General features: G+C 59.5%; 53 protein-coding genes and 1 pseudogene (2 of these 54 cut by a window edge). 15 read left to right on the top strand and 39 right to left on the bottom strand.

The window, feature by feature from the left end:
- A protein-coding gene (locus AC1MEA_RS04680; RefSeq protein ID WP_219062471.1) for a TetR family transcriptional regulator crosses the window boundary here: on the bottom strand, window positions 1-386 show its 5' portion. 247 nt of this gene lie to the left of the window's left edge; only the first 386 of its 633 coding nucleotides appear in the window; the start codon lies at window positions 384-386; its stop codon lies off the left edge, out of view.
- 311 nt (window positions 387-697) lie between these two features.
- Here AC1MEA_RS04680 and AC1MEA_RS04675 point away from each other — a divergent pair, with 311 nt between their 5' ends.
- Both AC1MEA_RS04675 and AC1MEA_RS04670 read left to right on the top strand, forming a co-directional pair.
- A complete protein-coding gene (locus AC1MEA_RS04675; protein WP_480916964.1) occupies window positions 698-2,764 on the top strand; it encodes an AsmA family protein in 2,067 nt (688 codons plus the stop codon).
- A gap of 545 nt (window positions 2,765-3,309) precedes the next feature.
- Entirely contained in the window at window positions 3,310-4,962 is a 1,653-nt protein-coding gene (locus AC1MEA_RS04670; RefSeq protein WP_480916963.1) for a methyl-accepting chemotaxis protein, read from the top strand.
- A gap of 127 nt (window positions 4,963-5,089) precedes the next feature.
- Here AC1MEA_RS04670 and AC1MEA_RS04665 read toward each other — a convergent pair whose 3' ends face one another.
- Window positions 5,090-5,623, bottom strand: a complete 534-nt coding sequence (locus tag AC1MEA_RS04665) for a ferritin-like domain-containing protein (protein WP_374028650.1) — start codon at window positions 5,621-5,623, stop codon at window positions 5,090-5,092.
- A 236-nt stretch (window positions 5,624-5,859) separates the two neighbouring features.
- Here AC1MEA_RS04665 and AC1MEA_RS04660 point away from each other — a divergent pair, with 236 nt between their 5' ends.
- Complete coding sequence (locus AC1MEA_RS04660; protein WP_480916962.1) at window positions 5,860-6,750, top strand: esterase/lipase family protein; 891 nt, start codon at window positions 5,860-5,862, stop codon at window positions 6,748-6,750.
- Here AC1MEA_RS04660 and AC1MEA_RS04655 read toward each other — a convergent pair.
- Window positions 6,745-7,632: a DMT family transporter gene (locus AC1MEA_RS04655; RefSeq protein ID WP_219062476.1), complete on the bottom strand. Its 888-nt coding sequence runs from the start codon at window positions 7,630-7,632 to the stop codon at window positions 6,745-6,747. The two genes, AC1MEA_RS04660 and AC1MEA_RS04655, sit on opposite strands and share 6 nt — an antisense overlap.
- 95 nt (window positions 7,633-7,727) lie before the next feature.
- Between AC1MEA_RS04655 and AC1MEA_RS04650 the strand changes: the two genes are divergently transcribed.
- From AC1MEA_RS04650 to AC1MEA_RS04640, 3 genes are all read left to right on the top strand, one after another.
- On the top strand, window positions 7,728-8,513 hold the full coding sequence (locus AC1MEA_RS04650; protein WP_449633993.1) for an AraC family transcriptional regulator: 786 nt from the start codon (window positions 7,728-7,730) through the stop codon (window positions 8,511-8,513).
- An 87-nt stretch (window positions 8,514-8,600) separates the two neighbouring features.
- Window positions 8,601-8,900 (top strand): PsiF family protein, encoded by a 300-nt coding sequence (locus AC1MEA_RS04645; protein ID WP_449633992.1) that lies wholly within the window; start codon window positions 8,601-8,603, stop codon window positions 8,898-8,900.
- A gap of 191 nt (window positions 8,901-9,091) precedes the next feature.
- Window positions 9,092-10,102, top strand: a complete 1,011-nt coding sequence (locus tag AC1MEA_RS04640) for an AI-2E family transporter (RefSeq protein ID WP_219062479.1) — start codon at window positions 9,092-9,094, stop codon at window positions 10,100-10,102.
- Window positions 10,103-10,196: 94 nt separating this feature from the next.
- On the opposite strand, the gene AC1MEA_RS04635 is transcribed toward AC1MEA_RS04640, so the two are convergent.
- The gene (locus AC1MEA_RS04635; RefSeq protein WP_480916961.1) at window positions 10,197-11,462 is read right to left on the bottom strand and encodes an Hsp70 family protein; all 1,266 of its coding nucleotides are present in this window, start codon (window positions 11,460-11,462) and stop codon (window positions 10,197-10,199) included.
- Window positions 11,463-11,791: 329 nt separating this feature from the next.
- Between AC1MEA_RS04635 and cbpA the strand changes: the two genes are divergently transcribed.
- Window positions 11,792-12,736, top strand: coding sequence for a curved DNA-binding protein (cbpA, locus tag AC1MEA_RS04630; RefSeq protein ID WP_219062481.1), 945 nt, complete (start codon window positions 11,792-11,794; stop codon window positions 12,734-12,736).
- Window positions 12,737-12,738: 2 nt separating this feature from the next.
- The gene (locus AC1MEA_RS04625; RefSeq protein ID WP_219062482.1) at window positions 12,739-13,044 is read left to right on the top strand and encodes a chaperone modulator CbpM; all 306 of its coding nucleotides are present in this window, start codon (window positions 12,739-12,741) and stop codon (window positions 13,042-13,044) included.
- Between the two features lie 104 nt (window positions 13,045-13,148).
- On the opposite strand, the gene AC1MEA_RS04620 is transcribed toward AC1MEA_RS04625, so the two are convergent.
- The 22 genes and pseudogenes from AC1MEA_RS04620 to cbiE form a co-directional block, all read right to left on the bottom strand.
- Entirely contained in the window at window positions 13,149-14,279 is a 1,131-nt protein-coding gene (locus AC1MEA_RS04620; protein ID WP_480916960.1) for a sensor histidine kinase, read from the bottom strand.
- Between the two features lie 130 nt (window positions 14,280-14,409).
- Window positions 14,410-16,110: an urease subunit alpha gene (gene ureC, locus AC1MEA_RS04615; RefSeq protein WP_219062484.1), complete on the bottom strand. Its 1,701-nt coding sequence runs from the start codon at window positions 16,108-16,110 to the stop codon at window positions 14,410-14,412.
- A 149-nt stretch (window positions 16,111-16,259) separates the two neighbouring features.
- The gene (locus AC1MEA_RS04610) at window positions 16,260-16,568 is read right to left on the bottom strand and encodes an urease subunit beta (protein ID WP_219062485.1); all 309 of its coding nucleotides are present in this window, start codon (window positions 16,566-16,568) and stop codon (window positions 16,260-16,262) included.
- Complete coding sequence (locus tag AC1MEA_RS04605) at window positions 16,565-17,101, bottom strand: GNAT family N-acetyltransferase (protein WP_480916957.1); 537 nt, start codon at window positions 17,099-17,101, stop codon at window positions 16,565-16,567. The genes AC1MEA_RS04610 and AC1MEA_RS04605 overlap by 4 nt, the downstream gene beginning before the upstream one ends.
- A 7-nt stretch (window positions 17,102-17,108) precedes the next feature.
- A complete protein-coding gene (locus AC1MEA_RS04600) occupies window positions 17,109-17,636 on the bottom strand; it encodes an N-acetyltransferase family protein (RefSeq protein WP_480916955.1) in 528 nt (175 codons plus the stop codon).
- 23 nt (window positions 17,637-17,659) lie between these two features.
- On the bottom strand, window positions 17,660-17,962 hold the full coding sequence (gene ureA, locus AC1MEA_RS04595; RefSeq protein WP_219062488.1) for an urease subunit gamma: 303 nt from the start codon (window positions 17,960-17,962) through the stop codon (window positions 17,660-17,662).
- Between the two features lie 155 nt (window positions 17,963-18,117).
- The gene (locus tag AC1MEA_RS04590; RefSeq protein WP_480916953.1) at window positions 18,118-18,957 is read right to left on the bottom strand and encodes an urease accessory protein UreD; all 840 of its coding nucleotides are present in this window, start codon (window positions 18,955-18,957) and stop codon (window positions 18,118-18,120) included.
- A 55-nt stretch (window positions 18,958-19,012) separates the two neighbouring features.
- Window positions 19,013-19,711 (bottom strand): urea ABC transporter ATP-binding subunit UrtE, encoded by a 699-nt coding sequence (gene urtE, locus AC1MEA_RS04585; RefSeq protein ID WP_480916952.1) that lies wholly within the window; start codon window positions 19,709-19,711, stop codon window positions 19,013-19,015.
- 57 nt (window positions 19,712-19,768) lie between these two features.
- Window positions 19,769-20,632: an urea ABC transporter ATP-binding protein UrtD gene (urtD, locus tag AC1MEA_RS04580; protein WP_449633985.1), complete on the bottom strand. Its 864-nt coding sequence runs from the start codon at window positions 20,630-20,632 to the stop codon at window positions 19,769-19,771.
- On the bottom strand, window positions 20,629-21,708 hold the full coding sequence (gene urtC, locus AC1MEA_RS04575) for an urea ABC transporter permease subunit UrtC (protein ID WP_480916950.1): 1,080 nt from the start codon (window positions 21,706-21,708) through the stop codon (window positions 20,629-20,631). Before urtC ends, urtD begins: the two co-directional genes overlap by 4 nt.
- Window positions 21,708-23,210, bottom strand: a complete 1,503-nt coding sequence (gene urtB, locus AC1MEA_RS04570) for an urea ABC transporter permease subunit UrtB (protein ID WP_480916948.1) — start codon at window positions 23,208-23,210, stop codon at window positions 21,708-21,710. The genes urtC and urtB overlap by 1 nt, the downstream gene beginning before the upstream one ends.
- A 136-nt stretch (window positions 23,211-23,346) precedes the next feature.
- A complete protein-coding gene (gene urtA, locus AC1MEA_RS04565; RefSeq protein ID WP_219062494.1) occupies window positions 23,347-24,612 on the bottom strand; it encodes an urea ABC transporter substrate-binding protein in 1,266 nt (421 codons plus the stop codon).
- Between the two features lie 338 nt (window positions 24,613-24,950).
- On the bottom strand, window positions 24,951-26,318 hold the full coding sequence (locus tag AC1MEA_RS04560) for a PepSY-associated TM helix domain-containing protein (RefSeq protein WP_480916946.1): 1,368 nt from the start codon (window positions 26,316-26,318) through the stop codon (window positions 24,951-24,953).
- Between the two features lie 87 nt (window positions 26,319-26,405).
- Window positions 26,406-28,541, bottom strand: coding sequence for a TonB-dependent copper receptor (locus AC1MEA_RS04555; protein WP_480916944.1), 2,136 nt, complete (start codon window positions 28,539-28,541; stop codon window positions 26,406-26,408).
- Between the two features lie 83 nt (window positions 28,542-28,624).
- Complete coding sequence (locus tag AC1MEA_RS04550; protein ID WP_480916942.1) at window positions 28,625-28,978, bottom strand: DUF2946 domain-containing protein; 354 nt, start codon at window positions 28,976-28,978, stop codon at window positions 28,625-28,627.
- Between the two features lie 101 nt (window positions 28,979-29,079).
- Window positions 29,080-29,565, bottom strand: coding sequence for a copper chaperone PCu(A)C (locus AC1MEA_RS04545; protein WP_480916940.1), 486 nt, complete (start codon window positions 29,563-29,565; stop codon window positions 29,080-29,082).
- Between the two features lie 73 nt (window positions 29,566-29,638).
- Entirely contained in the window at window positions 29,639-30,028 is a 390-nt protein-coding gene (locus AC1MEA_RS04540) for a DUF2946 domain-containing protein (RefSeq protein WP_480916938.1), read from the bottom strand.
- 119 nt (window positions 30,029-30,147) lie between these two features.
- Window positions 30,148-30,252, bottom strand: a pseudogene (locus tag AC1MEA_RS04535) (transcriptional regulator); the annotation flags it as partial.
- 112 nt (window positions 30,253-30,364) lie between these two features.
- On the bottom strand, window positions 30,365-30,946 hold the full coding sequence (locus AC1MEA_RS04530; protein WP_480916936.1) for a hypothetical protein: 582 nt from the start codon (window positions 30,944-30,946) through the stop codon (window positions 30,365-30,367).
- A gap of 72 nt (window positions 30,947-31,018) precedes the next feature.
- A complete protein-coding gene (locus AC1MEA_RS04525; protein ID WP_480916935.1) occupies window positions 31,019-31,747 on the bottom strand; it encodes a cobalt-precorrin-6A reductase in 729 nt (242 codons plus the stop codon).
- Window positions 31,744-32,841 carry a cobalt-precorrin-5B (C(1))-methyltransferase gene (locus AC1MEA_RS04520; protein WP_480916933.1) on the bottom strand — a complete coding sequence of 366 codons (1,098 nt, stop codon included), beginning with the start codon at window positions 32,839-32,841 and terminating at the stop codon, window positions 31,744-31,746. Before AC1MEA_RS04520 ends, AC1MEA_RS04525 begins: the two co-directional genes overlap by 4 nt.
- Window positions 32,841-34,043: a precorrin-6y C5,15-methyltransferase (decarboxylating) subunit CbiE gene (gene cbiE / locus AC1MEA_RS04515; protein ID WP_480916931.1), complete on the bottom strand. Its 1,203-nt coding sequence runs from the start codon at window positions 34,041-34,043 to the stop codon at window positions 32,841-32,843. The genes AC1MEA_RS04520 and cbiE overlap by 1 nt, the downstream gene beginning before the upstream one ends.
- 124 nt (window positions 34,044-34,167) lie before the next feature.
- Here cbiE and cobG point away from each other — a divergent pair, with 124 nt between their 5' ends.
- The 7 genes from cobG (at window position 34,168) to AC1MEA_RS04480 (ending at window position 41,173) form a co-directional block, all read left to right on the top strand.
- Entirely contained in the window at window positions 34,168-35,574 is a 1,407-nt protein-coding gene (gene cobG, locus AC1MEA_RS04510) for a precorrin-3B synthase (RefSeq protein ID WP_480916929.1), read from the top strand.
- A complete protein-coding gene (locus AC1MEA_RS04505) occupies window positions 35,567-36,193 on the top strand; it encodes a precorrin-8X methylmutase (protein WP_322177635.1) in 627 nt (208 codons plus the stop codon). The genes cobG and AC1MEA_RS04505 overlap by 8 nt, the downstream gene beginning before the upstream one ends.
- A complete protein-coding gene (locus AC1MEA_RS04500; RefSeq protein ID WP_480918097.1) occupies window positions 36,193-36,924 on the top strand; it encodes a precorrin-2 C(20)-methyltransferase in 732 nt (243 codons plus the stop codon). The genes AC1MEA_RS04505 and AC1MEA_RS04500 overlap by 1 nt, the downstream gene beginning before the upstream one ends.
- The gene (cobJ, locus tag AC1MEA_RS04495; RefSeq protein WP_480916927.1) at window positions 36,924-38,636 is read left to right on the top strand and encodes a precorrin-3B C(17)-methyltransferase; all 1,713 of its coding nucleotides are present in this window, start codon (window positions 36,924-36,926) and stop codon (window positions 38,634-38,636) included. The genes AC1MEA_RS04500 and cobJ overlap by 1 nt, the downstream gene beginning before the upstream one ends.
- Before the next feature lie 258 nt (window positions 38,637-38,894).
- On the top strand, window positions 38,895-39,710 hold the full coding sequence (locus AC1MEA_RS04490) for a hypothetical protein (protein WP_480916926.1): 816 nt from the start codon (window positions 38,895-38,897) through the stop codon (window positions 39,708-39,710).
- A 63-nt stretch (window positions 39,711-39,773) separates the two neighbouring features.
- On the top strand, window positions 39,774-40,526 hold the full coding sequence (locus AC1MEA_RS04485) for a hypothetical protein (RefSeq protein WP_480916924.1): 753 nt from the start codon (window positions 39,774-39,776) through the stop codon (window positions 40,524-40,526).
- A complete protein-coding gene (locus tag AC1MEA_RS04480; RefSeq protein ID WP_480916922.1) occupies window positions 40,526-41,173 on the top strand; it encodes a hypothetical protein in 648 nt (215 codons plus the stop codon). The genes AC1MEA_RS04485 and AC1MEA_RS04480 overlap by 1 nt, the downstream gene beginning before the upstream one ends.
- 21 nt (window positions 41,174-41,194) lie before the next feature.
- Here the strand turns inward: AC1MEA_RS04480 and AC1MEA_RS04475 are convergent, their stop codons facing one another.
- The 13 genes from AC1MEA_RS04475 to AC1MEA_RS04415 form a co-directional block, all read right to left on the bottom strand.
- The gene (locus AC1MEA_RS04475) at window positions 41,195-41,791 is read right to left on the bottom strand and encodes a MarC family protein (protein ID WP_322177640.1); all 597 of its coding nucleotides are present in this window, start codon (window positions 41,789-41,791) and stop codon (window positions 41,195-41,197) included.
- Between the two features lie 100 nt (window positions 41,792-41,891).
- On the bottom strand, window positions 41,892-44,663 hold the full coding sequence (locus AC1MEA_RS04470; protein WP_219062510.1) for a hybrid sensor histidine kinase/response regulator: 2,772 nt from the start codon (window positions 44,661-44,663) through the stop codon (window positions 41,892-41,894).
- A gap of 102 nt (window positions 44,664-44,765) precedes the next feature.
- Window positions 44,766-46,061, bottom strand: a complete 1,296-nt coding sequence (gene purD, locus AC1MEA_RS04465; protein WP_449633966.1) for a phosphoribosylamine--glycine ligase — start codon at window positions 46,059-46,061, stop codon at window positions 44,766-44,768.
- A gap of 189 nt (window positions 46,062-46,250) precedes the next feature.
- On the bottom strand, window positions 46,251-47,858 hold the full coding sequence (gene purH / locus AC1MEA_RS04460; protein WP_480916920.1) for a bifunctional phosphoribosylaminoimidazolecarboxamide formyltransferase/IMP cyclohydrolase: 1,608 nt from the start codon (window positions 47,856-47,858) through the stop codon (window positions 46,251-46,253).
- Between the two features lie 79 nt (window positions 47,859-47,937).
- The gene (fis, locus tag AC1MEA_RS04455) at window positions 47,938-48,258 is read right to left on the bottom strand and encodes a DNA-binding transcriptional regulator Fis (protein ID WP_007907419.1); all 321 of its coding nucleotides are present in this window, start codon (window positions 48,256-48,258) and stop codon (window positions 47,938-47,940) included.
- Window positions 48,255-49,268 carry a tRNA dihydrouridine synthase DusB gene (gene dusB / locus AC1MEA_RS04450; RefSeq protein WP_219062513.1) on the bottom strand — a complete coding sequence of 338 codons (1,014 nt, stop codon included), beginning with the start codon at window positions 49,266-49,268 and terminating at the stop codon, window positions 48,255-48,257. Before dusB ends, fis begins: the two co-directional genes overlap by 4 nt.
- A 376-nt stretch (window positions 49,269-49,644) precedes the next feature.
- On the bottom strand, window positions 49,645-50,961 hold the full coding sequence (locus AC1MEA_RS04445; protein ID WP_480916918.1) for a DUF3426 domain-containing protein: 1,317 nt from the start codon (window positions 50,959-50,961) through the stop codon (window positions 49,645-49,647).
- Between the two features lie 54 nt (window positions 50,962-51,015).
- Window positions 51,016-51,894, bottom strand: coding sequence for a 50S ribosomal protein L11 methyltransferase (gene prmA / locus AC1MEA_RS04440; RefSeq protein WP_219062515.1), 879 nt, complete (start codon window positions 51,892-51,894; stop codon window positions 51,016-51,018).
- Window positions 51,895-52,050: 156 nt separating this feature from the next.
- Window positions 52,051-53,115: a 2,3-butanediol dehydrogenase gene (locus AC1MEA_RS04435; RefSeq protein WP_480918096.1), complete on the bottom strand. Its 1,065-nt coding sequence runs from the start codon at window positions 53,113-53,115 to the stop codon at window positions 52,051-52,053.
- 97 nt (window positions 53,116-53,212) lie between these two features.
- A complete protein-coding gene (locus tag AC1MEA_RS04430; protein WP_480916916.1) occupies window positions 53,213-54,319 on the bottom strand; it encodes an acetoin dehydrogenase dihydrolipoyllysine-residue acetyltransferase subunit in 1,107 nt (368 codons plus the stop codon).
- Window positions 54,316-55,335 carry an alpha-ketoacid dehydrogenase subunit beta gene (locus AC1MEA_RS04425; protein WP_219062518.1) on the bottom strand — a complete coding sequence of 340 codons (1,020 nt, stop codon included), beginning with the start codon at window positions 55,333-55,335 and terminating at the stop codon, window positions 54,316-54,318. The genes AC1MEA_RS04430 and AC1MEA_RS04425 overlap by 4 nt, the downstream gene beginning before the upstream one ends.
- 35 nt (window positions 55,336-55,370) lie before the next feature.
- Entirely contained in the window at window positions 55,371-56,348 is a 978-nt protein-coding gene (locus AC1MEA_RS04420) for a thiamine pyrophosphate-dependent dehydrogenase E1 component subunit alpha (protein WP_219062519.1), read from the bottom strand.
- 22 nt (window positions 56,349-56,370) lie between these two features.
- Window positions 56,371-56,395, bottom strand: the 3' portion of a protein-coding gene (locus AC1MEA_RS04415; RefSeq protein ID WP_480916913.1) for an ATP-NAD kinase family protein. 1,034 nt of this gene lie beyond the right edge of the window; the window shows 25 of its 1,059 coding nt (coding positions 1,035-1,059); the start codon falls outside the window, past its right edge — the gene reads right to left on this strand; its stop codon occupies window positions 56,371-56,373.

Raw genomic sequence — 56,395 nt, 5'->3', positions numbered from 1 at the left:
TCACGCAGGGCGCCCAGCGCCTGACGCACTTGAAGCGAGCCCCCATATTGTTCGCGGGCCAGAAACAGAAACTGTGAACGGTTGGCGGCGACCACCTCGAGAAAGATTTTCACCGACGCGTCAATGATCCCGGTCGCCACGAAGGTGTTGTGCCGCACCAGCCGAATGGTTTCGCGAAAGGTTTCGCCCACTTCGCAGACCAGGGTCAGACCCAGTTGGTCCATGTCCTCGAAATGCCGGTAGAATCCGGTCGGCACGATGCCCGCAGCTTTGGCCACTTCACGCAGGCTCAGGCTGCCGAATCCTCGGCCGCTCTCCATCAAGCTGCGAGCGGCATCGAGCAAGGCGTGACGGGTTTGTTGTTTCTGTTCGGCGCGGAGCAGCATGGGGCAGCAGATATCTGAAAGGAGACTGCTCGGCACTCTATCAAATGAACTTCGCATGCGTCGAATCGACCGCTGCAAAAGTGAGTTTCAGTAAACAGCAGAAATGCGCTGACAGTGAGCCAGCCAGACGACCAGAACCTCCCTCAGTGCGCGACTGAGTGGGCAGACAGGTGTTGGCATCATCGAATCGAATTCAGCTTATTTGCCACGTTGACCAAACCTGAGCGGCTTTTTTCAGTCGAACAGCAAAGTCGTTCGGAGGCGCGCCCCTCTATACGTGGGCGTGTTGCCGCTATCAGGAGAATCGTGCAATGACGCGCGGCAGTAAATTTTTTAGCGGTATGGGTACCACGCTGTTGGTGTTGTTCGCGGTTCTGGGCATTGTGATTGCGACGTTCGATTGGAACCGAATCAAACCGACCCTCAACGAAAAAGTCTCTGAGGCGCTGCATCGGCCCTTTGCAATCAATGGCAATCTCGCGGTGCTCTGGCAGCGTGAGCCTGATCAAGGCGGTTGGCGCGCGTGGTTGCCGTGGCCGCATGTCGTCGCTGAAGACCTGATGCTGGGCAATCCGGACTGGTCCAAAAGCCCGGAGATGGTCACCCTCAAGCGTGTTGAGTTTCGTTTGGCGCTCCTGCCATTGTTGCTTCAGCAGGTTGTAATCCCGCGAATCGATCTGACGGGGCCCGATGCGAAGCTGGAGCGCCTGGCTGATGGCCGCGCCAACTGGACCTTCGACCTGCCCAAGGCCGACGCCAGCGCCGAGCCTTCGAAATGGGTGATCGACATCGGCACGATTGGCTTTGATAAAGGGCTGGTCAGCCTCAATGACCAGCACCTCAACACGCAGGTCGATCTGGTCATTGATCTGTTGGGCAAACCCATCCCGTTCAGCGATATCGTCGGCAGTGGCCAGGCGAAAAAAATTCATAATAAGGGCGTCGCGCCGCAGGATTACACCTTTGGCCTGACGGTCAAAGGGCAGTATCACGGCCAGAAGCTCAGTGGCACCGGCAAAGTCGGTGGGTTGCTGGCGCTCAAAGACCCGGCACAACCTTTCCCGCTGCAAGCCGATCTGCAGATTGCCGATACCCATATTACGGTTGCCGGCACCCTGACCGACCCGCAAAACCTGGGTGCGCTGGACCTGCGCCTGAAGCTCGCGGGCAGCAGCCTGGCTAACCTGTACCCGCTGACCGGCGTGACCTTGCCGGACTCGCCAGCCTATGCCACCGACGGTCATCTGGTGGCCAAACTGCATGAGCCCGATGGCGCGTCGTTTCGGTACGAGGGCTTCAACGGCAAGATCGGCAACAGTGATATCCAGGGTGATCTCGGTTACGTCGCCAGCCAGCCACGCCCGAAGCTGACCGGGACGCTGGTGTCCAACCAGTTACTGCTGGCCGATCTGGCGCCACTGATTGGTGCCGACTCCAATGCCGCACAGAAAAAGCGCGGGGGCGACAGCAAGCAGCCTGCAGGTAAGGTGCTGCCAGTTGAAGCGTTTCGCACCGAGCGCTGGCGCGATATGGATGCCGACGTCGAGTTCACCGGTAAGAAAATTGTCCAGAGCACAGACTTGCCGTTCACTGACCTGTACACCCACGTGGTGCTCGACGACGGCCAATTAAGCCTGCAACCCCTGCGTTTCGGCGTGGCGGGCGGCAAGCTGGACGCGGACATTCGCCTGGACGGACGCGCCACGCCGCTGCAAGGGCGGGCGAAGCTCACCGCACGTAACTTCAAACTCAAGCAGTTGTTTCCGACATTCGAACCCATGAAAACCAGCTTCGGCGAGTTGAATGGTGACGCGGACATCAGCGGGCGCGGCAATTCGATAGCCGCGTTGCTGGGGACGTCCAATGGTGATCTGAAAATGTTGGTCAACGACGGCGCGATCAGCCGTGGGTTGATGGAGATCGCCGGGCTCAACGTCGGCAACTATGTGGTCGGCAAGATGTTTGGCGACCAGACGGTGAAGATCAATTGCGCCGCAGCTGATCTGGGGATCAAAAATGGCCTCGCCACAACCCGGTTGTTCGTGTTCGATACCGAGAACGCGATTGTCTACATCGATGGCACGGCGAACTTCAGCAGCGAGCAGCTGGATCTGAAGATCAATCCGGAATCCAAGGGCGTGCGCGTGTTTTCGTTGCGTTCGCCCCTGTATGTCCGCGGGCCGTTCGCCAAGCCTGACGCCGGTGTCGAGACCGGGCCGCTGCTATTAAGAGGGGCAGGGATGGTGCTGTTAGGGGCGGTCATGGGACCCGCTGCCGGTTTGCTCGCCCTGGTGGCGCCTAGCGGAGGCGAGCCGAACCAATGCGCGCCGTTGCTGGAACAGATGAAAGCGGGCAAGGCGCCGAAGACCGTGAAGTGATATCCGGAGCCCAGTAGAGCCACCCTGACTCCGTATGAGCGAAAATTGCCGCTTTTACAGCGGCGGTATAGGGCTCTTGGTAGGTCGGGGAGGTAAAGCGATACACATCAACTGTATCCGCTCCATGTTTCCGACATTCAAAGATGCACGCTGATCGCCGATGCTGTGCTCCCTATACCTAAACCCATAAATGCACATCCTTACCCAAAGGGTCGCTTCGCGTCACTTACGTGTGGCAGGCGCTATAGGCGGTAATTCCGCACCTACGAATCTGTGCGGGGGTAACGGCCATTCCTGTCGAGACCCCTGCTCGTTGAGCGTGGCAGTCTGGATCAGACTCATCAGCATAACCGGACGGTTACAATGAATGTCCCTTTGGAACTTTACTGTATCTTTTCGAATAGCAGTTAGCAGGCTTGCAAAATTTAACTTAATAAAAAATCGCTTTTTAGCCAGCAACCATCATTATTATAATGTTCGCGTGGTAGTCTGCTGAAAGTTGCGGAATTCACAATGAGATCGCTCTTCAGACGCAGGTTAAAATAATGATAAGCAACCTATCTGTAAAGGCCAAACTGAGTCTTAGCTTTGGCGTTATGACGCTCATAATTTTGCTGGTTTGCTTGCTTTCCCTCTTAAATCTCAGTGATGCCAATCAGCGTTTTTCCGATTATGTCGATGGGCTTAGCAAGCGCAAAGAAATAGCCACGAGTCTACTGTTTTTCGCTCAGCAACGGGCCATATCGGCACGTAACCTGGTTCTTGTTACCTCGGCACCTGAGCGGGAGTCCGAAAGTGCCACAGTGATTCTCGCCCACAAACGCGTTAGCAGTTTGCTGGCCGAGTTGAGTACTTCGATTGGTCGGTTATCATCGATAGACAATGGGAGTGAAGAACACCGCTTGCTGACGGTAATAGAGAATATCGAGTCTCGTTACGGCCCTGTCGCGATGGACATAGTTAGTTTGGCAACGAAAGGAAACAAGGAGGCGGCAGTCCTCAAAATGAATACCGAATGCCTGCCGTTACTTAATCAGTTGGTCGCCGCCGTAAATGCATATACGACGTTTGGCACCCAACGTGCGATGGCCAGCCTGGAACGAGCCCGCGCTGAATATGCAGGACAACGTAACATACTGATCGCCGTCAGTGGTTTTGCAGTGGTGATCGCCTTGATCCTTTCACTGTTAATCATACGCGGTTTGGCTCGCGCCCTAGGCGCCGAACCCGCGGTGCTTTCCACTATTGCGCAGCGAGTCGCCTCGGGCGATATACGGCCTATCCCCGAAGTTAAAACCGCCGCCCGAGACAGCGTCCTGTTTTCGCTGGGTGAAATGCAATCAAGTTTAAGTCGCCTTATCGGTCAAGTGCACAGTTCATCGAATGTCATTTCAACGGCTGCGGAAGAACTCTCCGCCGCCACAGAGCAGAGCCGTATTGGTGTCGCGAACCAACGGTTGGAAATCGATCAGGTCGCGACGGCCATTCATGAAATGTTGGCCACTGCTCTTGAAGTGGCCCGTAATTCTGAGGACGCGGCAAATGCAGCCTTAAGTGCAGATATGCAGGCGCAGGCAGGTGGCGGAATGGCCAAGCTGGCAATCACTCAGATTACGCGTCTTGCAGATGAAGTCTCTAAATCTGCGACTGCCATGACCCGCCTCAAACAGGAAAGCGAACATATAGGTGGCGTTCTTGATGTGATCAAATCGGTAGCGGATCAGACCAACCTGCTCGCACTGAATGCGGCAATCGAAGCGGCTCGCGCTGGGGATGCCGGCCGTGGCTTTGCAGTGGTTGCCGATGAGGTTCGAAACTTGGCCAAGCGTACGCAAGGGGCAACCCAAGAGATAGGAAAGCTCACGACCGGCTTACAACAAATCGCCGAAGAGGCTGCGGGGATGATGGATGTCTGTCGCGGTCTTACCGACGAGACGGTGATTCAAGTTTCAAACACAGGCAATGCGGTGGCGGCCATCGCCGAGATGATTGCGAATATTCAACAAATGGTGAGACAAATTGCAACCGCAGGGGAAGAACAAAGTGCTGTCGCCGAGGAGATTAGCCGTAGTGTGACCTCTGTACGCGATATCGCCGACCAATCAGCGATCGCTAGCGAACAAACGGCTGCTTCCAGCACTGGCTTGGCAAATCTCGGCAGTGCTTTACAACACCAAATAGGTCGTTTCCAAGTTTAAAATAGTCGCTCATAAAAGAGCGGTTTCAGAATGGCATACGGATTACGACCGCTTTCGCAGGCAGGCTGCACCCACAGAATGACTCGATTCTCTGCGGGTGCAGCCTGCGAATGCGTCTAGGCGGTAATCACAAATCCTTCAAAATATCCGCCATGTCATCGGCGTGCTCTTCTTCTTGAGCGAGGATCACTTCGAAAATCCGCCGGGTGGTCGGGTCCTGTTCGCCGATGTATTGAATGATTTCGCGGTAGCTGTCGATGGCGATCCGCTCGGCGACCAAGTCCTCGTAGACCATTTCCTTAAGCGTGTTGCCGGCGACGTACTGCGCGTGGGAGTTTTTCGACAGGGTGTCCGGATTGAATTCCGGTTCGCCGCCTAACTGCACGATCCGCTCCGCCAGCAGGTCCGCATGCTCTGCCTCTTGCTGAGCGTGCTCGAGGAACTCGGTAGCCGCGACGTTGGCCTTCAGGCCTTTGGCCATGTAGTAGTGGCGTTTATAGCGCAGGATGCACACCAGTTCTGTGGCCAGTGACTCGTTGAGCAAACGCAAAACGGTTTCACGGTCAGCGCTGTAACCCTCGGTGACTGCACCGTTTTCCACATTCACGCGCGCACGTTGGCGCAAGCTGCTCACATCTGATAATTGCTGCTCGTTGCTCATCATCAATCTCCAGGGCAAATCCGGTTTCCGTCTCGCTCTCGAGAGCTGCCCATTAAAACCTTCAAATGGGTACTCCGGCGTGATCGGTACGTAGTTGTGAGTGATGAACAACGAGAAAGTTTTATTGAAGTGGGCGTGGTTGGTCCATTGCCAGTTTCAATTGGACACGAGACAGTGGGCCCGCAGTGTGCGAGTGCCGTCAGGGTTGAAGTCCTCTATGCAAAGGATCCGGGTTTATGACGCAAGAGTTGACCACGCGTTATCCGCTGGTGATGGTTCCGGGTTTATTAGGGTTTGTCCGGGTGGTGGTGTACCCCTACTGGTTCGGGATCGTGTCGAGGTTGCGGCAGGGCGGGGCCAAGGTCTTTCCGGTGATGGTGTCTGCCGTCAATTCCACTGAAGTGTGCGGCGAACAATTGCTGCAACAGATCGAGCGAATACTGCGCGAAACGGGGGCGGCCAAGGTCAACCTGATCGGCCATAGTCAGGGCGCGCTGACCAGTCGCTACGCCGCAGCGAAACGCCCGGATCTGGTAGCGTCCGTGACCTCGGTCGCCGGCCCGAATCATGGCTCGGAGCTGGCGGATTACCTGGGACGAAGCTTCCCTCTCGGCACGGTCCGACGACGCCTGCTCAATGGCGCCATGCGCCTGATGGCCGGGTTGATGCGCCTGCTGGAGACCGGCTATCGCGGGCCGAAGTTGCCGATCGATGTCGATGCGTCTCACCAATCGCTGACCACCGAGGGCGTGGCGCTGTTCAATCGCCGCTGCCCGCAAGGCTTGCCCGAGACGTGGGGCGGGCAGGGCGAAGAGTCGGTCAACGGTGTGCGTTATTACTCGTGGTCCGGCACGTTGCAGCCAGGGCGCAGTGATCGCGGGCGTAATCGTCTGGACGGTACCAACGTCACCTGTCGCCTGTTTGCCCGTACTTTTACCCGTGAAGTTGGGCATTGCGACGGTATGGTCGGGCGTTTCAGTTCGCACTTGGGAACGGTCATCGGCGATGACTATCCGCTCGACCATTTCGACATCGTCAACCAGACACTCGGGCTGGTGGGCAAGGGGGCTGACCCGGTGCGGTTGTTCACCGAGCATGCCGAGCGTCTGAAAGCGGCGGGGCTATAAGGCTGCTGATCGGGCCCGTAACGGTGTCTTCCAGCGTTCCGCCAGCACCACGCCACCCAGCGTCAGCGCACCGCCGAGCAAGTGATACAGGGCCAGGCGTTCGCCCAGCACTGCAGCGGCAATCAGTGCGGTGACGATCGGCAGCAGGTTGAAAAACAACGTCGTGCGACTCGGGCCTAGACGGCTGATGGCGTGCATCCACATCAGCGGAGCCAGCATCGAGGTGGGGATGCAGGCATATAAAATCAAAGGGATATTGCTCGGGCTCAGCCCCGCTTTGGGCGACAGAACAAACAGTGGCAGCAGAACAATAATCGCCACCAACACTTGCAGGTACAGCAGTTGCAGGGGCGGCATGCGCAATTGCCACTTTTTGAGCAACGTGCTGTAGACCGCATACGCCAGGGTCGCGACCAGCATCATCGCGTCGCCCATGTTCACGCCCTGCTCGATCAAGGTGCTCAGGTTGCCCGCTGAAATCACCACCAAGACCCCGCCAAACGACAGCACCGCACCCACTAACGCCCCTGCTGTCAGGCGATTACCGAGACTGGTGATCGACAGCGTCAGGGCCATCATCGGCATCAGCGACAGAATGATCCCCATGTTGGTGGCCGAGGTCAGGGTTGCGGCGAAGTACGCCAGGCTTTGATACACCGCCATGCCGAGCACGCCGAGGATGAAGACTTTCCCCAGGTTGGGTTTTATCGTCGTCCAGTTGGCCAGCACTGGTTTGAGCATGAAGGGCGTGAACAGGATCCCGGCCAGCACCCAGCGATAGAAACCGATCTCGGCGGGGAAGATCACGCCCACGGCCAATTTGTTGACGACGGTATTGCCGGCCCAGATCAAAATGGCCAATAACGGATACAGGTATTGCATAAGGACAACCACAACAGAAATGAGACTGGATTATCCCCTGTCTGGATCGATGGCTATACTCTGTTTCAGACAACATCCCCTTGAATACAGACAGCATGAACAACAAGCTTTTAAGCATTCCAGACTTTTCCGGGCTGCCGTCCCCGGTTTACCTGCGCCACGACGAGTTCGGTGCTGACACGCACAGTGCGGCGCACAGTCACGCTTGGGGCCAGCTCAATTTTGTCGCTCACGGGGTGATGGAGCTGGAAATTGCCGGGCAGCGCTTTATCTCGCCGCCGCACTATGCCGTTTGGATACCGCCCACTACCGAACACAGTTGCTACAACCGCCAGGCTATCGTTTATCGCTCGGTCTATCTCGCCCTCGAACATTGCGCCAGTTTACCGAGCGAGCCGTGCACGCTGGTGATCAGCGACATTCTCAAAGCGATCCTCAATGACTTTGCGGAACGGGACGTGAAAATCCCTGAGCACGAAGCTGATATCCGGTTGGCGCAAGTGGTGGTCGATCAATTGCGCGTGGCGCAGGTGCAAACGCGCTATCTGCCTTACGCGCAAAGCCCTGGGCTGCACAGCGTGCTCCAGGCCTTGCAGGCCGATCCGGGGGATAACCGGCCCTTGGTCGAATGGGCGCGTGAGGTGCATGTCAGCGAACGGACATTGGCGCGCCTGTGCCTGCGCGAGCTGGGGATGAGCTTCGGTGACTGGCGTCAGCGCATGCGATTTCTGGCGGCCATCGAGGCGCTGGAAGGACGTCGCTCTGTGCAGGAAATCGCTTTCGATATGGGCTACAGCAGTGCCTCGGCGTTTATCTCGATGTTCCAGCGTCTGGCCGGATGTACGCCCGAGCAGTATCGTCGGCAGGCAAAAAAAGCCTGATAGGCAGATGCCGTAACACATGGCGGAGCGTTGGCTACACTTCAACGCGAACCGTGCTGCCCGGTGCGGTAATCAGGAGAAAACTCCATGAAGATGCTGCATATACCTTTGCTGATCGTGGGTGTGTTGATGTGTGCCCAAGGCTTCGCTGCTACAGCACAACAGAACAAGATGGCAGCGTGCAATGCTGATCCCCAGGCGAAAACCCTAAAGGGCGATGAGCGCAAAGCCTTCATGAGCAATTGCCTGAAAGCGTCACCCGCACCGGCGGTCAAGGCGGTCACGCCTCAGCAGCAGAAAATGAAAGACTGCAATGCCGATCCTCAGGCGAAAGCGCTGAAGGGCGATGAGCGCAAAGCATTCATGAGTCAGTGCCTTAAAAAATAATCTACAACCGGCTGCCATGACAGGTGCAGCGGCACGTCCAGCGCATTTAAACCTGCGATTGCCGGCCTTGATTCGGGCTGTGATCGCAGGCGTTGTCGGCTGATCATCGGCACGGCTATCGGATCGCTGGTCCTCGACCCGGAACGCTGGCAGACTGCCCACCTTTTCGAGCCGTTCGTTTTGGGGCTGTCATGCCAACGTTTTCTCCGCGTCACGTGTTGTTGGCCAGTTGGATCATCATTTTTTGCGGTTTGTTACTGGTCTTGCCGCTCAAACTGCTGCCGAGTCTGTTGGCCGGGTTGCTGGTGTACGAGCTGGTCAACATGCTCACACCGAAGTTGCAGCGACTGATCGCAGGAGAGCGCGCGCGCTGGTTGGCGGTGGCGTTGTTGGGCACGCTGGTGGTCAGTGTGCTGGCCTTGCTGTTTGCCGGCGCGATCAGTTTCTTGCTGCACGAAGCAGAAAATCCTGGCGCATCGCTGGATAAATTCATGATTCTGGTGGACCGCGCTCGCGGGCAACTGCCGCCGTTCATCGACAGTTACCTGCCCGCCAGCGCCGCCGAGTTCCGTGTGTCGCTGGGTGCCTGGCTGGCGAAGCATGTGGGCGAGCTACAGCTGCTTGGCAAGGGCGCGGCGCACATGTTTGTCACGCTGCTGATCGGTATGGTGTTGGGTGCGATCATCGCCTTGCAGCAGGTGAGTGACGTGCACAAGCGCAAACCGCTGGCGGCGGCGCTGTTCGATCGTCTGAGCTTTTTGAGTCAGGCCTTTCGCAATATCGTTTTCGCGCAGATCAAGATTTCCCTGCTGAACACCGCGTTTACCGGGATCTTTCTGGCGGTGGTCATGCCGTTATTCGGGGTTCATCTGCCGCTGACCAAAACGCTGATCATCCTCACCTTCCTGCTGGGCCTGCTGCCCGTGGTGGGGAATCTGATGTCCAACACGCTGATCTTCATCGTTGGCATGTCGCTATCGATCTGGGTAGCCGCAGCGGCGCTGGGTTATCTGATCGTGATCCACAAGCTTGAGTACTTCCTCAACGCGCGGATCGTCGGCGGTCAGATCAGTGCCAAGTCGTGGGAATTGTTGCTGGCGATGCTGATCTTCGAAGCAGCCTTCGGCCTGCCCGGCGTCGTGGCCGGGCCGATTTATTACGCGTATTTGAAAAGCGAGTTGAGAGGGGTAGGGCTGGTTTAGCGCGGTATCAGATCGACCGTTTCAGGCCATTCGCCAATGAGTTCACTCCCACAGAGGCATGCAATCTTCTGTGGGAGTTACCTGCCTGACTGAATCAGCCGTAGCGCTTCTTGGCTTCGATCGCCAAGCCGCTGCCGATACTGCCGAAGATGTTGCCTTCCACATGGCGGGCGTTGGGCAGCATGGCCGAGACGCTGTTACGCAACGCCGGAATGCCGCTCGAGCCGCCGGTGAAGAACACCGTATCAACCTGGTCAACGCTCACGCCTGCATCATTAAGCAGCTTCGACACGCTGTTGCGCACCCGCGTCAGCAATGCGTCGATGGCTGACTCGAACAACACCCGGCTCAGTTCCACGCTCAAGCCTGGCTGAATCCGGTCCAGCGCAACATGGCGGCTTTCTTCGTGGGTCAGCTGGATCTTGGTTTCTTCCACTTCCATCGCCAGCCAATGCCCGGCGCGCTGCTCGATCAGCTTGAACAGGCGGTCGATGCCGCTGGTGTCCTCGATGTCGTAGCGCATGCTGCCTAACGCCAGCTGGGATTTCTGCGAGTACACGGCATTGATGGTGTGCCAGGTCGCCAGGTTCATGTGGTGGCTGGTGGGCATGTAGGCCTGACTCTTCATCCGGCTGCCGTAACCGAACAGCGGCATCACGCCTTGCAGGCTGAGTTGCTTGTCGAAATCAGTCCCGCCGACGTGTACGCCGCCGGTGGCAAGAATGTCGTCGTGACGGTCGGCGATGAAACGCCGGTCCGGCGACAGGCGCACCAACGAGAAGTCCGAGGTACCGCCGCCAATGTCGACGATCAACACCAACTCTTCGCGCTCGAGGGTCGACTCATAGTCGAATGCGGCTGCGATGGGTTCGTACTGGAAGGAGACTTCCTTGAAGCCAATCTTGTGGGCGACTTCCACCAGGGTGTCTTCGGCTTCCTGGTCGGCGGCGGCGTCGTCATCGACAAAATGCACCGGGCGGCCCAGCACCACTTCATCGAACTCACGCTCGGCGGTGACCTCGGCACGGTATTTCAGCTCGCCGATAAACAGCCCCAGGAGGTCCTTGAACGGCATGGCCGTGCCCAGAACGCTGGTGTCGTGTTTGATCAGCTTGGAACCCAGCAGGCTTTTCAGCGAGCGCATCAGGCGGCCTTCATAGCCTTCCAGGTACTCGTGCAACGCCATGCGGCCATAGGCTGGGCGGCGCTCTTCGATGTTGAAGAACACCACCGACGGCAATGTGATCTTGTCGTCCTCCAGCGCGATAAGCGATTCCATGCCAGGGCGCAGCCAGCCGACAGTGGAATTGGACGTGCCGAAGTCGATACCGCAGGCACGGGCTGGAGATTCGTTTTTCATGTGTTTCATGTTCCAGTTAAAAAACGGCCGCGCAGTGTATGTCAGTGCACCGCAGATGCGTAGGGCAAACGTCGGTTAGATGCAGTTAAATGCTGATTTTGAGGCTCGATCCGTACGCAAGGCTTGAACTGGCCGCACTTGCCCCCAATCTTGCGGGTATTGCCTGGCGCCTGAGCGGTTTATCAGCTGAACTCATCACGTGAGTCCGCTCGGCAGCCATTAAGCTTGCAACGTTAATCGATCCAAACGCGCCGAATAAGAGGATGCTATGCGCAGAGCATGGGCGTTTCGGGGCTAAGCTGGATAAATTTGGGGAGGGTGACCGTTAGATGGACTTCAAAGACTACTACAAGATTCTTGGCGTAGAGCCGACGGCGGACGACAAGGCGATCAAGACCGCGTACCGCAAAATGGCGCGCAAGTATCACCCTGATGTCAGCAAAGAAGCGGGCGCAGAAGCCAAGTTCAAAGAGGCTTCAGAGGCTTATGAAGTCCTCAAAAGCGCGGAAAAGCGTGCCGAATACGATGACCTGCGTAAGTACGGCCAGCAGGGTCGTCCATTCCAGGGGCCGCCTGGCTGGCAGGGTCGTGGCGCACCTCAAGGTGGTTTCGGGGATGAAGCCGGGGGTGATTTTTCAGACTTTTTCAGCTCGATCTTTGGTGGTCGGGCTCAGCAAGGCCGTGCGCACAGCGCTGGTCGCCGTGGACAGGATGTAGAGATGGAACTTCCGATTTTCCTTGAAGAAACCCTGTCGACCGAATCGAAACAGGTCAGCTTCAAGGTCGCGCAACACAGCGCTGACGGCCAGCGTTTGCCGGACATCACTAAAACCCTGAACGTGAAAATCCCGGCCGGTGTCGCCGACGGCGAGCGTATTCGCCTCAAAGGGCAGGGCGCGCCGGGTGTGGGCGGTGGAGCGAATGGTGATCTGTACCTGATCATCCGTCTGGCACCTCACCCGTTGTTCGATGTTGAAGGTCATGACCTGATCATCACCGTGCCGTTGACCCCATGGGAAGCTGCGCTGGGTGCCAAAGTGGCGGTGCCGACCCTGACCGGCAAGATCCACCTGACCATCCGTCCGGACAGCCAGAGCGGTCAGCGCTTACGCGTCAAAGGCAATGGTTTGATCGACAAGAAGGGGCAGCGGGGCGATCTCTACGCCCAGCTTAAAGTCGTCATGCCCACGTTTTCCGACGAAGAAACCAAGGCGATTTGGCAAAGCCTGGCTGAGAAAGCCGCCTTTGATCCGCGGGTCCAATGGAGTAACTGATCATGAGCAGCACCCTGATCGTAGAGCTGGATATGAAGGAATTCTGTCAGGTAACCGAGATACCGGCTGCCTACGTGATCGAAATCGTCGAACACGGCATCCTCGAACCTCAGGGGCAAAAGCCGGATGACTGGTTGTTCGACGCCCACGCCCTGGCGGTCGCCAAGCGGGCGCTGAAATTACAGCATGACCTGGATCTGGAATGGCAAGGGGTGGCTGTTGCGCTGGATCTGTTGGGCGAAGTCGAGCTCTTGCGGGCCGAGAACCGTATGCTCAAGCAGCGCCTGGGGCGGTTTTTGCTGGATTGATCTCGTTCGATAGCGCTTGGCACACGGACTTCGCACGTTTATTCGCGAAGACGGCCTCAGACACACAACCGGTGTCTGACGCCTCTACCTTGGGCCAACTGCTGTTATTTCGCGACTTTGGGCAATACCACGGTAAACGTGGTGCCATCAGTGCTGTTTGAGCTGACCTTGATACTGCCCTGATGGGCATTGACCACTTCCCTGACGATAAACAGCCCCAGCCCAAGGCTGGTCGACGGTTGGCCGACGACTTCGCTGGCGCTGCGCACCATCGGGTCGAAAATCGTTGCGATCGCGTCCTCGGCAATAGGCTCGCCGAAGTTGTGCATGAGCAGGGTGACGTCGTGCTCATCGGCAGTGAGGGTCAGGCTGACTTTGTGGCTGTTGGAACCGTGCTGTAACGCATTGCCAATCAGGTTTTGCAGCAATTGATCAATGCGTCCGCGATCCCATTCACCGTGGGTATCACCGCTGACCACAAGACTTGGGTCACAGTGCGGCTGACCGGCGCAGGCTTCTTCGATGGCCTCGCGACAGGCGCTGGCCATGTCCATGGGCTTACGCTCGACGGGCAAGCTGGCGCCCAGACGGCTGCGCACGAACTCGAGTAAATCTCGAACCATCGCCCCCATGTGCCGGGTGCCCCCTTTAATGCGCGCGACATAGGCCTGTGCGCTTTCATCAAGGTCGAGCTTACGCACCAGCAGTTCTGTGGACATGCTGACGGCTTGCAAAGGCGCGCGCAGATCATGCCCCAGAATCGCCAGGAAGATATCCCGTGAGCGTGTCACTTGCTCGGCATAGGCCGCGGTGGACTCGGCCAGCGCTTCATCGATGGCTTCGTTGAAGCGAATCATGTCTTGAAAGTACGTCAGCTCTGGCGACTCCAGACTGGCGACCCATAATCGAATCACGCTGGCACGCAAATGACGAAATTCAGACGTCATCTGCACTAAATCAAAGCCTACGTTATGACGCAACTCGCCATGGCTGGCGGCTGCCTGATCCAGTGTCGGGGATTTTTCCGGGCCTTCGCCTTTCGCTTTGGCCGCCTGTTCGCTTGCAGTCTGCGAGGTGGTCATGTCCCGGGCGGCCGCCAGCAGAATCGTTTTGGCGTGGTCACGTAGCTCGATTCGGTTCATCGAGTCGGCTGCTGGCTTTATGGTTTTTGCGAACTTTTCCCACTCATCGACTATACGGTCAACCTGTTGGACGATGAACTCAGAGAGGCGCATGGCCGGTTACCTTGCTGGGCAGCTATAAATGAGGTGGCGCATCTTAGCGTCTTTGTCTCGTTTCAAGCACTGCCAGGTTCCGGGCGGCCTGTTAATGTTTCAAAGACAGGCCGCATCGGAAGCTGCTGCATCAGAACAGAAAGTACCGTTGCGCCATGGGCAACACTTCCGCGGGTTCGCACCACAGCAACACGCCATCGGCCTTGACCTGATACGTCTGTGGATCGACATCGATTTTTGGCAGGTAGTCATTGTGGATAAGATCGGTTTTTTTTACGTTGCGACAGCCCTTTACCACGCTGATTTTCTTTTTCAGGCCCAGTGACTCGGGGATCCCGGCATCAAGCGCCGCCTGGCTGATGAAGGTCAGGCTGGTGGCGTGCAGCGAGCCACCATAGCTGGCGAACATCGGTCGGTAATGCACGGGCTGCGGCGTCGGAATCGAGGCGTTGGCATCGCCCATCAGGCTGGCGGCAATGGCGCCACCTTTCAGAATCAGGCTGGGTTTCACCCCGAAGAACGCTGGACGCCACAGCACCAGATCGGCCCATTTGCCCACTTCGATCGAGCCCACTTCATGGCTGATGCCGTGGGTAATCGCCGGGTTGATGGTGTATTTGGCGATGTAACGTTTGGCGCGGAAGTTGTCGTTGCCGGGGCCGTCTTCAGGCAGAGGGCCGCGCTGCTTCTTCATTTTGTCGGCGGTTTGCCAGGTGCGCATGATCACTTCGCCGACGCGGCCCATGGCCTGGCTGTCGGAGCTGATCATCGAGAACGCGCCGAGATCATGCAGGATGTCTTCGGCAGCGATGGTTTCGCGGCGGATGCGGCTTTCGGCGAACGCCACGTCTTCGGCAATGCTCGGGTCCAGGTGATGGCAAACCATCAGCATGTCCAGGTGTTCGTCGATGGTGTTTTTGGTGAACGGGCGGGTCGGGTTGGTCGAACTGGGCAATACGTTCGCAAAGCCGCAGGCCTTGATGATGTCCGGGGCATGCCCGCCCCCCGCGCCTTCGGTGTGGTAGGTGTGGATGGTGCGGCCCTTGAATGCGGCCAATGTGGTTTCCACAAAGCCGGATTCGTTGAGTGTGTCGGTGTGGATCGCCACCTGCACATCGTATTGGTCGGCCACGCTCAGGCAGTTGTCGATGGCGGCCGGTGTGGTGCCCCAGTCTTCGTGCAGCTTGAGGCCAATGGCCCCGGCTTTGACTTGCTCGATCAGGGGTTCGGGCAGGCTGACATTGCCCTTGCCGGTGAAACCGATGTTCATCGGGAAGGCATCGGCCGCTTGCAGCATGCGCGCCAGATGCCACGGCCCGGGGGTGACCGTGGTCGCATTGGTGCCCGTGGCCGGGCCGGTGCCACCGCCGATCATGGTGGTCACACCGCTCATCAAGGCCTCTTCGATCTGCTGTGGGCAGATGAAGTGGATGTGGGTGTCCACGCCGCCGGCAGTCAGGATCATGCCTTCGCCTGCAATCACTTCGGTACTGGCGCCGACCGCGATGGTGACGTCAGGCTGGATATCCGGGTTGCCGGCTTTGCCAATGGCGGCGATGCGCCCGTTCTTCAGGCCGACATCCGCTTTGACGATGCCCCAGTGGTCGATGATCAGGGCGTTGGTGATCAAGGTGTCGACGACCTCGGCCGCCAGCAATTGGCCCTGGCCCATGCCGTCACGAATGACTTTGCCTCCGCCGAACTTCACTTCCTCCCCGTAGGTGGTGAAATCTTTCTCGACTTCGATCCACAGCTCGGTATCGGCCAGCCGCACGCGGTCGCCAACGGTGGGGCCGAACATGTCGGCGTAGGCTTGTCTGGAAATCTTCATGGCGATCCCTTGGTTCGTTCGGTGCCTGTACCGGTCTCTTCGCGGACAAGTCCGCTCCTACAGGGTGAACGCAATCCACTGTAGGAGCGGGCTTGTCCGCGAAGGCGTCCGATCAGATGAAAAATATCTGTCTGGCGAAATGAATCATTTCAATCCAACTCACCCATAACCCGTCCGGCAAAGCCGAACACCCGGCGGTGGCCGGCCAGGTCGACCAGCTCCACATCCCTCGACTGGCCTGGCTCGAAGCGCACGGCGGTGCCTGCGGGGATGTTCAGGCGCATGCCACGGCTGGCCATACGGTCAAAGGTCAGTGCGTCGTTGGTTTCGAAAAAGTGATAGTGCGAACCCACCTGAATGGGCCGGTCACCGCTGTTGGCGACGTTCAGGCTGATCGTGCGACGGCCGGCGTTGAGTTCGATATCGCCGGGCTGGATCTGGTATTCGCCAGGGATCATGCGGTCTTCCTCACCAGGGTTTTGTAGTAAATGGCTGTCGCTTTGTATTCGCCGTCAGGGTTACAGGCATAGTCGGGCAGCTTGCCAGCGCAGATGTAACCCAACGAACGGTAGAAGTTTTCCGCAGGCGAGCCGGACTCGGTGTCCAGGTACAGCAGGCCGCGCTTGTGTTGGTGCGCCGCCAGCTCGGCCGCAGTCATCAACTGCCCACCCAACCCGCGCCGTTGCGCGGGTTTGAGCACCAGCAGCTTTTGTACTTCGGCGCGATTGAGGCCGTTCTGTTTCTGGCACAGTGAGAGTTGCACGCTGGCCAGCACCTGCTCTTCCTGAACGACGGCCCACAGCAGCACATTGCCTTTTTCCAGCTCTGCACGTACCCCGTCGAAATAGGTGTAGGCCTCGCTGGCCTGAAGATTGGCCATGAACCCCACTGATGCGCCTTGCTTGACGGCGTCCAGCAACAACTCGACCAGACCTTGACGATAGTGGGCAAAGCTTTCGGCAGTGACGCGTCGTAACTGGGCGGCGTTCATGACGGTATTACTCCTGATGGGGGGCGGGGGCATCCGGTGACAGGTTCAGTTGCATAAAAGTCAGGTCCAGCCAGCGGCCGAACTTGGTCCCGACCTGCGCCATCTGGCCTGTGACCGCGAAACCCAGGCGCTCGTGGAGGTGCACCGAGGCGGCATTACCGCTTTCGATGGCGGCGACCATCATGTGTTTGTCGCAGGCCCTTGCCCGTTCGATCAGTGCCTGCATCAGCAGCGGGCCGAGGCCGTTACCACGTTGGTCGGCGCGCACGTAAACCGAGTGCTCGACGGTATGCCGGAAGCCGTCGAACGGACGCCAGTCGCCGAACGAGGCGTAACCCAGTACGTCGTCAGCCGCATTGACTACCACCAAAATAGGGTAGCCCTGAGTCTGGCGGGCGTCGAACCAGGCCTTGCGATTGGCGAGATCGACGGCTTGTTCGTTCCAGATGGCCGTGGTGTTGAGCACGGCGTCGTTGTAGATATCGCGGATGCCGGCAAGGTCGGCTTCCACTGCGTCACGAATGAGGTACGTCATTACAGGGCTCGCAGGGTCAGAAATCAGGCAATCGGTTGGTGTACGGTGACCAGCTTGGTGCCGTCAGGAAAGGTCGCTTCGACTTGGATCTCCGGGATCATTTCCGGGATACCTTCCATCACCTGTTCGCGGCTGAGCAGGGTCGTGCCGACATGCATCAGCTCGGCAACGGTTCTGCCATCACGGGCGCCTTCCAGCAGCGCGGCGGAGATGTAGGCCATGGCTTCCGGGTAGTTGAGCTTTACCCCTCTGGCCAAACGCCGTTCGGCAACCAGACCGGCGGTGAATATCAGTAGTTTGTCTTTTTCGCGGGGTGTCAGGTCCATTGTTTAATCCGTTTGAAATGGGTCAGGCGACCGCGATCCTGTAGGAGCTGGCTTGCCTGCGATCGGCCGCGAAGCGGTCGTGCTTTTAAGCGCGCATGAAGGTCCTGCGGACCTTATCGCGGGCAAGCCCGCTCCTACCTATGGATCTCGGACTATCAGGTGCTCCATATTCTAGGCGCAACCGCTTCGCGCCCCAGCAATGCCGGGCGCAGCAGCGTCCATAATTCGATCAGCCAGGCGCGTGCGTGCAGGGCTTCGTCAGCCAGGCAGCGGGCAACCAACAGGCCGGGCAATTGGGTCAGGTTACCGCGTACCGGGTTTTGCAGGTTACGGCAGACTTCCAGCAATTCACTGCTGGCCTCGCCAGTCATCAGCAGCGTGGCAAAAACCGGCTTGCCGTCCAGGCCGATGGGCGAATCGAGCAAGCCATCACCGCCCATGATTCGCTGGCGTTCGTGCCACAGCCATTGGCCGTCGCGGCGGATATCCAGATGCGATTGAAAATGACCCAGGTCGAAACGCTCGCCACTGGCCGGGCGACCCAGCGCCACCATGTCCCAGTAGCACAGCCGCGCATCGCCTTGCAGCTCAATATGCGTGGTCAACTCGGCTTGGGCGGCGCTGAAGACGATGGTTTCCTGTGGCAGCCATTCCAGCGTGGCGCCCGCTTCAACGCGCAGTTCCAGTTGCTGATACGCCGGGCTTGCGGCGCGGTACCACTTGGCTGCGCCAGGGCTGGTCAGTTGTGCCCATGCGTCTTTACCGACGTTGGCGCAAATATCGAGTCGATCCCCGCCGGCAATCCCGCCCGGAGGGTGAACAATGATGTGCTGACAGACCTGCGGGCCTTCGGCATACAGGTGTTTTTGCACCCGCAACGGGCCTTGATGCCGACGCATGACCGGCCGTGTGCTGTCACCGAAACGTGCATAGCCCAGCTCCAGCTCGGCATGCCAACTGGGGGTGAACAGCGCGGTGTGGGCAGGAAGATTCATTCGTCGTTATGTTTATGAGGTATGCCGGGAGACCGCACCTTAGCGGATTGGCGCATCAAATTGTAACCAGACCACGAACCCCTTGTGCTTCCATGTCTTCGCCACGGCCTTGCTGGACGATTTCGCCACGGGACATCACCAGGTATTGATCCGCCAGCTCGGCAGCGAAGTCATAGAACTGCTCCACCAACAGAATCGCCATGTCCCCACGTGCCGCGAGCTGTTTGATCACTGCGCCGATCTCTTTGATCACCGAGGGCTGGATGCCTTCAGTCGGCTCGTCGAGGATCAGCAGGCGAGGGCGACTGGCCAGCGCGCGGCCGATAGCCAGTTGCTGTTGCTGACCGCCAGACAGATCGCCGCCGCGTCGTTGTTTCATTTGCAGGAGCACCGGAAACAGCTCGTAGATAAACGCCGGGACTTCCTTGGCCTCGGCGCCAGGGAAACGTGACAGACCCATGAGCAGGTTTTCTTCTACGGTCAGGCGCCCGAAAATTTCCCGGCCCTGGGGCACGTAAGCGATGCCCGCGTGCACCCGTTGATGGGGTTTAAAACCGGTGATGGCCTTGCCTTCCCATTGCACCACGCCTTCCCTGGAAGGCAGCAGGCCCATCAAAACTTTGAGCAGCGTGGTCTTGCCCACGCCGTTACGGCCGAGCAGGCAGGTCACTTCGCCGATCTTTACGTCGAATGACAGCCCACGAAGGATATGGCTACCGCCGTAAAACTGGTGGAGCTTGTCGACTTGCAGCATAGGTAAGTTCTCAAGCAAATAGGGACAAGGAGCCAACGGTGGGAGCAGGGGTGTCGATCATCTTCCGAGATAAACCTCAATCACCCGTTCATCCGCCTGCACATCTTCCAGCGACCCTTCGGCCAATACGCTGCCTTGATGCAGGACGGTGACGTGATCGGCTATCGAGCCGACGAAGCCCATGTCGTGCTCCACCACCATCAATGAGTGTTTGCCCGCCAGGCTTTTGAACAGCTCGGCGGTGAACTCGGTTTCGGCGTCGGTCATTCCTGCCACGGGTTCGTCGAGCAACAGCAATTGCGGGTCCTGGACCAGCAGCATGCCGATCTCCAGAAACTGCTTCTGACCGTGGGACAGCAGCCCCGCCGGGCGATGCATCGAAGAGGTCAGGCGGATGGTTTCCAGCACTTCATGAATGCGGTCGCGCTGCTCGCCGGTCAGGCGTGCACGCAAACTGGCCCACACTGATTTGTCGGTCTTCTGCGCCAGCTCCAGGTTTTCGAACACGCTCAAGGCTTCGAACACCGTCGGCTTCTGGAATTTACGGCCGATCCCCGATTGGGCAATCTGCACTTCACTCATCTGCGTCAGGTCCAGGGTCTCGCCGAACCAGGCCTTGCCGTGGCTTGGGCGAGTCTTGCCGGTGATCACGTCCATCAGCGTGGTTTTGCCCGCGCCGTTGGGACCGATGATGCAGCGCAGTTCGCCGACGCTGATATACAGGTTCAGGTTGTTCAACGCCTTGAAGCCATCGAAGCTGACGCTGATGTCTTCCAGGGTCAGGATCGTGCCGTGCCGTGTGTTAAGAAGGCCTTCTTCGGCACGCTGGCCGAGGCCGATGGCATCACGGCTGGTGCCCGCGTCCGAATTCGGATCGAGGATGGGTTCGAGCATGAAGGCGGGTGTCGGTGTGGTTTTCATTGCTCGCCCCTTTTCTTCAGCAGGCCAATCACGCCTTTGGGCAGGTACAACGTCACGCCAATAAACAGCGCGCCGAGGAAGAACAGCCAGTATTCGGGGAAGGCCACGGTAAACCAGCTCTTCATGCCGTTGACCAGTCCGGCGCCCAGCAGCGGGCCGATCAGCGTGCCACGTCCGCCCAAGGCGACCCAGACAGCCGCTTCAATGGAGTTGGTCGGCGACATTTCGCTGGGGTTGATGATGCCGACTTGCGGCACATACAGCGCCCCGGCCAGGCCGCACAGTACGGCGCTCAGCACCCAGACGAACAGCTTGAAACCGCGTGGGTCGTAGCCGCAGAACATCAGGCGGTTTTCGGCATCACGCAGCGCGGTCAGGACCCGGCCGAACTTGCTTTGCGCCAGGCGCCAGCCGACAAACAGGCTGCCCACCAGCAGGACCACGGTGGCCAGAAACAAGGTTGCCCGGGTGCCCTGCGAACTGATGCTGAAGCCCAGAATGCTGCGGAAGTTGGTGAAGCCGTTGTTGCCGCCGAAGCCGGTTTCGTTGCGAAAGAACAGGAGCATCCCGGCGAAGGTCAGGGCTTGGGTCATGATCGAGAAATACACGCCCTTGATCCGCGAGCGGAAGGCAAAGAAACCGAAGATCAACGCCAGTAAGCCAGGGGCCAAGACCACCAGGCACATGGCCCAGAGGAAGTGATTGGTCCCGGTCCAGTACCAGGGCAGTTCGGTCCACGACAGAAAGGTCATGAACGCAGGTAACTCATCGCCTGCCGCTTCACGCATCAGGTACATGCCCATGGCATAACCGCCGAGGGCGAAGAACAGCCCGTGCCCCAGCGACAGCAGCCCGGCGTAACCCCAGACCAGGTCCAGCGCGAGGGCTACGATGGCGTAACAGAGGATCTTTCCCACTAGCGTCAGGGTGTAGGCCGAGACGTGCAGGCTGTTATCGGCTGGCAGTAACGACAACAGTGCCAGTGCGACCAGCAGCACGAGCACGACTGCGCAGAGGGCCAGGGTGATTTTCGGGCCGGCTTTTTGCGCGGCCTTAACCATGAGAGGCTGGTTCATCAGTCGATCACCCGTCCTTTAAGTGCGAAGAGCCCTTGCGGACGTTTCTGGATAAACAGAATGATCAGCGCCAGGATCAGGATCTTGCCGAGTACGGCGCCGATCTGTGGTTCGAGGATTTTGTTGGCGATGCCCAGCCCGAAGGCCGCCATCACGCTACCGGCCAATTGACCGACCCCGCCCAGCACCACGACCAGGAACGAGTCGATGATGTAGCTCTGGCCCAAGTCCGGGCCAACGTTGCCGATTTGACTCAAGGCCACGCCACCCAGGCCTGCGATGCCTGAGCCAAGACCGAAGGCCATCATGTCGATGCGTCCGGTGGGCACGCCGCAGCAGGCGGCCATGTTGCGGTTCTGAGTGACGGCGCGCACGTTCAGGCCCAGACGGGTCTTGTTCAGCAGCAGCCAGGTCAGGACCACCACGAACAGCGCGAAGGCGATGATCACGATCCGGTTGTAGGGCAGCACCAGGTTGGGCAGTACTTGAATACCGCCCGACAGCCACTCGGGGTTGGCGACTTCAACGTTCTGCGCGCCGAATACCAGGCGTACCGTCTGGATCAGCATCAGGCTGATACCCCAGGTCGCGAGCAGGGTTTCCAGGGGACGGCCATACAGATGGCGAATCACCGTGCGCTCCAGCGCCATGCCGATAACCGCCGTGACGAAGAACGCCACCGGCAGCGCGACCAGTGGATAGAGTTCCAATGCCCCTGGCGCATAGCGCTGGAACATCAGCTGCACGACATAAGTGGAGTAGGCCCCGAGCATCAGCATCTCGCCGTGGGCCATGTTGATCACGCCCAGCAGGCCGAAAGTGATCGCCAGTCCCAGCGCGGCCAACAGCAGAATCGAGCCCAGCGACAGGCCGCTGAAAGCCTGACCGAGGATCTCGCCGATGAGCAATTTGCGTTTGACTTGCGCCAGGCTGGTTTCAGCCGCCGTGCGCACACCCGCATCGGTTTCGACAGCCGGGTCGAGCAGGGTTTCCAGGCGTGTGCGGGCCAATGGGTCGCCGGTTTCACCCAGTAAGCGTACGGCTGCCAGGCGTACGGCCGGGTCGGTATCTACCAGTTGCAGATTGGCCAGCGCCAGGCTCAAGGCGGTGTGTACGTCGGCGTTGGTTTCGCTCGCAAGCTGCCGATCAAGGAATTTCAGTTGCGCCGGTTTCGCGCTTTTTTGCAGGTGTTGCGCGGCGCTCAGACGCAGCTTGGCGTCAGCGGCGAGCAATTGATGACTGGCGAGGGCGGTGTCGACCAGCCCGCGCAGTCGGTTATTCAGACGGAGGGTTTTGGTTTCACCGTCGACGGTAATCTGGCCTTGTTGCAGGCTATTGATCAACTCGACACGTGCCGGATCGGGCTGCGCGGCCCACGCTTCAAGCAGTTTGGCTTGTTGCCCGGGATCGGCCGCAACGAAGTCGCCGGCATCACTGGCATGGGCTGCAAAGGGCAACAGCAGCGCCACAGTGAGAATGATGCGTATCAGGGCATTGGGCATATCGGATGTCTCACGGTCATGCGCGGACTGTGTAGGAGCTGCCGAAGGCTGCGATTGCGATGTGTCAGAGAGACCGCATCGCAGCCTTCGGCAGCTCCTACAGGGGATGCATCGGGTCCGAGAACCCGAGACCCGATTAGTTGCTCTTCACTGCATAGTCTGGCTTTTTGTCGTTGCCAGGGATGTACGGGCTCCACGGTTGCGCGCGGATCGGTTCCTTTGTCTGCCAGACCACGTTGAACTGACCGTCGTCCTGGATTTCGCCGATCATTACGGGCTTGTGCAGGTGATGGTTGGTCTTGTCCATCGTCAGGGTGAAGCCCGACGGTGCGGCGAAGGTTTGACCGGCCATCGCTTCGCGGACCTTGTCGACGTCGGTCGATTTGGCTTTCTCGACCGCTTGCGCCCACATGTGGATGCCGACGTAAGTGGCTTCCATCGGGTCGTTGGTCACCGCTTTGTCGGCGCCCGGCAGGTTTTTCTTCTTGGCGTAGGCTTTCCAGTCAGCGACAAACTTGGTGTTGACCGGGTTCTGTACGGATTCGAAGTAGTTCCAGGCAGCGAGGTTGCCCACCAACGGCTTGGTGTCGATACCGCGCAGTTCTTCTTCGCCGACCGAGAACGCAACAACTGGCACGTCGGTGGCTTTCAGGCCCTGGTTGGCCAGCTCTTTATAGAACGGCACGTTGGAGTCGCCGTTGACCGTGGAGATCACAGCGGTCTTGCCACCGGCAGAGAATTTTTTGATGTTCGACACGATGGTCTGGTAATCGCTGTGACCGAACGGGGTGTAGACCTCTTCGATGTCTTTGTCGGCAACGCCTTTGGACTTGAGGAACGACCGCAGAATTTTGTTGGTGGTGCGCGGGTAGACGTAGTCTGTGCCCAGCAGGAAGAAGCGCTTGGCGCTGCCGCCTTCTTCGCCCATCAGGTATTCGACTGCAGGAATGGCTTGCTGGTTAGGCGCCGCACCGGTGTAGAAGACGTTAGGCGACATTTCTTCGCCTTCGTATTGCACCGGGTAGAACAGCAGCCCGTTGAGTTCTTCGAACACCGGCAACACCGATTTACGCGAGACCGACGTCCAGCAGCCGAAGACCACCGCCACCTTGTCCTGGGTCAGCAACTGACGGCCCTTTTCAGCGAACAGCGGCCAGTTGGAGGCCGGGTCGACGACCACGGCTTCAAGCATTTTGCCGTTGACGCCGCCCTTGGCGTTGATTTCGTCGATGGTCATCAACGCCATGTCTTTGAGTGAGGTCTCAGAGATCGCCATGGTGCCGGACAGTGAATGCAGAATCCCGACTTTGATCGTTTCGGCTGCCTGGATAGTCCAGGTCATGCCCATTGCGGCAATCGAGGCGGACAGGGTGAAAGCTTTGATCAGACTGCGACGCTTCATAGGGCCATCTCCATTCACTTGGAATTTTTAGTAGGGCGAATCAGAACACCTGAAAGCTTCTTAGCAAAGGCTATGCCCAGCTCGGGAAATGGAGCATATGCGGGGGGTATATCGGCTGAATATGTCAGGAGTGCACCACGATGATGCCGTGCAAAACCCTTGGTGCGCGGTTGCGGGTGCAAACGGTGCGTAATCTGGGGGGTATCAGATGGCTTGATGCCAAGGGAGAGCAACTGGCAACAAGCGTTGCCGGCTATAGAAAAATGGGTCCTGAAACCGGGCGGGGGAGGAACTCATCAAAATCCCTCCCGCCAGGTATCAGGACCCACACCTGCAATCTAGGCTGTCGCGGCGGATTTGGCAAAGCGCGAAAGGACTATCCGATCGAATAGGCACACTCCCACTAATGAAGCCCCCACCAGCGGAAACGCCACGCCCACGGCGATCATGATGATGATCGCGGTTTTCCAGCGAGGCAGGTCATGGCGCAGCGGCGGGACACCCAGGCCGCCTTGCGGGCGACGCTGCCACCAGATCACCAACCCGCTGACGGCGCTGAGCAGCACCATCAAGCAAATCAGGAAAATGATGAGCTGGTTGATCCAGCCAAAGAACTTCCCTTCATGCAGCATTACCCCCATTTCCGTGGCGCGGGAAACCGTGCTGTAGTCCTTCCAGCCCACATCGGCCAGCACCTTGCCGGTGTACTGATCAATGTGCAGGGTGGCATCGTTGCGCGGGTCGTCGGCGAACACTGAGACGGTGAACACGCCATCGGCGGTGGCGGGTTGTGTGATGCTGTAGCCCGGCTCTATGCGGTGCTCGGTAGCGATGTCGACGACCTGTTGCAGCGACACCGTGGGCGCAGCGGGTGCCGACATGCCGCCGTGAGCCATGTGTTCGGCGTGGTCACCGGACAGTGGCATTGGGGTGTTTTCCAGGGCCCAAGGGACGGTCTGGCGGGTCGCGGTATTGAACTCGCCGGCCTGTTTGTCGGACGTGGGGATGTCGTTCCACATCGCCGCCGGGAAGGTGTTCCAGACGTCGGCGAATTGCTTGCCCCAAAAGCCGGTCCAGGTCATGCCGCTGAGCAGCATCAACAGCAGCAACAGGGCGCCCCAAAAACCGGTCACCGCATGCACGTCTCGCCACAGCGCGCGCCCGCGACTCTTGAACCGCGGCCATAGCACGCCTGACCCGGACTTGCCCCGTGGCCACCACAGGTACAGGCCCGACACCACGAGCAGAATGCCCCAGCCAGCAGCTAACTCGATCAGCCGGTCACCGACTTTGCCGATCATTAATTCGCCATGCAGGGCACGGGCGATGGCCTGCAGGTTATTCCTGGCATCCTGCTCGCCAAGAATATCCCCGCTATACGGGTCGATAAAAACGTTCAGCTCGCGGCCTTCCTGCTGCATCACGAATTGCGCGCTGCCTTGGGCGCTCAACGGCGGCAGGTACTTGCTGACATGCGCCTGCGGATAATCGACTTGCACCCACTGTTGCAGCGCATCGGCGCTGAGTCGATGCTGGCCTGGCGTCACGTACAGCAAATCGCTGTACATCAGGGTGTCCAGTTGAGGCTTGAACAGATAAATCATCCCGGTCAGGGACAGCAGGATCATGAACGGTGCGACGAACAGGCCGGCATAGAAATGCCAGCGCCATGCAAGGTTGTAGAAGGAGACGTTTGATTTATTCATGTGTAGCGCTCCCGGCGACATCATTTACAACACGGTTCTGATGGAACAAAGGAGCAGGCATGCCCGCTCCTCTGGATGCGCAGTGGTCTAGAAACTCATGTCGACTTTGGTCCACAACGTGCGGCCCGGTTCGTTGATCGACTGCGGGTCGTCTGAAGGGAAGCCAAAACCGGCGTTGCCAGCCAGGTTCAGGTGCTCGGCATAGGCTTTGTCCAGCAGGTTGTCGACGCCGGCACTGACCTTCAGGTGTTTGTTGATCCGGTAGGCGCCATTCAGCGAGAACACGCCAAACCCCGCGCTGTCACCGAGGTCTTTGCCGACCACGTTGCCCTTGTTCAGGTCGACTCGGGTCTGCGCGCTGACCACCCGCCACAAGGCCCCGGCGCTCCAGGCGTCGCGGCTGTAGCTGAGGCCCAGACGGGTCTCGAGGGGTGGCATTTGCGGCAGGGCGGTGCCGTCACTGCTGTTCTTGCCCCAGGCGTAGGCCAGGGTCGCATCGGTTTTCCAGTTGGAAGTCAGCTGGTACGCCGCGCCCAGTTCGCCGCCCATGATCCGGGCGTCGATGTTCTCGGCCTGAGAGGTCGTGCCCATCATGCCGGTGGTGTAGTTGAACAGAATGTAATCGCGGACCTGGCCCACATAGCCCGACGCCCAGGCTTGCAAGTCGTCATGCTGGTATTGCACGCCGAAATCCAGTTGCGTGGTTTTTTCCGGCTTGATCGCGTCGAAGGCATTGAGTGATCCGGCCGGGCCTGAGGTGGGGGAAAACAGTTCCCAATAATCCGGAAAGCGCTGCACATGGCCCAGGCCGACGTAGAGCGTGGCAGGCGTTGCGGCAAGGTCGTGCTCATAACGCACAAAGCCACTGGGCAGGGTGTCGGCGCGGGTCTCGTTGGCCGTAGGGTTCGCCTTGGCCGTCATTCCCGAACCGCTGCTTTTCCGGTAATCCTTGGCCGAGGCACGGTCCAGGCGCGCCCCTGTGATCAGCCGATTATCCTGCGCGACGTACCACGTCAGTTCGCTGAATACCCCGTAGTTGTGGAAGTCTGCATCCTTGGTCCACGGCAGCTCCTTATAGGCGTCGATGCCCATGGCACTGCGCTGGCGGTGCTCGTTGGTCTGCGCATCGATGCCACTGATCAACTGCACGTCGGCCCAGCGCCACGTGGCCTTGATCCGTGCGCCCAGGGTGCGGCGATCCACGTTCGATGCCATTGGCCCGGCCATCATTCCTGTGCCGGACGGCGTGCGCAGGCTGTAGTTGTCCATCACATGGTCGGCGTAGTTGTAGTAGACCTGAGCCTCAACCTTGTCCAGAACATCGCCGATATTGGACTTCTCGAAACGCAGCCCCAGGCTCTCGCGCTTGAACTGCGACCCGTCCATGCCGCGCCCGGCATAACGGGCTTCTCCGTCACCTTTGCCCGCCGTCAATTCCACCAGCGTGTCCGCGTCCGGTGTCCAGCCCAGCGCCACATCGCCGTTCCATTTGTCCCACCGCGACGGCACGGTATTGCCATTGCCGTCCTTGTAATCGTCGGAGTGGGACTGGTTGCCGATCACCCTCGCGTAACCCAATTCACCGCCGGCTGCGGCGTCTATCAGCTTGTCGAAACGGCCATTTGAACCGGCCAGTACGCTGGCGTTGACCCGGCTGCCCAGCTCGCCGAATTTCTCGGGCTCACGTTCGAACAGCACCGTGCCCGCCGAAGCGCCTGGCCCCCAGAGCACGGTCTGTGGACCCTTGATCACGGTCAGGCGGTCAAAGGTTTCCGGGGAAATATACGACGTGGGTGCGTCCATTCGATTTGGGCAGGCGCCCAGCATCATGCCGCCGTTGGTGAGGATGTTCAGGCGTGAGCCGAACATCCCGCGCAACACCGGATCGCCATTGGTCCCGCCCGCACGAATGGCGGAAAACCCGGGAATGGTTTTCAGGTAATCCGCCCCGTCGCTGGCCGGAACCGGCTGACGCGGGTCTTTGGGGTTGGTCACTATCGTCAGCGGCGAGCTGGGGGCGATGGCCGTGATCACAATCGGGCTGATTTCGGTGGCGTCTTGCTGAGGCTCATCAAGGGTCGGCAGCGCAAACGCCAGAGGCGTGAACATGCAACCGCACAGTACGGCGACTGCGTGTTTCATGCGCAGATGAGGTTCGTTCAGGGTAAAGCAGGGAGCCACTCGCATCGTGCGCAGGCGAGTCTTGGCAGTGGAGCTGGACATAAGCGTTCCATCATCAAACAGTCAGGATCGTCACACCCTGCAACCGCGTCAGGCGGTGCATGCAGGTGTGGACAATAAGGGTGTCAGAGCAGGACTGAAGAGGGTGGAGCGCGGGTGCGGGCGTTGGGAAATGTGGTGTGCCGCGCATAACCCTGGCGGGCTGCTGCGGTAAAAAAGCCCGTCGGTTTTGGCGGGGTGGCGGCGATAAAGGCCAGCGCCTGCGGCAGTGCCGGGCAACTGAACAGCAGCGTGCAATAACCGCACTTGGCCCAGATGACATGATCGGTCGCGACCGAGGGTGCGGCCTGTTCTGCGCTGTGGCACTCGGGGGCGTCCGCCGTCATGTCCATGGAGGCGGACATCGGCATCGACATACCGGCGTGCTGATCCATCGGCATCGCCTGGGAAATCAGCGGGCCGATAAAGATCATCAACATGGCGAACAGGCTCAGCCATGCGCCTCGCGTCCCATTGGGGCGCGGCTGCACGGAGGACCTGAAGCCTGGTGAGCGCCTGTGGCTCAACGCAGGTCAGTCAGTTACTGCATGTGCATATGCATGGGTTCGGCATTCTCTGCCGGTGCTTGTTTTTGCACCGCAACCTCGACCGTTACGTCACCGGCTTTTTCGAAATGCAGCGTCAGCGGGAAGCGCTGGCCGTCGACGAGCGTCGACTTGTCCTTAAGCTCCAGCAGCATGACGTGATAGCCCATCGGTGCAAATACCACCTCGCCACCTGGGGGAATGTCGACGTTCTGCACTTGCTGCATTTTCATCAGACCATTCTCATGCCGGTGCTCATGCAGCTCGGCTTTGCCGGCCACGGGCGTGCTGACACTGAGCAGGCGATCAGGGGTTTTACCGTTGTTGTGCACGACGAAATACGCGGCCACGGTGGGCGCGTTGGGCGGCAACTCCATGGACCACGGATGAGCGATGTGCAATTCGCCGACGGCGTATTCGTGGGCATTGGCAAAGCAGGCAGGCAGCAACAGTGCGGCCACAACAAGGATTTTCTTGATCATGGTATTTCTCCAGCGGGATCGATTCCGATGCGCCCTGCCTCATGAGGCTATGGCGCTTATTCAACGGCTTGGATCAGACCTGTGGAGAAGCCCGTGGATTGAGGCTCGGCCATTGCTGGCGTGGGGACAGCGGGGCAGGGGAATGAATCGAAAGGGATTGCCGTGTTTCAGTCCGAGAGGCGTACCACGTGGCAAAACTGGCAGGGATCGCCACCAGCGGCGCGGACCCACTGCAGCACCAGCAATGTTGCATGGTCGAGTGATCATCGTTGTGCGGCGCACTGTGATCGGCCTTGCCCAACGAAATCGCCACCAGCTTAGTGCCGCTGGCCGTACAGAAACTGCCCCACAACACTTGTTCGCTGGCCGTCTTTGGCGCCGCCCCGGAAAGCGGCATGGCAAGCATGTTGAACAGCACTGCAAAGCAGGCGATCCAGGCAAATGCCATCCGACGTTGGGACATGGGAGGTGCTTTCCGTTTCAGTAAGCGATCAATGGCGCTATTTAGCCTGAATGGCCAGGATAAGTAAAAAAACAGGCTGTGGTGTGATGCCGCAGAGTTTTGCGTGTGAGGCTCGGGTGTCACGTCACCGGCACTGCATGCACTTCAATGTTCACGCCAAGCTTTGAGCGCATGACGGTGAAAATTGCGGCCAAATTGTCCATGCTGGGATTGCCACTGCCGTTGGCCCCGATCAATCCGACGAATTCCCCCGTCGCCACACTCAACTCGGCCTCGCGCAGTTGGGACGGGTGATGACGATGTGGCGGAGAGGCGACCAAGCGAGGCTATCGAGAGTCAGGGGTGCCATTCTAATCCGACGCTAGGCTCGGATTGATCGGGGTCCATTGCTTTTCTGTGCTTATCTAAACGAGGGTCGTAGGGAGGTGGAGTGCGCTGGATATGGTCTTCGAGCTGCGGATTGTCGAGAAATCTGCTCGGATTTTTCTTGCCTCCATCCACTGTCACTTTGAAGGGACGGTCGATGTCGACATTTTTGCTCAGGCCGTCGGCAATGAACCCAAATTCGCCGCCTTCTGGTATGACGTTTTGAGACGGGGGCTTGGAAGTGCCAAAATCAAGGTGTATCGGGGCGTTTCTTTCTTTCTCGAAAGGGCCTGGCGGAATGAACAGCGGTGTTTCGTGAGCGACTACAGGCAGGTGAACGGTCAGTAAGGCCAAGCTGGCCCAGAGTGCTTTTTTCATTGGAATCCTCCTGGAAATTAACACGGCGTCCTTACGTGGGTTTTCGGCAAATATGACAATGGCGAACACGCCATCGGCGGTGGTCGGCGCGCTGATACTATAATCCGGCTCAATGTGTCGCCAGGCGGCAACATTGACCACATGTTGCAGCGACAGCGTCGGCGCAGCAGACACGGTCGGGGCTGGGGAGATGTCTAGTTCTTGCCTGCGATAAGGTCGGAACGACCTTCAAATACGTTCTAGCCTTTACAAGAAATGATGCTCATCCAACGCTGACAGCAATTGGCTGACATCTACAAACTCCCGATCCACCCCCGGCAACACTGGCCTGCGCAGTATCAGCACCGGCACTCCTCGCTCCCGTGCCACTTCCAGTTTCGGTTCAGTCGCGCTGCTGCCGCTGTTTTTGCTGATCAGGACGTCGATAGACCGACGTTCGAACAAGGCGCGTTCGTCGTCCAGCAAAAAGGGCCCACGGGCGCCGATCACTTCGCAGCGTTCGTTGCCTGGGTAGTCGTCCAGGGCGCGCAGGGTCCAGAACTGGTGGGCGGGAATTTCGTGCAGGTGCTGCAAGGGTTCGCGACCGAGGGTGAACAGCGGCCGCTTGAAGGATTCAAGGGCGGTGATCAGCTCGGCCCAGTCGCCGACTTCGCGCCAGTCGTCGTCGGGTTGTGCCGCCCAGGCCGGGCGCCGCAAGGCCCAGCAGGGGATGCCGCTGAGGTGTGCGGCGGTCACGGCATTTTGGCTGATTTGCGCCGCGTAGGGATGCGTCGCGTCCAGCAGCAAATCGATGCGTTCATCACGAATGAACTGCGCCAGACCTTCAGCCCCGCCGTAGCCGCCGACCCGCACCTGACACGCCAGATCAGTCGGCACCCGACCCACGCCAGCCAGGCTGTAGACATGCTGCGGCCCCAGTCGGCGCGCAATCGCCAGGGCCTCGGTGACGCCGCCGAGCAATAGCAGACGCTTCATTCGCAGACTCCCGCCTGACCGACGATCCCGCCTTGGCGGTCGATGGCAAACACTTCCACGTGAACCTGCGTCGGCACCACGCTGCGGGCAAACGCCCGTGCATGACGACACACCTCGTCGCCCAAGGCGATACCGGCCGCGCTGGCCATCGCCAACGCTTGCTGGCTGGTGTTGGCCTCGCGGATGGCCTGTTGCAATGTTGTATCGGCGCCGAGGGTCGCGGCCCATTCGGCCAGTTGGGGCAGGTCGATGCTGGAGTGGCGGCTGTGCAGGTCCATGTGGCCGGCCGCCAGTTTGCTGATCTTGCCGAAGCCGCCGCAAATGCTCAGTTTATCCACAGGCACCTTGCGCAGATGCTTGAGCACCGCGCCGACAAAGTCGCCCATCTCGATCAAGGCGATTTCCGGCAGGTTGTAGACCCGGCGCATGGTGTCTTCGCTGGCGTTGCCGGTGCAGGCGGCGATGTGCAGATAACCATTGGTTTTGGCGACGTCGATGCCTTGATGGATCGAGGCGATATACGCCGCGCAGGAAAATGGCCGGACGATGCCACTGGTGCCGAGGATCGACAGGCCACCGAGAATGCCGAGCCGAGGGTTCATTGTTTTCAGCGCCAGGGCTTCGCCGCCTTCTACACACAGGGTGACTTCGAAACCACCGGCGTACCCGGTCTGATCTGCCAGCTGCAGCAAATGTTCGCTGATCATCTTGCGCGGCACCGGATTGATCGCGGGCTCACCCACATTCAACACCAGGCCGGGCCGGGTAACGGTGCCCACACCGGGGCCCGCAACGAATTGCACGCCGGTTTCGGCTGTGAGTCGCACTCTTGAAAATACCAGTGCGCCGTGGGTGACATCCGGGTCGTCGCCAGCATCCTTGATCGTGCCCGCTTCCGCGCCGTCAGCAAATGGTCGGCAGAACTCAAGGCGCATCTGCACCTGCTTGCCCTTGGGCAGGACGATTTCCACTGCGTCACTCACTTCGCCGTCCAGCAACAAACGCGCCGCCGCCAGGCAGGTGGCCGTCGCGCAACTGCCGGTGGTGTAGCCGCTGCGCAAGGGGGCGGGTTGTTCGGCGGTTTCGGCGCGCATCAGGGTTTGATCGCTTCAAGCAGGGTGATGGGCAGCGCCTGGCGCCAGGTATCGAATTCGCCCAGTGGCTTGGCGTGGGCGATATGGATGCGGGTCAGTTCGCCGCCATGCTGTTCACGCCAGGTGATCAGCGCGGTCTCGCTTTGCAGGGTGACGGCGTTGGCGACCAGTCGTCCGCCAGAGCGCAGCTGTTGCCAGCAGGTGTCGAGGACGCCGGGACGTGTGACGCCGCCGCCGATGAAAATCGCATCGGGCGCTTCCATACCTTGCAGCGCCTGAGGTGCTCGGCCACGAATCAATTGCAGGCCCGGCACGCCCAACGCGTCGCGGTTGTGCTCGATCAGTAACTGGCGACCCTCGTCGGCTTCGACCGCCAGCGCACGGCAGCTTGGGTGCGCGCGCATCCATTCGATGCCGATGGAGCCGCAACCCGCGCCCACGTCCCACAACAGTTCACCGGGTGCCGGGGCCAGGCGGGCGAGGGTGATGGCGCGCACATCGCGTTTGGTCAGTTGACCGTCATGTTCAAAGGCGCTGTCCGCCAGCCCGGCCAGCAAGGACAGGCGTGGCGCATTGGGTTCAGCACGGCATTCGATGGCGACCAGATTCAGCGCCGCAATCGGCAAGTCGGTCCACTCACTGGCAATGCCTTCGACCCGGCGTTCAGCGTCTCCGCCCAAATGCTCCAGCACCGTCATCCGGCTCGGGCCGAAGCCACGTGCACGCAACAGTTCGGCGATGGCGGCGGGGCTGCTGCCGTCGTTGCTCAACACCAACAGGCGCAAACCGTTATGCAACTGCGCGTTCAACGCCGCCAGCGGTCGTGCAACCACTGACAAGGTGACCACGTCCTGCAATGGCCAACCCAAGCGCGCAGCGGCCAATGAATAAGACGAGGGCGCAGGCAGCACCCGCATTTCATCGACACTGACCTGTCGCGCCAGGCTGGCGCCCACGCCAAACAACATGGGGTCGCCACTGGCCAGCACGCAAATTGGCGTGCCACGCTGCTCAAGCACCGGATTCAGGGAAAACGGGCTGGGCCAGGGGCTTCGCTCGGCGCGAATGCAGGCGGGCAGCAGATCAAGCTGGCGCTGCCCACCAAACACCTGCCCGGCTTGCAGCAATGCACGGCGAGCTGTCTTGCCCAAGCCTTTGAAGCCGTCCTCACCGATTCCCACGACTGTCAGCCACGGCGACATGTACATTCCTCAGCCAACTAATGAGTACTTCCGACAGACCGGCTTTTCATGCCTGCGGACAAAGCAGGCATAATACCGCGCCCAATGGGCTATAGCGCCTTTTCAAATTCTGCCGGGTGACCCATTGAACGAGCCAATGCCTGCTCGCACGTCCTCAATCTCTTTACGCCCCTCGGCTTGTCCGGGGTTGTTGCGCATCGTCCCTGCACTGGACGGCGGTATTTGCCGGATCAAGCTGGCGGGTGGGTCGATCACGGCAGCCCAGGCGTGCGTGGTGGCCGATGCGGCGCAACGTTATGCCGGGGGTGTGATCGAGGCGACCAACCGCGCGAACCTGCAGATTCGCGGGGTCGGTGCCGATCAGGACGGTTTGATCGAAGCCCTGTTGGGCGCAGGCCTGGGGCCGACCACTGCCGCAGCCGACGATGTGCGCAACCTGATGCTCAGCCCGACGGCAGGCATCGACCCGCAGCAGCTGTTCGACAGCCGGCCGTTGGCCGCGCAGATTCTCGGCACCCTGGAGAGCGAGCCTCGTTTCCATGACCTGTCGCCCAAATTTGCCCTGTTGCTGGATGGCGGCGAAGCGCTGGCGATGCTCGAACACCCCCATGACCTGTGGTTGTCTGCACGGATGATCGACGGCGACGTCCTGATGGCGTTCGGCCTGGCCGGTTGCCCTGCCGAGGATGCGCCGCTGGCGGCTGTTCCGCTGAGTCATGCTCATGAGCTGGTGGTGGCGGTGCTGGACGCGTTCCTTGAACTGGCACGACCCGAGCAGGTGCGGATGCGCCATGTACTGGCCGAAATGTCGACCGAGGCGTTTCTTCTGGTGGTGGCCAAACGCATGACTGTTGAATTCTGTAGGCGCCAACGTGTTGGCGAATGGCTTGACACGGTTTGCCTGACACACCGCCTCGCGAGCAAGCTCGCTCCTACAGGGGGCCAATTGCCGTCCCCTGTGAATCGGCATCTTGGCATTTATCCTCAGGACGTGGCCGGTTTGGTGTCTGTCGGTGGCGCAGCGCCGCTGGGGCGACTTGACGCGTCGATGTTGCGCGCGGTCGCGAAATTGGTCGCCGAATGGGGCGACGGAACGTTGCGCCTGACACCTTGGCAGAGCCTGTTACTGCCGAACATTCACCGTGACCACGCGGCGAACGTGCTGACGGGCCTGCAGGCCGCCGGGTTGATCTGCTCGCCCGAACAACCGTTGGCCCACTTGATCGCCTGCACCGGCTCGGCTGGCTGTGGCAAAGGGTTGGCCGACACCAAGGCGGATGCCCTGCTGCTGGCCGCCCGACTCGAACACCTCGACCTGAAACTGGCGGTGCACCTGACGGGCTGTTCGCGTTCATGCGCGGCGGCCCATGTCGCCCCGGTGACCTTGCTGGCGGTGTCCGCCGGCCATTACGACCTCTATTTTCGCGACGCGCAGCAACCGGGTTTCGGTAGCTTGCGCGCGCGTGACCTTACTATTGAAGCAGTCGGCACGCTGTTAGCCGCCGACTCACGGAGCAGCACCGATGATTGATTACATCCGCGACGGTCAGGAGATCTATCGCAACTCCTTCTCGATCATTCGCGCCGAGGCCCGGCTTGATCAGATCCCTGCCGACCTGGAAAAGCTCGCGGTGCGGGTGATCCATGCGTGTGGGATGGTCGAGGTCATCGAAGACCTGCGCTTCTCCCCTGGTGCTGGCACGGCCGGGCGTAATGCGCTGGCCGCCGGTGCGCCGATCCTGTGCGATGCGCGCATGGTGTCCGAAGGGGTCACCCGCACACGCTTGCCCGCCAACAACCCGGTGATTTGCACCCTTAAAGACGAAGGCGTGCCGGAGCTGGCCCGCGAGCTGGGCAATACTCGCTCTGCCGCCGCGCTGGAACTGTGGCGCCCGTACCTGGAAGGCAGCGTCGTGGTGATTGGCAATGCGCCAACCGCGCTGTTCTACCTATTGGAAATGCTGGATGCCGGTGCACCTAAACCGGCCTTGATCCTTGGCTTCCCGGTCGGCTTCGTCGGCGCGGCAGAGTCCAAGGCAATGCTCGCGGCGAACAGCCGTGGTGTGCCGTTTGTGATCATGCAGGGCCGTCGTGGCGGCAGCGCCATGGCCGCTGCTGCGGTCAACGCGCTGGCAACGGAGATCGAATGATGCAGCAACCCGGTCGTTTGATTGGCCTGGGCGTCGGCCCCGGCGATCCTGAGCTGATTACCGTCAAAGCCCTGCGCCTGTTGCGCGAGTCGCCAGTGGTCGCGTACTTCGTCGCCAAGGGCAAGAAAGGCAACGCGTTCGGCATCATCGAAGCCCACCTGCAAGACGCGCAGACCCTGTTGCCGCTGGTATACCCGGTGACCACCGAAGCCTTGCCTGCGCCGTTGTCCTACGAGCAAGTGATCAGCGACTTCTACGATGACGCCAGTGTGGCCCTGGCCGCGCACCTGGATGCGGGGCGCGATGTCGCGGTGATTTGTGAAGGCGATCCGTTCTTCTACGGCTCGTATATGTACTTGCACGACCGCCTCGCCGAGCGCTATGAAGCCGAAGTGGTGCCGGGCGTGTGCTCGATGCTTGGCGGCGCTTCGGTCCTGGGTTCGCCCTTGGTCTATCGCAATCAAAGCCTGTCGGTGCTCTCCGGTGTCCTGCCCCACGACGAGCTCAAGCGTCGTCTGGCCGATGCCGATGCGGCGGTGATCATGAAGCTGGGGCGCAACTTCCCCAAAGTCCGGCAAGTGCTGGAAGAACTCGGCATGGCGGATCGCGCGTTGTATGTCGAGCGCGCAACCATGTCCAATCAGAAAATCGTGGCGCTGGATCAGGTCGAGCCAATGTCTTCACCGTATTTCTCCCTGATCATCGTTCCGGGCGAAAGGTGGCAAGGCTGATGATGGTTAAAACACCCGCCATCGTCATTCTGGGCAACGGCAGCCTGGCGACGGCACGCCGCATTCAACAACTTTATCCGGATGCCTTGATCCATGGGCTGGCGGCACGGGTTGAAGGTGCCGACCTGACGTACACCGAGTTTGGCGCCACGTTGCGTCAGCTCTATCAGCAGGACACGCCGATCATTGCCTTGTGTGCTGCCGGCATCGTGATCCGGACGCTGGCGCCTCTGCTCCTGGAAAAAGGTGCTGAACCACCCGTGCTGGCCGTGGCTGAAGACGGCAGTGCGGTCGTGCCGTTGTTGGGCGGGCTGGGCGGGGTCAATGTCATGGCCCGCGAGATTGCGACATGCCTGGGTGTTGCCGCAGCGATTACCACCAGCGGCGAACTGCGTTTCGGCACCTGCCTGCTCAATCCACCGAGCGGTTACGCGCTCGGCGATCTGGAGTTGGGCAAACGATTTGTCTCCGACTTGCTGTCCGGGCAACACGTGCGTATCGAAGGCGCCGCGCCGTGGCTGACGCAAGCGCAGTTACCTGAAGATGAGCACGCACAGCTGGCGATTCATGTCGGTTGCGCCGAACGCGAGCTGGCGGCCAATGAGCTGCTGATCTACCCGCGCAGTGTGTTGGTGGCAGTCACCGCGACCGTGCCGGATCTGGCGAATGCTGTCCGCGCGGCCCTGCACGATGCCGGGATTGCTGTTCAGGCGCTGGCCTGCTTGCTGGCGTCCGACCGTGAAATGACCAGCCCTGCGCTGCGTGAAGCAGCATTGGCGCTGGGCGTGCCGCTGCGGTTCACTTCGACAGCGGCGGAGGCTGATGTCAGCGAGTTGGCGCAGCAGGCCGTGCCACAGCTACTGCCACCCATCAGTGTGGGCAGCGGCATCGCCATTGCTGTCGCCGCGCAGCCGTTGGATGTGCAGCAAATCGGGCGTGGACGCGGGCGTCTGGCGGTTATCGGTCTGGGGCCTGGCGCTGCCGAATTGATGGTGCCAGCGGTCAAAGCTGAACTGGCGCGGGCCAACGATGTGCTGGGTTACGAAACCTACGTGCGCATGGCCGGGCCGTTCCGGGCCGATCAAGTGCAGCACTGCACCGACAACCGCGAAGAAATGCAGCGCGCCCGACATGCCTTCGAACTCGCGGCTCAAGGGCGTTCGGTGGTGGTGGTGTCGTCGGGTGATCCGGGCGTGTTCGCCATGGCCTCGGCCGTGCTTGAAGCACTGCACGAGTCGAGTAATGCCGCTTGGCACGCCGTTGAACTGGAAATCCTGCCGGGGGTGTCCGCCTCGCTGGCCACTGCCGCTCAGGCGGGTGCCCCGTTGGGCCATGACTTCTGCGTGATGTCGCTGTCGGACAACCTCAAACCGTGGGACGTGATTGAAAACCGTCTGGACCTGGCGTCTCAGGCCGATCTGGCGCTGGCGTTCTACAACCCCATTTCCCGTTCTCGTCCGTGGCAATTGGGGCGCGCGCTGGAAATCGTCCGCCAACATCGCACCCCGGAAACCCCCGTCACTCTGGGCCGTGATATAGGCCGTCCAGGGCAAATACTGCGGGTCATTACGCTGGGCGAATTGACCCCGGATCAAGTGGACATGCGCACCATGGTCCTGATTGGCTCGTCGACGACCTGCACCTTCCCCCGTGCCGATGGCGGCAGTTGGGTCTATACGCCTCGGTGGTACGGGGTGAAGCCGAGCGGTTGAGCCAGTGTCGTCAATTCCGGCATTTAGTTCGTAAGACAAGTCTCTGGTTGTGTGGGCTAACGCCGAGGTTATAACGGCGAAAGTCCACAAATGACCGTTGAATATTTACAGGGCCAAGTATTCCGGATGTTTGACGGTATGCACTTGAATAATCCCCGGCAGAGGAGTCAAAGTGGACGGCTAGAAACGATCATTGATGTGCGCTAGTTTGAGTGATGCCCAAGAAGGGTGATGACTCAATTGGAAAAGGATGTGCACATGAATGACGCTATTGAACCGACAATGATTATTGAAGCGTGTCGGGCTTATATTGCGGGTTGCGAGCTTCCTGCGGTGGCACTGTCTTCGGATGAAGTCGATAACCCTGTACCGGGAGAAATGCCTAGGTTCCTGACCGTCGACGAGAAAAAGGAAAGTGCCGCTGTCGTCGCTAACAGTATTGTTTCCTTTGTCGCGGGTATGTCCAGGCAGAGTAAGGACGATATCAAGAACTCCGTACTGTTCGCGACGCTGGTTGCCAATCGTGCACATCCCGAGATGCAAGGCCAGCGCTGGTATGAAAAGTTCATGGAGGTGATGTCCCGGGCATCTGGATGGTTCCCGAAGCGCAAGGATTACTCCAGATACACGACGGTCGAACAGCAGTTCACGATGGATCAGGTCGGCCTCAAGGTCCTCTCTTCCGCGGTTGCCGCCGCCGCACTTCCTGGTCCGACCTCCCTATTACTGCTGGGCGTGGCGAAGCAGGCACTTGATGCCCTTCAGGCCAGCGAAGAACCACTCAAGTTGTTTGAGGGTAAAAGCCGCTCTCATGAAGGCGGTACCTTCAGCATTGTCTCTTGCACCGAGTCGGCCGATGACGAAGTGGTCATGACCATGGGAACCGTCAGCTTCTCGTCCACCCTGGATGTCACGAACGTCCTGTTCTGGAACTGGAGCAATACGTCGGTGAGTATTTCCCACGCCGAGTCGCATCTGGTGTTGAATCAGGGTGTTTACGCCAACGTGCGGGACGACATCCTTGCAAAACTGGGGAACAACGCGAAAGAGGCCGTTGCAGAGTACAGCATTTAATAATCCGGAGAGCCGCAGGTGCTGCGGCTCTCTGGTGCAGGTAACGTTATCAAGGAGAGCCCCGTGCGCAATGGAATGCAGGACGTTTATGTGAACGCAGGAAGTGTCGTTTTTTTTGACGACACCGTCAGTCATTCATTTAAAGAGGATGTACTTGATTCGCAGTTATATGTTCAGTTGGCTGCATCGAAGAAATATTCGAAGTTCGCTGAGTTTGAGGCGTGGCGTACAACATACCTCACGGCAATGGCAACGTTCGGCTGGATAGTTTCAGACCGTAAATACGACAGTCACCCAATAGCGAAAGATGAGCTGTTTGAACCGTGGTCGTGGATCGAACGTGAACTGGATGGCTGTGTACCGACGTCACTTGTCGCTCACGCTAAACGAGTATTGGCACCCGGCCCCGAGCGTTTCCAGGACCCTGCCGCACGGTTGCTTCTCGGAGAAAATACGCTGCAATCCGAACCGTGGCAGGCTGACGTGGATGACAGGTTTGCCGGCGATATTTCAGCACATGCGCTTAAGGTGCCACCCGCCACCCAATTGTTCAGCGTGGTGTTACAGCTGAGTTTTGTTCATGCTGCCCCTGCGATGACCTCGGTGTTAATCTCGTTCAAAACCGTAGAACCCATCGAGCCACAGTTATTGCTCCGGACATTCGACCCTGACCGAATCGTGGGCAATATCGCGGTTGCCTCCTGCTCGGTCGAATTGTCGGATATCCGTTACGCACAGTTTCGGGAGCCATTCATTACGGCTCTTGGCGCCCGAAGGACGTCAATGATCCTGCGGCTTGAGGACACGGAGCAATGATGGCTAAGAATTCTAGTGCTGCTTTGATAGGCAGCAGCCTGACATCGTTTTATTCCGGGATGTCGGAGCAGGAACGGCAAGATATCGAGGATTGCCTGCTGTACGCGGAGCTGTATGCCAGTGAGAAATTTGACCGGCAACAGCTCTGGACAAGCTGGATGAATCGTTATCAGCGCGGACTGTTGAAGCTCGGGTTCACATTGACGGGTTTCATTGTGGAAAACCCGATACAGATTGAGTCCTCGCGGGATTTCGGCCGGGTTACTTTCGACGCGATGAGCAAGGTCGGATCAGCTCATCTTGTCGAACTTGCGCACACCTCGTTCAGCGCCATGAAAACCAGTGAGCATGCAAAGGTGTTTCTGGACAGTTGGTTCAGTACCGGACGCTCGGAAAGCTTTCAGGTTGTGCCCTGTGAAAACCTGCCCTCGGGAGAGTTACAGGTTCTGGTCTGTGGGCTGAATATGACTTCTCGCACGGTGGTGGAGGGGCCATTTTTCTGGAACAGCATCAGCTCAGAGATGACTGTCCGAATCAATGGTGGCAGCTTTGCGTTCAACAGCACTGCCTATGCTGAACACCGGGCACGCGTGAGGACTGAGTTAGGCGATCAGGCCAAACGCTACATCACTGAAATAGAACTTTAGCGCGGCGGCGGGCTGATTCCACTACGGCACCAGGTACCCCTTCACCCCGGTAAAGATGATTTGCGCCGCCAGTGCGCACACGAACAAGCCCATCAAGCGACTGACGATCTGCAGGCCCTGATCGCCAAGGATGCGTTCAATGCGGTTGGAAAGGTACAGCACAATCCCGACGGTGAGGCTGGCAAGGGCGATGCTGAGGATCGCGGTGACCTTATCGTCCCAGTGCGGCTGGCTGACGCCCATGACCAGCAGGGCGCCGATGGTGCCGGGGCCGACCGTCAGGGGGATGGTCAGCGGCACGATGGTCACGTCTTGCTGAACGTTGTCGGTCTGGACTGCGGATTTACCTTGAGCCATGCCCAGTGCCGAGATGAACAACACACTGCCCGCGCCAATGCGGAAGGCATCCACGGTGATGCCGAACACGGTAAAGATCGCCCGCCCGAACAGGTACAGCAGAACACTGGAAACCAGGGTGGCCAGCGCGACTTTCCACGCCAGGCGACGACGTTCCTTGCTGGAATAACCACGGGTGAGGCTGATAAAACAGGACAGGACGAAGAACGGGCTATAGAGCACCAACATCTTCAAATAAACACTGAACAACACGTGGAGCATGGTTTGAGCTCGCCCGACAGGTGGATGACGAAGAGAAGTCTATCAGGCGGCGCGCGATGTCTTGTGGAGGAATATCAGTTTCATTGGCGTGAGGGTGAAATCAGCTGGTTTGGGCCTCGGCCTGACGTTGCTCACGCTTGGCGACCCAGTGCTCAATCAGCTCGCGCAATTGCGACAGCTCTACGGGTTTGGCCATGTGCCCGTCCATGCCTGCCTGAACGGCACGCTCTTTATGCTCCGTCAGGATATGCGCGGTCAGGGCGACTACCGGCGTGCGTACTCGCTGATTTCCGACCTCCCAGGCGCGCAGTTGGCGGGTGGCGGAAAACCCGTCAAGGACCGGCATCTCGCAGTCCATCAACACCAGGTCGTAGTGTTGGGCTTTCATCGCGATCAGTGCTTCTTCGCCGTTGCTGGCGGTATCCGGCTGCAGGTTGAGCTTGCCGAGCATGCCGCGAATCACTTTGGTCGAGATGCTGTTGTCTTCGGCGACGAGGATGCGGAAATCACTCGGGACGCTGATGGGCTTGCTGGCATCGGACGGCAAACTGAACGGGGACGCACCCTTGTTGCGTTGGTTGAGTTCATCGGCCAGGGTCGTCTTGAGCGTGTAGCCCGCCACCGGTTTGGCCAGGATGCGTTTGATGCCGGCGTTGCGCGCGATGATCTTGCTCGGCGCGTTGCTGATGCCCGTGAGCATGATCAACAGGATGTCGTGGTTCAGGCTTGGGTCTTCCTTGATCTTGGCCGCCAGTTGCATCCCGGTCATGCCGGGCATGTTCTGGTCGAGCAGGACCGCATCGAAATAATCACGCAGATGCGCCTTGGTCCGCAGCAGTGCGAGCGCTTCCTTGCCCGACGATACGGCACTGACATTCAAGCCCCAGGCGCTGCATTGCTGCACCAGGACTTTGCGGCAGGTGTCATTGTCGTCTACCACCAACACACGGGCGCCCTTGAGCGAACGGTCGAGGTCTGTGGTGGGTTGTTCCAGTCGATCCGGATCCAACGGCAATGTGAGCCAGAGTGTGCTGCCCTGATTGGTGCCGCTCTGGATGCCGAACTCACCGTGCATCAGCATGATCAATTGCCGGGCAATCGCCAGCCCCAGATTGCCGCCGAGCTTGGTGCTGGAGAGGAAATTCTTGCTGTGCAATTCGGTGTGCAGCAGCGCGTCGCGCTCCTTGGCCGCCAACGGCTCGCCGCTGTCTTGCACGGCAATCCGCAGGCGCGGTTTGCCGCTGCGCGAATCCAGTGCAACCACCAGCAGAACCTCGCCCTGGTCGGTTTTCTTCAGGGCATTTTCCAGCAGGCTGAGTAACGTTTGGCGGAGGCGCGTAGGGTCGCCGCTGATCACGCGTGGGACCTGTGGCTGAATAAAACTGATCAGTTCGACGTTCTGCTGTTCGGCTTTGGCCCGGAAGATATTCAGACAGTCTTCGATCAGTGCGTTGAGGTCGAACTGCACATCATCGAGCTCGATTTGCCCGGACTCGAGTTTGGTGATGTCGAGAATCTCGTTGATCAGCGTCAGCAGCTCATTGCCAGCGCTGTGGATGGTCTGCACGTAATCACGCTGCTTGACTGAAAGCGGCGTGCCCAGCAGCAGCTCGGTCATGCCCAGTACGCCATTCATCGGGGTGCGGATTTCGTGGCTGATCTTCGCCAGAAACTCGGCCTTGGCATTGACTTCGGCGGTGCTGGCTGCCAGATCGCGGCTGGCGCTGAAGTGATCTTCGGTGATGCTGCGGTGACGCTCGCTGAGGGCAATGCTCATCAGCAGCCCCGAGATACAGAACACACCCAGCAGGGTAATGACCAGCCATTGCGGTGCGATCAGGGTCAGGCGGAGCAAGGCTGGCAGAATCACCAGACAACCCAGATTGAACACGACCATCGCCAGGACAAATAGCCGGGCAGGGCTGTAACCCTTGTGCCAGTGGTAGGAGGCAACGAACAGAATGCTCAGGCTCGCCAGCGCCACCACGCCATAGGTGATGATATTCAGGGGCAGGGTATCGACGAACAACACCAGCAGGCCACACAGGCCGATGACCAACATGTCAGCCAGCAGGAAGCGGTTCAGGCCACTGGAACGCCGGGGCGCGAAAAATCGATAAGCGAACATCAGGCCGCTCAGGGCCGCCAGGATCAATGCCAGGTATGCGCCGGGTGTCTGCGCCAGGTGCCTGTTGGGCAGCCATGGAGCCAGCAGATTCAGCAGCAGCAGTGCACTCAAGGCCAGCATCGCCTCACAGGCCCCTAGCCACAGGCTGCTTTGTGCGCGAGTGTGGGCGAAACGCGTGATGTTCTGCAGGACCAACATCGCCAGACAGCCGAGGAACAGGCCAAGCAATAACGGCTGCCGCTCGTCCGCAGCGCTGGCTATCGCCGATTGCAGGGTGATGTTGGGGCGTAATTTCTGTTCTGACACCGAGCGCAGGTAGATGTCCAGCGGGACATCGCTTTGTGGCAGGGGCAGGAGGAAGTCGGTGGAGGTTGGCAGTTTGTTGTTGCGCGGTATGTTATTACCGGCACGTGAGTGGCTGATCAGCGTATCGCCGTCAAGCACGTACAGGTCCAGGCTGGCCAGGTCGGGCGCGAAGATGCGCAGCAGTTGTTCGTGATCGTCGGGTTGCAGGCGATAGTGCAGCCAGACTGCGCTGTTGCGGTCGCCTGCGCTGACTTGATCGAGTTCGATTGGACTGAATTGATTCGAGTAGCGCGCCGAATGGACATCGCTTAATTGCAGGTCGGCCTTTTCATCCAGCAATGTAGACCAGCCACCGCTTTGCTCGGCATAAGCCGGGAGCATGCAGAGCAGGGTCAGCAGACTGACAGTGAAGCCTATGGCGATCCTGAGCCAGCGCACGGCGAAATCCCTTCGTAGTTGAATGCCAGATAACTATGCGCGGGGCTGGAATAAACAGGCAAGCACCAGCTGATAGGTGCCTGCCCGGTTGGCCGTCTAGCCTTATTCCAGGTCTTCACCACGCTCGCGAGCAATGGCACGGTAGCCAATGTCGTTGCGATAGAAACAACCTTCCCAATCAATTTCAGCCGCCAGTCGGTAAGCCTGTTCCTGGGCGCTCGCTACGCTTTCGCCTAGCGCGGTGGCACACAGGACACGCCCGCCGGACGTCACGACCTGACCATCCTTCAGTGCTGTACCAGCATGGAACACTTTGCCAGGCAAACCTGCCGCAGCGTCCAGACCCTTGATCACGGCATCTTTGGCGTAATCGCCAGGGTACCCGCCAGCGGCCAGCACTACGCCCAGACTCGGACGCGGGTCCCACTGAGCTTCAACTTTGTCCAGGGCTTGCGCCAGAGCGGCTTCGATCAGGAGCACCAGGCTTGATTGCAGACGCAGCATCACCGGTTGGGTTTCCGGATCGCCAAAGCGGCAATTGAACTCGATGACCTTCGGATTGCCTGCCTTGTCGATCATCAGCCCAGCATAGAGGAAACCGGTGTAAACGTTACCTTCCTCGGCCATGCCCCGGACAGTCGGCCATATGACCAGGTCCATGACACGTTGGTGCACCTGTGCAGTCACCACCGGGGCTGGGGAGTAAGCGCCCATGCCGCCGGTATTCGGGCCGCTGTCGCCGTCGCCGACGCGCTTGTGATCCTGACTGGTGGCCATCGGCAATACGTTCTTGCCGTCGACCATCACAATAAAGCTGGCCTCTTCGCCATCGAGGAACTCTTCGATGACTACCCGCGAACCGGCTTCGCCAAATGCGTTGCCAGCGAGCATGTCGCGTACAGCGTCTTCGGCTTCAGTCAGGGTCATGGCAACGATGACGCCTTTGCCCGCCGCCAGGCCGTCTGCCTTGATTACGATCGGCGCGCCGGTTTTTTGCAGATAAGCCAACGCAGGCTCGACCTCGGTGAAGGTCTCATAATCCGCTGTCGGGATCTTGTGACGCGCGAGGAAATCTTTGGTGAAGGCTTTCGAGCCTTCCAGCTGCGCGGCACCTGCGGTCGGACCGAAGCAGTCCAGGCCACGAGCACGGAACAGATCGACCACGCCAGCGACCAGCGGCACTTCCGGGCCAACAATGGTCAGGGACACGTTCTGTTGTGCAAAATCTGCAAGCTGCTCAAGGGCCAGTACGTCGATGGCGACGTTTTCGCACTTGGCTTCAGTCGCGGTCCCGGCATTGCCCGGTGCCACGAATACTTTCACGACACGCGGGTCCTGTGCGACTTTCCACGCCAAGGCGTGTTCACGGCCACCGCTGCCAATGATCAAAACATTCATTTCAAAAACCTCGATGACGCTGAATTCTGTTTTAGAGCCTAAAGCGCTTTTCGCCGTAGGAGGTCGCAATGAAGTGGGTAGATGCAAGGCGGAGTCGCTTTCGATGAGCGGAGTTGCCTTTTGGCAATGAGCATCATCGGAAGCGGCTCCAACGCAGCAGATACCTGCTTCAGTGCGGCCGCTGCCAAGTTAGTGGCGGAAATGGCGCATACCGGTGAATACCATCGCAATACCAGCTTCATCGGCTGCGGCGATCACTTCGTTGTCGCGCATCGAGCCGCCTGGCTGGATGACGGCAGTGATGCCGGCCTTGGCTGCGTTGTCGATGCCGTCACGGAACGGGAAAAACGCATCCGATGCCATGACCGCGCCCTGTACTTGCAGGCCGGCGTGTTCAGCTTTGATCGCGGCGATGCGTGCAGAGTTTACCCGGCTCATCTGGCCAGCGCCGACGCCGATGGTCTGACGATTCTTGGCGTAGACGATGGCGTTGGATTTCACGTATTTGGCGACTTTCCAGGCGAAGATCAGGTCGTGGATTTCCTGTTCGGTCGGTGCGCGCTGGGTCACGACTTTCAGGTCGTCGCTGCCGATCATGCCGATGTCGCGGCTCTGTACCAGCAACCCGCCGTTGACGCGTTTGAAGTCCCAGGCGGGCATGCGCTCGGCAGCCCATTGCCCGGTGGTCAGCAGGCGGACGTTGGCTTTGGTGGCAATAATGGCTTTTGCTTCGGCCGTTACGCTTGGCGCGATGATCACTTCGACGAACTGACGATCGACAATGGCCTTGGCCGTTTCAGCATCCAGCTCGCGGTTGAAGGCGATGATGCCGCCGAAAGCCGATTCGGTGTCGGTGGCGTAGGCCAGTTCATACGCCTGGCGAATGCCGCCTTCGTCGTCCGGGCTGACCGCGACGCCGCACGGGTTTGCGTGCTTGACGATGACGCAGGCAGGCTTGACGAAGCTTTTCACGCATTCCAGCGCGGCATCGGTGTCGGCTACGTTGTTGAAGGACAGTTCCTTGCCTTGCAACTGAGTCGCCGTCGCGATGCTCACTTCGGCAGGGTGGGCTTCCACGTAGAACGCCGCGCTCTGATGCGGGTTCTCGCCATAGCGCATTTCCTGAGCCTTGATGAACTGGCTGTTGAACGTACGCGGGAACGCGCTGCGGCCTTCAGTGCTGAGGGTTTCAGCGCTCTGGTCGATGCTGCCCAGGTAGTTGGCGATCATGCCGTCGTAGGCGGCGGTGTGCTCGAACGCCTTGAGCATCAGGTCGAAACGCTGGGCGTACGTCAGGCCACCGGACTTGAGGCTTTCCAGCACGTTGCTGTAGTCGCTGGCGTTGACCACGATGGCCACGTCTTTATGGTTCTTGGCTGCCGAGCGAACCATGGTCGGGCCGCCGATATCGATGTTCTCGATGGCGGTCGGCAGGTCACAACCTGGCTTGGCGATGGTCGCTTCGAACGGGTACAGGTTGACCGCAACCAGATCGATCGGCTTGATCCCGTGCTCGCTCATGATGGCGTCGTCGATACCGCGACGGCCAAGGATGCCACCGTGGATTTTCGGGTGCAGGGTCTTGACCCGGCCATCCATCATTTCTGCGAAGCCGGTGTAATCAGCGACTTCTACCGCAGCAATACCATTGTCCTTGAGCAGCTTGAAGGTGCCGCCGGTGGAGAGGATCTCGACGCCCAGAGCGGTAAGCTCGCGAGCGAATTCGAGAATCCCGGTCTTGTCGGAGACGCTGATCAACGCGCGGCGGATTGGCAGGCGGGTAGTCTGGTCGGTCATTTCAATTCCCATCTAAAGCAAAGGAGTCAGCAAAAAAAGGCGACCCAATGAGGTGGGTCGCCTCTTCTGTTTTAAATGCTTACAGCAGATCGTACTGCTTGAGCTTCTTGCGCAGGGTGCCGCGATTGAGGCCCAGTAATTCGGACGCTTTGGTCTGGTTGCCCTTGACGTAGTTCATCACGCATTCGAGCAATGGCGCCTCGACTTCCGACAGCACGAGGTTGTACACATCCGTGACGGCAGCGCCTTCCAGGTGGGCGAAATAATTGTGCAGCGCTTTCTCGACACTCCCGCGCAGGGTTTGACCCTCTTCGCTCGGGGTGTTGAGGTGCTGTTTCAAATTGACGTTGTCGCTCACGGGTGTTGTTCCACTCACTAAAGTCTCGGTCATCATCGTCATGCGGCCACCTCTTCTTCGTCCCTTGTTTCCGGGCTCTTGTAACGCTCGCTGAAAAAGTCGCGAACGTTGGCGCACTGTGCTTCCGTATCTTCCAAACGATTGAAGTGGGCGCGAAACTCCCTGGCGCCCGGCAAGGTTGCGAGATACCAGCCGACATGCTTGCGCGCAATACGCACGCCCAGCACATCGCCATAGAAGGTGTGCAGCGCCGCCAGATGCTCAAGCAGGATGCGTTCCACCTCACTCAACTGCAGCGCCGGTAATGTCTCGCCGGTGCGCAGGTAGTGTTCTATCTCGCGAAAAATCCATGGGCGCCCTTGGGCGGCCCGACCAATCAACAACCCGTCTGCACCGGTCGCCTGTAGCACGTACCGGGCTTTTGCCGGTGAATCGATATCGCCATTGGCGAAGACCGGGATCGACACTGCCTGTTTGATTTCGGCAATGGTGTCGTATTCGGCTTCGCCTGTGTACAGGTCTGCCCGGGTGCGGCCATGTACCGCCAGCGCCATTATTCCCGCCTGCTCGGCGATTTTCGCCACGGTCAGACCATTTTTGTTCGCCCGGTCCCAGCCGGTACGAATCTTCAAGGTGACCGGCACATCGACTGCGGCCACTACGGCCCGCAGGATCTCGCTCACCAGGTGTTCGTCTTTCAATAGCGCGGAGCCGGCAGCCTTGTTGCAGACTTTTTTTGCCGGACAACCCATGTTGATATCAATAATCTGTGCGCCCATTTCGACATTGGCGCGTGCTGCATCCGCGAGCATCTGCGGGTCACCGCCGGCGATCTGTACCGAGCGTGGCTCGGGATCGCCTTCGTGGATCATGCGCAGGCGCGATTTGCGACTGTTCCACAGGCTCATGTCACTGGTGACCATTTCCGAAACCACCAGTCCCGCGCCGAGTTGACGGCAGAGCTGACGAAACGGCTGGTCTGTGACCCCGGCCATCGGGGCGAGAATCAAGCCGTTTTGCAATGTATAGGGGCCGATACGTACCGCCGACATAGGTGTGCCTGTTGTGGGGCCGAATCAATGCATGTCGTGTGGAAACGACTGCGGGCCTGGCACGCAACGTTTCCACACGGGCCTGCTCGGATTCTGTCCATCAAGTGCTTGCGCGACTTTTCAGACCGAACCCAGAGTGTGAAAAAGGGTTGGCATGATACCCGCTCTCGATGACTGGATAAAGGCTGAATTGGATAAAATCTGAACAGTTATTTTCTTATCGCTGACGGTTTGGTTTTCTGCCACAACGTCATAAAAACGCCGTCAATCCCGGAAGGCTGGTCGCTTCATGCTCAGGCTTGAGGCTATCGGCCTTTTTTACCGGAGCGCTTGCTGAAGCGCTGCTGGCAGGCCGGGCTCTCCGGTCCGCGTGCGTTTACTCGGGAGAGCGGAAGCTCAAGCTGTAGTTCACAGCTTTGGTCCCTGGATCGAGGATGTCCAATGCGATGTGGATCGGCGTTTGGGGTGGCATTTCAGCTTTGCCTGCCATCTCGCCGCTCAGGTATTCGCTGGGTTTGAATCGACGACTGGCGATCAACTGGCCGTTGGGATCGGCGAAGCGCAACTCCAGCAGCGGAAACGGCTGAGAAAAGGACGCCCGGTTATAGATGATTGCGTCAACCACCAGTGCACCCTTGAAGTCGGGATGGCTGCGCACCACCAGATTGCTGCTCTTGAGCAGCTTGATATCGACTTTTGACGGCACTGTGCAGCCGATTTGCGGACAGACCTGCTGGAACCATGGACGGTATTGGTCCTGGCGCGCCAGTTCGTCGAAGTGATACCAAATGTATTGGCCGGCCAATGCAGCGCTCGCAAGCACAATCAGCAATCCCCAGAAAAAGCGCCGACCCCAGCGAGGCTTGGGCTTCTGCCAGTCGAGTTGCAGCGGGTCGTCGGTGAGATCCAGCAGTGGCTTGTCTCGCGCCCCCTCATCGAGCAGGCCGGGTTCACTGCGACCGCGTTTGAGCTTTGGCTCCTGACGCTCTTGCGATTCTTCGAGGGTGTCCGGTTCGTCGTCGATGGCCGACAAGCGCTCGGGGTTTTCTTTGGGCAGAGGGGCGCTCTGGCTTTCGCTCAGGCGTGGTCCCTGCGCCTCGGGTTCGTCGTCCAGTGCCGCGCTGTCGAGTGACAACGAAGGCTCGGTACGGTGGTGTGAAGTCGGTTCAGGCGTTTCGTTGGTCTCGGGCGCGGCGCTGGCTTCAACGTGGAGGTGTTCTTGCGCATCGTCGTTGAGCAGGCTGTCGACCCACTGCTCGTTTTCTATCTCGGCGCTGTCGCGACGTGCGCTCAGTGCCGAGTCGTCATGCCTGGAATGGCCTTCGCGCCCGAACGTTTCAGGCAGCTGGATTTCCCGTTGCTCAAGCCGGGCGAGCTCTTCGTCCAGGTCGAGGTCGTCCAGATCAAGGCTGTCGAGCTCAATTGCGCTGGCCTTCCACGGTTGGGCGGGCTTGACCGGTGCTTCAGCCTGTATGACCACAGGCTCGGGCGGGATGACGGGTGGGGCGGGAAGAGGCGCTTGAGTTTCTGCGGGCGACTTGCCTGACCGTTGTTCGAGCAGTTGCTTCGCCGCATTGAAGACCTGCAGGCAGGAGCCGCACCGGACCACGCCCCGGGCCACGCTCAATTGGGCATGGCTGACGCGGAAACTGGTCTGGCAGTGCGGACACTGAGTAACGAAACTGTCGGTCATGCGGCTATCCGGTTTAGGCAGGCGCTCATCTTAGTCCATGGTTTCAAATAGCGGTTAACGGCGACGACCTGTGATACGGACCCAGCCATCACGATTGGCGATAGGATCCAGGTCGAACGTGTCGGCGTAAGCCGCGGCCACTTCTTCGCCTTGTTCAGCGAGGATGCCTGATAACGCCAGGCGACCACCGGTTTTGACCAGGCTTGCCAGGGTGGGTGCCAACGACACCAAGGGGCCGGCCAGGATATTGGCGACCAACACGTCGGCTTTTTCTTGCGGCAAGTCTTCCGGCAGGTACAGGGTGAAACGCTCGGGGGCGATAGCGTTGCGGTCTGCGTTGTCGCGCGAGGCATCAAGCGCCTGGTAGTCAATGTCGGTGCCGACGGCTTGTTTGGCGCCCAGCAACAGCGCCGCAATCGCCAGAATCCCGGAGCCGCAACCGAAGTCCAGCACGCTGCAGTCTTTCAGGTCCTGACCGTCGAGCCATTCCAGGCACAGCGCTGTAGTGGGGTGCGTGCCGGTGCCGAAGGCCAGGCCCGGATCGAGCAGCAGGTTGACCGCACCCGGCTCGGGTGCCGCGTGCCAGCTCGGGACGATCCACAGGCGCTGACCAAAACGCATGGGATGGAAGTTGTCCATCCAGCTGCGTTCCCAGTCCTGGTCTTCGATGACTTCGCTCATGTGTTCCGGCAGTTCTGCACCGGTGAGCAATTGCAGGTGGGCCAGCACCTGATCGGCGTTGGTATCGGCTTCGAACAGCGCCAGCAAGTGGGTGTGCGACCACAGCGGCGTGGTGTTGAGTTCCGGCTCGAAAATCGGCTGATCTTCGGCGTCCATGAAGGTTACGGACACGGCGCCCACTTCAAGAAAAGCGTCTTCGTAGGTTTCGGCTTGTTCTGGGCTGATGGCGAGACGGACTTGCAGCCAAGGCATGGCGGGCACCTTTGAAAAATGACGATGTGCAGCAAGCAGCTGCGAGAAGCGCGCAAGTTTACTTGAGCGCGAAGGCGAAGGGCAAAAAACAACAAAGCCGCGGCTAAGCGGCTTTGAGGGGAAGAGCCAAAGGCTGGCTTTTTCTGGCATGACAGATCAGGTATGGCTGGGCGACACAATGATTTTGACGTTGTGTTCTTTGTTGTTGACCAGTTCCTCAAACCCGCGACTGACAATGTCCTCCAGGCCAATCCGCCCGGTGACCAGCGGCGTTATGTCCAGGCTGCCGTCGGCGATAAGGGCGATGACGTCGGCGAACTCGCCGTTGTAGGCCAAAGAGCCCATGACCTGCTTTTCGGTGGACACCAGGTCGAAGAAGTTGAATTGGCTCGGTTCCTCGAAAATACCCACCAGCACGCATTTGCCGGCTTTGCGGATCACATCGATGGCGAGCTTGGCCGTGTGTTTATTGCCGATACATTCGAAGCTCACATCGGCGCCCAAGCCCTGGGTGACTGCACGGATTTCCGCAAGCGCGTCGCACTCGGAAGGATCGAAGACCCGGGTGGCGCCCACTTCCAGCGCCTTGGCCTTGCGCGCCGACGACATTTCCAGGGCGATGACCTGCGCGGCACCTGCCGCTTTGGCGCACATGATGGTGCACAGGCCGATGGTGCCAGCCCCGACGACTACCACGGTTTGCCCGTGCAGGCTGCCCGCCTTCTTGACCGCGTGCATGCCCACCGCCAGAGGCTCGATCAGCGCCCCGGCCTCTTTGGGGAAGCCTGCTGGCAATTTGTACAGAAGGTTGGCAGGCACATTGACCCACTCAGCGAAGGCGCCGTTGTTCATCAGGCCGGTAAACGCCAGTCGTTCACAGATGTTGTAAAGGCCATGGGTGCAGTAATAACAAGTGCCGCAATGCTGGCAGGCATCAGCGGTGATCAGGTCACCCACGGCAAAACCCTGGACGTTAGCGCCGAGCTTGGTGATTTCGCCGCAGAACTCATGGCCCAGAATGCATTGGCCCTGAATGCCGGTCATCGGGTGCGGAGCGTCTACCGGAATGAACACCGGTCCGGCGACGTATTCATGCAGGTCCGAACCGCAGATGCCACACCAGTCCACGCGAATCTGCACCCAGTCGGCAGGCGGGTCGGAGGGCAGTGGCACGTCTTCTACGCGGATATCGTGGCGTCCATGCCAGACTGCTGCGCGCATGCTGGCGGTGCTTTTCAATGGAGTGCTCATCGTGTGTTATCTCCTCACAACAGTGTGGAAGCTCCGGCGAGCGTCGGGCAGGCCAGAGCCTCTGATTTTATTGGCCCTGCAGGAAGCCGAGGATCAGGCGGTTGACCTGCTCCGCCGCTTCCATCTGCACCATGTGGCCTTGACCCGCCAACACTTCGACCTGCGCACTGAGCCCCTCGGCGTGAGCGGCAGGGATGATGGCGTCATTGGCGCCCCAGATCACCAGGCTCGGCTGCTGCGCGACGACTGAACGCAGGTCGGTGTGCTGCTGTCCGCCCGCAAACAATTGGGTGGTCAGCAGGCGTAGGGCCGCATCGACCCCTTCCAGGCGTTTGAACTTGAGCATGTCTTCAAGCATTTGCCGATTCACCAGCGCCGGGTCGGAAAACAGCTGCACCAGTTGGGGCTTCAAGGCGTTGCGGTTGGCGGCGTCGACGAAGCCCTGCAAGTACTCGCCATTGATCTGCGAGCCCAGGCCTGCGCTGGCGATCAAGGTCAGTGAGCGGACTCGATCCGGTGCGAGGCGGGCGGCGTTGAGTGCGACGGCGCCCCCCATCGAATGGCCGGCCAAGTGTGCGGACTCTATGTCCAGATGATCGAGCAAGCTCAGGACGGTCTGGCTCAGCTCGTCCAGATCGCCGCGTTGCAGGGTTTTGCCCGACTCGCCATGCCCTGGCAGATCGAGCGCGATAACGCGACGCCCGGCGGCGAGTGCGTCGTGGTTGAACAGCCAGTTGTTTAAATCTCCGCCGAAACCGTGAATCAACACCAGCGGACTGGCGCCTTCGCCACGGTCGAAAAAGCGCAGCGTGCGGCCCTCGAGCTGAATTTTCTGCGGCGCCGGACCGCTGTCTTCATCAGCATCGCCACCGGGGACGAACTCGGCCTGGAAGCGTTCGATCACCGCGTCGACCTCGTCATCGCTGGCATCCCCCTCGACGACGATGGCGAGCAGGGCGCCCACTGACAGGGTTTCATCCTGTTGCGCTATCCGGCGTCGCAACACGCCAGAAAAAGGGGTTTCGACGCTGCTGGAAATTTTGTCGGTTTCGACATCGAGCACCTGATCGCCTTTCTCTATGCGCTCGCCTTCCTCCTTGAGCCACGTGTCGACGCGCCCTTCGGTCATCGACAGGCCCCATTTGGGCATGGTCAGCGTATGAATCTGGCTCATGCAACCTTCCTCCCTTCGCAAATTTTATGCACGGCCGCTTCGATTTTTGCGGCGGTAGGAATGTAGAGGTCCTCCAGCGCGTCGGAGAAAGGCACAGGGGTGTGCGGCGCGGTGACCATTTCAATCGGTGCTTTGAGAGCGAAAAACGCTTTCTGAGCGACCAGTGCCGAGATGTCGGTGGCCATCGAACAGCGTGGGTTAGCTTCGTCGATCACCACCAGACGGCCGGTTTTCTCTACACTTTCGAGGATGCTGTCCAGGTCCAGCGGGCTGGTGGTGCGCAAGTCCAGGACTTCACAGGCAATGCCCTGACGTGCGAGGTTGTTTGCCGCCTCCAGCGCCAGATGGACCATGCGACCGTAGGTCACGAGGGTCACGTCATCGCCTTCGCGCAAGAAATTGGCTTCGCCAAACGGCACGGTGTACAGCTCTTCCGGGACTTCACCCTGCATGCTGTAAAGCATTTTGTGCTCGCAGAAAATCACCGGGTCGTTGTCGCGAATGGCCTGGATCAGCAAGCCCTTGGCGTCATAGGGCGAGGACGGGCACACCACTTTCAGGCCGGGAATGTGGGTCCACAGGGAGGTGAGCATTTGCGAGTGCTGGGCGGCTGCCCGCAAGCCGGCGCCATACATGGTGCGGATCACCACCGGGGTGACGGCCTTGCCACCGAACATGTAGCGAAATTTGGCCGCCTGGTTGAGGATCTGATCCAGGCAGCAGCCCGCGAAATCGACGAACATCAGCTCGCACACCGGCCGCACGCCTTGGGTGGCGGCGCCTATGGCTGCACCGACATACCCCAGTTCGGACAGTGGCGTGTCCAGAACCCGCCCGGGAAACTGGTGATAAAGTCCCTTGGTGACCCCGAGTACGCCGCCCCAGGCATCCTGCTCGCCGGGTGCTCCTGCGCCGCCCGCGACGTCTTCACCCATGATGAATACGGTGGGGTCGCGGCGCATTTCCTGGGCAAGCGCTTCGTTGATCGCCTGCTGATAGCTGATTTTTCTCGCCATGATAATTCTCCTGTTGTTCTTGTTTTGAGGTCGGCTCAGGGATAGGACACGTACACGTCGGTCAGCAGGTCGCTTGCCTGGGGTTTAGGGTCGGACTTGGCCCGGCGTACGGCGTCTTCGATCAGGTGCTCGACGTCTTGGTCGATCTGGTCGAGTTGAGCGACTTTCAGTAGCCCTGCATTCAGGCTGCGTTCGCGGAACTGCATGAGGCAGTCACGGGTGTCCCGAAAGTTCTTGATCTCGTCGGGCGCGCGGTAGGTTTGTGCATCACCTTCGAAGTGGCCGTAGTAGCGGGTGAGTTTCATCTCGATCAGTGACGGCCCTTCACCGGCTCGGGCCCGAGCGACAGCGGCGCCCGCCGCTTCGTGGACAGCGAAGAAGTCGAAGCCGTCTACCGTCACGCCGGGCATGCCGAAACCGGCTGCGCGGTCGGCGATATGGTCACTGGCGACCGACCACACGGACGCCGTTGCTTCGGCGTAACCATTGTTTTCGGCGATGAACAGGCAGGGCAGGTTCCAGATCGACGCGAGGTTCATGGCTTCGAAAACCGCCCCCTCGTTTGAACCGCCATCGCCAAAGAAGGCCACCGCGACACCTTGTGTGCCTTTGAGCTTGGCGGCCAGGGCGGCACCTGCAGCCAGCGGTGCGCCGGCGCCGACGATGCCGTTGGCGCCGAGCATGCCTTTCTCCAGGTCGGCGATGTGCATCGAACCGCCCTTGCCGCCGCAGACCCCGGTTTTCTTGCCGTAGATCTCGGCCATCATGCCGTACACATCGACCCCCTTGGCGATGCAATGGCCGTGGCCGCGGTGGGTGGAAGCGATGCAGTCATCGTCGGTAAGGTGGGCCATGACGCCAGCGGCCGAGGCTTCCTCCCCGGCATACAAATGGACGAAGCCGGGGATCTCGCCGGTGGCGAATTCGACGTGCAGGCGCTCTTCGAAGACGCGGATCGTGCGCATCACTTTGTAGGCGTGCAACAGTTGCTCATGGGACAGGTGAGTGGACATCTTGTTGTTCTCCTGGGTTGTCTCAACACGGAAGGTTTGCGGGGTGT

This window comes from Pseudomonas sp. ASL8 (assembly GCF_056680355.1).
This window is presented reverse-complemented; position numbering and strand designations above follow the sequence as displayed.

Excerpts from the sequence above, each read along its gene's own strand:
- purH (WP_480916920.1), bottom strand. The coding sequence starts at position 47,858 with ATGACCGACCAGACTACCCGCCTGCCAATCCGCCGCGCGTTGATCAGC.
- AC1MEA_RS04660 (WP_480916962.1), top strand. The coding sequence starts at position 5,860 with ATGACGCAAGAGTTGACCACGCGTTATCCGCTGGTGATGGTTCCGGGT.
- prmA (WP_219062515.1), bottom strand. The coding sequence starts at position 51,894 with ATGCCTTGGCTGCAAGTCCGTCTCGCCATCAGCCCAGAACAAGCCGAA.
- AC1MEA_RS04665 (WP_374028650.1), bottom strand. The coding sequence starts at position 5,623 with ATGAGCAACGAGCAGCAATTATCAGATGTGAGCAGCTTGCGCCAACGT.
- AC1MEA_RS04590 (WP_480916953.1), bottom strand. The coding sequence starts at position 18,957 with ATGAATCTTCCTGCCCACACCGCGCTGTTCACCCCCAGTTGGCATGCC.
- cobJ (WP_480916927.1), top strand. The coding sequence starts at position 36,924 with ATGATGGTTAAAACACCCGCCATCGTCATTCTGGGCAACGGCAGCCTG.
- AC1MEA_RS04420 (WP_219062519.1), bottom strand. The coding sequence starts at position 56,348 with ATGTCCACTCACCTGTCCCATGAGCAACTGTTGCACGCCTACAAAGTG.
- urtC (WP_480916950.1), bottom strand. The coding sequence starts at position 21,708 with ATGAACCAGCCTCTCATGGTTAAGGCCGCGCAAAAAGCCGGCCCGAAA.
- AC1MEA_RS04445 (WP_480916918.1), bottom strand. The coding sequence starts at position 50,961 with ATGACCGACAGTTTCGTTACTCAGTGTCCGCACTGCCAGACCAGTTTC.
- urtB (WP_480916948.1), bottom strand. The coding sequence starts at position 23,210 with ATGCCCAATGCCCTGATACGCATCATTCTCACTGTGGCGCTGCTGTTG.
- AC1MEA_RS04435 (WP_480918096.1), bottom strand. The coding sequence starts at position 53,115 with ATGCGCGCAGCAGTCTGGCATGGACGCCACGATATCCGCGTAGAAGAC.
- urtD (WP_449633985.1), bottom strand. The coding sequence starts at position 20,632 with ATGAAAACCACACCGACACCCGCCTTCATGCTCGAACCCATCCTCGAT.
- AC1MEA_RS04675 (WP_480916964.1), top strand. The coding sequence starts at position 698 with ATGACGCGCGGCAGTAAATTTTTTAGCGGTATGGGTACCACGCTGTTG.
- AC1MEA_RS04600 (WP_480916955.1), bottom strand. The coding sequence starts at position 17,636 with ATGACGTACCTCATTCGTGACGCAGTGGAAGCCGACCTTGCCGGCATC.
- AC1MEA_RS04505 (WP_322177635.1), top strand. The coding sequence starts at position 35,567 with ATGATTGATTACATCCGCGACGGTCAGGAGATCTATCGCAACTCCTTC.
- AC1MEA_RS04640 (WP_219062479.1), top strand. The coding sequence starts at position 9,092 with ATGCCAACGTTTTCTCCGCGTCACGTGTTGTTGGCCAGTTGGATCATC.
- AC1MEA_RS04605 (WP_480916957.1), bottom strand. The coding sequence starts at position 17,101 with ATGAACGCCGCCCAGTTACGACGCGTCACTGCCGAAAGCTTTGCCCAC.
- AC1MEA_RS04655 (WP_219062476.1), bottom strand. The coding sequence starts at position 7,632 with ATGCAATACCTGTATCCGTTATTGGCCATTTTGATCTGGGCCGGCAAT.
- AC1MEA_RS04645 (WP_449633992.1), top strand. The coding sequence starts at position 8,601 with ATGAAGATGCTGCATATACCTTTGCTGATCGTGGGTGTGTTGATGTGT.
- AC1MEA_RS04480 (WP_480916922.1), top strand. The coding sequence starts at position 40,526 with ATGGCTAAGAATTCTAGTGCTGCTTTGATAGGCAGCAGCCTGACATCG.
- fis (WP_007907419.1), bottom strand. The coding sequence starts at position 48,258 with ATGACGATGATGACCGAGACTTTAGTGAGTGGAACAACACCCGTGAGC.
- AC1MEA_RS04670 (WP_480916963.1), top strand. The coding sequence starts at position 3,310 with ATGATAAGCAACCTATCTGTAAAGGCCAAACTGAGTCTTAGCTTTGGC.
- AC1MEA_RS04625 (WP_219062482.1), top strand. The coding sequence starts at position 12,739 with ATGAGCAGCACCCTGATCGTAGAGCTGGATATGAAGGAATTCTGTCAG.
- ureC (WP_219062484.1), bottom strand. The coding sequence starts at position 16,110 with ATGAAGATTTCCAGACAAGCCTACGCCGACATGTTCGGCCCCACCGTT.
- urtA (WP_219062494.1), bottom strand. The coding sequence starts at position 24,612 with ATGAAGCGTCGCAGTCTGATCAAAGCTTTCACCCTGTCCGCCTCGATT.
- AC1MEA_RS04475 (WP_322177640.1), bottom strand. The coding sequence starts at position 41,791 with ATGCTCCACGTGTTGTTCAGTGTTTATTTGAAGATGTTGGTGCTCTAT.
- dusB (WP_219062513.1), bottom strand. The coding sequence starts at position 49,268 with ATGTCGGCGGTACGTATCGGCCCCTATACATTGCAAAACGGCTTGATT.
- AC1MEA_RS04520 (WP_480916933.1), bottom strand. The coding sequence starts at position 32,841 with ATGCGCGCCGAAACCGCCGAACAACCCGCCCCCTTGCGCAGCGGCTAC.
- AC1MEA_RS04500 (WP_480918097.1), top strand. The coding sequence starts at position 36,193 with ATGCAGCAACCCGGTCGTTTGATTGGCCTGGGCGTCGGCCCCGGCGAT.
- AC1MEA_RS04430 (WP_480916916.1), bottom strand. The coding sequence starts at position 54,319 with ATGAGCCAGATTCATACGCTGACCATGCCCAAATGGGGCCTGTCGATG.
- purD (WP_449633966.1), bottom strand. The coding sequence starts at position 46,061 with ATGAATGTTTTGATCATTGGCAGCGGTGGCCGTGAACACGCCTTGGCG.
- AC1MEA_RS04490 (WP_480916926.1), top strand. The coding sequence starts at position 38,895 with ATGAATGACGCTATTGAACCGACAATGATTATTGAAGCGTGTCGGGCT.
- AC1MEA_RS04425 (WP_219062518.1), bottom strand. The coding sequence starts at position 55,335 with ATGGCGAGAAAAATCAGCTATCAGCAGGCGATCAACGAAGCGCTTGCC.
- AC1MEA_RS04540 (WP_480916938.1), bottom strand. The coding sequence starts at position 30,028 with ATGTCCCAACGTCGGATGGCATTTGCCTGGATCGCCTGCTTTGCAGTG.
- AC1MEA_RS04555 (WP_480916944.1), bottom strand. The coding sequence starts at position 28,541 with ATGTCCAGCTCCACTGCCAAGACTCGCCTGCGCACGATGCGAGTGGCT.
- AC1MEA_RS04560 (WP_480916946.1), bottom strand. The coding sequence starts at position 26,318 with ATGAATAAATCAAACGTCTCCTTCTACAACCTTGCATGGCGCTGGCAT.
- cbiE (WP_480916931.1), bottom strand. The coding sequence starts at position 34,043 with ATGTCGCCGTGGCTGACAGTCGTGGGAATCGGTGAGGACGGCTTCAAA.
- AC1MEA_RS04610 (WP_219062485.1), bottom strand. The coding sequence starts at position 16,568 with ATGATCCCTGGCGAATACCAGATCCAGCCCGGCGATATCGAACTCAAC.
- AC1MEA_RS04525 (WP_480916935.1), bottom strand. The coding sequence starts at position 31,747 with ATGAAGCGTCTGCTATTGCTCGGCGGCGTCACCGAGGCCCTGGCGATT.
- AC1MEA_RS04620 (WP_480916960.1), bottom strand. The coding sequence starts at position 14,279 with ATGCGCCTCTCTGAGTTCATCGTCCAACAGGTTGACCGTATAGTCGAT.
- AC1MEA_RS04635 (WP_480916961.1), bottom strand. The coding sequence starts at position 11,462 with ATGAAAAACGAATCTCCAGCCCGTGCCTGCGGTATCGACTTCGGCACG.
- AC1MEA_RS04545 (WP_480916940.1), bottom strand. The coding sequence starts at position 29,565 with ATGATCAAGAAAATCCTTGTTGTGGCCGCACTGTTGCTGCCTGCCTGC.
- AC1MEA_RS04550 (WP_480916942.1), bottom strand. The coding sequence starts at position 28,978 with ATGTTGATGATCTTTATCGGCCCGCTGATTTCCCAGGCGATGCCGATG.
- AC1MEA_RS04650 (WP_449633993.1), top strand. The coding sequence starts at position 7,728 with ATGAACAACAAGCTTTTAAGCATTCCAGACTTTTCCGGGCTGCCGTCC.
- urtE (WP_480916952.1), bottom strand. The coding sequence starts at position 19,711 with ATGCTGCAAGTCGACAAGCTCCACCAGTTTTACGGCGGTAGCCATATC.
- ureA (WP_219062488.1), bottom strand. The coding sequence starts at position 17,962 with ATGGACCTGACACCCCGCGAAAAAGACAAACTACTGATATTCACCGCC.
- cbpA (WP_219062481.1), top strand. The coding sequence starts at position 11,792 with ATGGACTTCAAAGACTACTACAAGATTCTTGGCGTAGAGCCGACGGCG.